The sequence below is a fragment of the Yoonia sp. 67-2 genome (genome assembly GCF_035117555.1).
Lineage (GTDB): Bacteria > Pseudomonadota > Alphaproteobacteria > Rhodobacterales > Rhodobacteraceae > Yoonia.
Genome location: NZ_JAYKPK010000007.1, coordinates 115,343 through 173,013, shown reverse-complemented (window position 1 = coordinate 173,013; position 57,671 = coordinate 115,343). Strand labels below are relative to the sequence as shown.

Here is a 57,671-nt window from a genome sequence, read left to right as displayed (position 1 = left end):
TATCCTGTCGCGCACCGAACAGGGCAGCCGATGGTAAAATCACCCGATATCCTGCCGCTGGATCTGCAAGAGGTTGCGGTGCGCCGCCGCGGCAAGCGGCTGCTTGGCCCGGTGACCTTGGCCTTGAAGGGCAGCGGTATCAGCGTGCTGATCGGCCCGAATGGCAGCGGCAAGACGACCTTGCTGCGGGTGATGCATGGGATCGAACGGGTCTCTGCCGGGCGCAAAGCCTGGGCGGTCAGTGATGCGGATGCCCATGCCGCGCAATCCTTCGTGTTTCAGACGCCGATCATGATGCGCCGCAATGTGCGTGACAATATCGCCTATCCGCTGGTTCTGCGGGGTATGCGCCGCGCCGAGGCCCGCGCTGCCGCCGACGGTTGGGCCGCGCGTGTGGGCTTGGGTGCGGCGCTGTTGCGCCCGGCGACGGTGCTGTCTGGCGGCGAAAAGCAGAAACTGGCGCTGGCGCGCGCCTTGGTGACGGCGCCGCAGGTGTTGTTTCTGGATGAACCCTGCGCCAATCTTGACGGCCACGCCACGCAAGAGATCGAGGCGATCCTGCTGGCGGCCCGCGATGCAGGCACAAGGATCGTGATGTCGACCCATGATCTGGGGCAGGCGCGGCGTCTGGCGGATGAGGTGTTGTTTTTGCATGATGGAAAACTGGTCGAAATGCTGCCTGCTGCGGCCTTCTTTGCCGGACCTGCGTCGGCGCAGGCGACGGCGTTTCTGAACGGAGATCTGGTATTTTGAAGCGGCTTATCTTGTCACTTTGGTTTTGCGGCCTGGCCTGTGCTGCGCAGGCCGATAGTTTGCGCATCGCCGTCACCACCTCGTTTGAAAATTCGGGGCTGGCGGATGTTCTGCTTCCCGCGTTGGCGCAGGACACCGGCATTACCGCAGAGCTTGTGGTCGTTGGAACCGGGCAGGCCCTGCGTCTGGGCGAAGCGGGCGATGTGGATGCGGTGCTTGCCCATGCCCGCGCAGGGGAAGAGGCGCTGATCGCGGCTGGCCATGCCACGCATCGGCGCGAGATCATGTATAATGATTTCGTCATTATCGGCCCCAGCGATGATCCGGCAGGCGTGGCGCAGGCCGTTGACGCTGCCTCGGCCTTCCGTGCTGTTGCGGAGGCACAGGCTGCTTTCGTCAGCCGCGGCGACGATAGCGGGACGCATGCGCGCGAATTGAGCTTGTGGGATCAGGCCGAGATTGTGCCTGATCAGACTTGGTATCGTTCAGTCGGGGCAGGCATGGGGGCGGCATTGAATACCGCCAGCGCGATGCCCGCCTATATCCTGAGCGACCGCGCGACTTGGGCCGCCTTTGGCAACAAGGGCGATCTGGCGCTTTTGTTTGAAGGGGATCCGGCGCTGTTCAACCAATATGCCTTTCTACCGATCAATGCAGAGCAACACCCGCATGTGCGCGCCGATTTATCCGCGCAGGTCGAGGATTGGCTGACCTCGCCCCGCGCGGCGGCTTTGATTGATGGGTTTCAGATCGACGGGATGCAGATGTTCATCTTCAACGCCACCCCGACCGATTAACCGCCGACCTTTTCATGCGGATCAAAGCCCGCGATCACCACCTCCCGCGTGCGGCAATCATCGCACATGGTCAGCAGGCGGCGGCGGTCAGCCCCGGCATTGCCTGCGAACATCCAATGGCCTTCCAGTTTCTGCATGACACGGTCGATGCTGGATTTGGTGCCGAAAGGTTTGGCGCAGGACGTGCAGGCAAAGGGGTCTTCCTGTTTCAGCACACGTCTTGGTGCCGCCCATGCGGCAAAATCGATCTGTGGCGTCAGGCTTAGCGCATCTTCGGGGCAGGTCGCGACGCAGATGGCGCATTGCACACAGGCGCTTTCGGTAAAGCGCAGCATCGGCATGTCGGCATTGTCGGACAAGGCCCCGGCAGGACAGGCCCCGACACAGGCAAGGCACAGCGTGCAGGCATCGTGATCCAGCGTGACGCTGCCGAAAGGCGCGCCGTGCTCCAGCGGGATAAAGTCCGTGGGCGTGGGTGCGGTGCGGTTCAACTCCTCCATCGCCAACAAAAGCAAACCGCGTTTGTCATCGGGGGGCAGAAAGCCGGACCGCTTTGCGCGGGCGGGTGTGGCTGGCTGCCACAATGCCGCATCCAGCGCATCGGGATCGTCGATTGACAGCAGCGCACAGGCGGCGGGATCATGGCCTGCTTCACCACAGATCACCGCCATCAGGTCCAATGTCTCTTGCAGCCCGTCCAGCGGATGCGCCGGGCGTTCTTTGGCCAGAACCCGCACGCCATTTGCGCCATAGGCCAGTGCTGCGGCCATGATTTCGGGCCCGATCTGGGTCGGTTCATTGATCTGCAGCGGGATCACATGCGCAGGCAGGCCGCGCCCGAACCGCGCGCTCGCGTCGATCAGGGCAGATCCATGGCCGGCATCGTGGAACAGCAGCACAGGGGCATCCTTGCCGCCAGCCGCGAAATAGGCGGCAAGTCCCACGCGCAACCGGGCGGCGATATTGTCGACCACCGGCAGCGCATAGGCGGCAGCGCCTGTCGGACAGGCCGCAGCGCATTGGCCGCAACCTGCGCAGATATTGGGATCAATCGCGACAGTGTCACCGAAAGACGTGATCGCCCCGGTTGGGCAGAGGTTCAGACAGCGGGCGCAGCCGGTCAGCGTATTGCGCGAATGGGCGCAAAGATCAGGGGTGAAGTTGATGTATTTTGGTTTATCAAAGGTGCCGACCATCTGGCTGGCTGCGGTCACCAGCTTGGCCAAAGCCACAGGGTCGCGCGGATCGTCGCTGAAATAGCCCGGACGGGTTTCATGGAACAATGGCTGCCCGCCGGTCAGGTCGATCACCAGATCGCAGGTCGAGATTGCGCCATTGCGCGCCGCGTCAAACACCAGCCTTGTGCGCGATGAGGGCAGCGGGGCCGCATAATCATCGACCGTCAGTTCAAAGGAACCCAGATGCCCCGATGCGCGCCGGATCCGCCCTTGCAGCACCGGCCAGGTCGTCTGCGCGCGGGGGGCGACATCCGCGCCGGGGGTGAGCAGAACGGTGATATCCAGCGTGTCGGACAGGTTTTGCGCCACATCCAGCGCCGCCTGATCGCGGCCAAGGATCAGGGCGATGCCGTTGCTTTCCAGACTGACGATATCAAACGAGGTGGCGGCCAGTTCCGCCATCGCGAGCAATGCGGCCATTTTGGGTGCGGCGGATTGCCCTTCTTCGGACCAGCCCGCCGTTTCGCGGATATTGGCGAAATGCAGCGTGCCTTGGTAATCCATATCCTCGGCCACTTCGGCGAAAAGCGGGGATTCCTGCGTGCAAGCCACGGTCACTTCTGCGAAATCACCCAGCGCCTTGCGGAAATGGTCAAGCTGGCTGCGACACAGATGATGCGCGCTGTTGCCCTGTCCGCCCAGTGTTTGCGCATCGATCGTCATGCTGCCTTCGCAGTTGCAGATCAGACGGGTTTTGGTTGGCTGGGGCATGATGCAGTCTCGCCTCTCGCTAGATATCGCTGGAACTTGACGTGTTTTGGCCGATATACGCTGCATTGTTCGCAAAGCCCAGTGACAGGCGCGCGATAATCAGGGGGTCACATGGACATCACATCACAGACACATGGGTTGGGCCGCGTCCTGCTGCCGCCGCCTTACACCCTGCATCTTGGCACCGGGCCGGATGTGCTGGAACAGGCGGTGGCCCTTGCGCCGACGCATGGCGCGGGCACTTTGGTCTGCCATGCTGCGTCAGGGTTGCTGACCTTCGCGGTGGTGCTGGAACCGGAGCAAAAGCTGGAAGAGGCGCAGATGGCCTTTCCCTTGGGCATGGTCGCTGTGGCGGATGCACTCGCCGCGCATTGCCCGCCCGAACGCGCGGTGCGGCTGAATTGGCCGGATGAAATCCGCTATGACAAGGCGCGCATCGGCGGCGGGCGCTTTGCTGTTGCCCCCGGCACCGGGCCGCAGGATGTGCCGGATTGGATGGTTTTTGCGGCGGAACTGATCGCCGACCGCGACCATTTGCCCGAACCGGGGCGGTTTCCTGACTCTACGTCACTGCAGGAAGAGGCCTTTGACCCGGCAGAGGATATCATCGCGACCTTCGCGAGCTACATGATGCTCTATTTCGACCGCTGGCAGCATGACGGGCTGGAGGCCGTGACCAACCGCTATCTGATGCGCATCGACCCGCCGCTGCTGCGCGGTGTGCGCCGGATCGAGGGGGACCGGTTGGTCGAGATCACGCCAGCGGGTGGTGGCAAAAGATCGGACCCATTGCTACAATCCTTGAACGCGACGGGTTGGCGCGATGCCAAGGGGCCGAAACTGTGATCCGCCTGCCGCGGACCATTCAGCTTGATGCATCCGATATGGTGGTGTTCAGCCTTGCGGCCAGCCCCGGGGAATGGGCCGTGCCGGGCACATTCCTGTTCTGGGGGCGCAGCCCGGATGATCTGACCCGCAAAGAGGCGATTGCCTTCCGCTCCGGCTTTCTTGGGGTGGACAGCTTCGGCCATTCGACGCTGGTGACGGTGCAAGAAGCGCGGCCCGAGGAACGCGAAGAGATGATCGCGATATTGGCGCAGCAATTGGTCACGCATCTGAGCGCGCCGTCGCTGGAGGCAGCACAGCCCGCCGCCGAAGAAGAGGTCGCCTTGGCCGAAAGCTTGTGCCGCGATCATCCGGTGAACACGTTGATTGCGCTGCACCGCAAACATGACGCGGGCGATATCCGTGAGCAGTTCCGCACGCTCAAACCACGTGATGAAACCGCCTTTTCCGGGTCGCATCTGCAAGGGCATGACCGTGCCTTTCAGTTTTTCGAGGAAGACGAAGATCACGTGGATATCTTTGATTTAAGAGGACAATCCTGATGCCTGAATTCTGGGTCGCCTCGGGCCATCATCTGACCCGTCTGGACAATGCAGGGCGCATGATCGTCACGGATGAACTGATCCTCGCTTGGCTCGCCCGGCCAGAGGTCTTGCCGCCGCCAGAGGCTTGCGCGGCTGAGCGTGCCCTGCATAAACGGTTGATGGATCATCCCCGCGCGAAAGTGTCCCAGATCGAACTGATCGCGCTGCAAGACGCGGATGCGCAGGAAAACTGGCGCTTTCTTCTGGCCCTGCGCGACCGGCTGATTGCTGCTGGCACGGTGGAGGAAGGCTATGCAAAGATCGTGCAGGACGGTGTGATCATCCCTGTCGTTTTCATGTCGCAGCTTGTGCAGTTGATCCTGCGCAATGCGCTGGATGGCTGCACCGATCCGCAAATCCTGCGCGCGGCGGAATGTTTCTTTCGCCCGCAGCGCAGCCATATTCAGGACGACAATCTGTTTCTGGCGGATGAGGAATTGGTGCAATTGCTGGAACAGGAAATGCACAGCTCACCTCTGACGGCGATGCTGTCGGGCGGGATCGACGGGCTGGATGTTTTAAGCGACAGCAATGACTGGACCTATTGGTCGCGGTCGGATGCGCATACGATGGTGCTGAACTTCGGCGGCGATGCATCGGCGCGGGCGGGCATGGCCGAGGCGATTGCCGCCTTTCTGCGGCATATGCTCGGGCTGGATTGCACGGTCACGGCGCAGACCAGCGCGGAGAATATCGATCTGCGGTGGTTCGTGGGGCTGGATCAGGCTGGTACCGCGATTGGCAACGCCTTGTGGAACAATCAGCCGATGCCTGCTACATTGGTCGGGCTGTTCCGGCTTGATATCGCGGATCAGGCCCGCGTGGCCCCTGATATGCGCGGCCAGCCGATTTGGTTGTTTCTGGGGCTGGGGGCCGATGGGGCAGTGCGGATCAAACCGCAGAACCTGCTGACAGGCCTGCCGCTTGCCGCGTTGAACTGAGGGAAGACAATGCCTGTAAAAACCCTGCGCATCTCTGTTCTGGCGATCCGGCGGCCTGCGGTCACCAAATGGGGCGCTGGTGAATTGCGGCCCTGTTCGGTGCTGCCGCAAGAGCCTGACGCGGCACCCAATACTTTGCTCTATGCCGAAAACGGGGTCGAGACGTGGTATCTGGGCGGGCGCGATCTGGTGCTTTATTCCGGTGATACGCTGCACCATCAGGATAATCTGGCTTCTGGGCGTCCGGCTCTTTGGGTCGCTTTGCGGGGCCAGAACCCCAAGACTGCCGAGATCGTGAATGTGACGGCGGACCCTTATGAGGGCGAAGGCTATGCCTCTGATCTGGATCTGTTCGTCGAGCCGGTGCCAATGCCTGCGGTGATCGAGACGCAGATTGCGGAATTCATTGCCAAATATCACGTCGATATTCCGTTCAAGAAACGCAAACGCCATGTGATCGACCCCAATGCCCCGCCGCCACGTGCCCCGCGTGTTCTGCAAGATGAAGACAAATGGGCGCATAACCCGCGCAAGAGGTGAGCCATGCCAAGACCGAGTGACGATGACACATCCTTTCTTGGCCGCTGGTCACGCAACAAGCGTGCGCAGCCGGTCACGGAGGAGCCTGTTGATGAAGTCGCAACTGCCCCCGAACCGGAGGTCGTGGAAGAATCACTTAGCGATGAAGATATCGCCGCACTCCCCGCGCTGGATGATCTGACGCCACAGACCGATATTCGCGTCTTTTTGCAAAAGGGCGTGCCGCAGGCGCTGCGCAATGCGGCCTTGCGCCGCAAATGGATGCTTGTGCCGGGGATCAGGGATCACAAGGACCCGGCCGTGGATTACGCCTGGGACTGGAACACGCCGGGCGGTGTGCCGGGCGATGGGGCGGCCCCATCACCCGAACGGGCGGCACAAATGCTGCGCGAACTTTTCGCGCCACGCCGCGATGCAGAAACTGCGCAGGCGCTTGAAACAGTGGCCGATGCGGGTGAAATCGCGCCGGAATCCGCCGCGGATGTTGCAGTGCAGCAGGCGGGTGCGGTGGAGGGTCAGCCCAAGGTCGCAGGTGATCACATCACCACGAAGGCTGACGCAGCGTCAGCGCAGGCGCCGGCGGAAGCATCTGATTCCGAAGCTGAATTGCCGCTTTTGCGCAGGCGGCATGGCGGGGCCTTGCCCAGCTAGTTTGATGCGACACTAGCCGCAGCAGGTGGTAAATCTTGATCGCAAATCTGCTGAACAATCTGGACAGTCACGTTCTGTCTGTTTAATACTCTGGCCAGTGGTAATATTTTCTTACCGCAAGGGAAGTGGAACTAAGCAACATGACGGATAGCCAGCCCATCACCGGGCGAGCCATTGATCCTCTCGAGGCCGCAAGGAGCGAACAATATCGCTTTTTGGCGCGCATGTTGTCGTCCAGTCCAGATCAGACATTGTTGGACAACATCGCGCTGTTGCAGGGCGATCAGACGCCTTTGGGTCAAGCCTTCACCGCGCTGGCCGAAGCTGCGAAAACCGCTGACCCGAAACTTGTCGAGCGCGAATTTTTTGAGCTGTTCATCGGTGTCGGGCGTGGCGAATTGCTGCCCTATGCCAGTTTTTACCTAACCGGGTTTCTGAATGAACGGCCATTGGCGGTGTTGCGTGATGATTTGTCGCGGCTGGGTGTCGCGCGCGCCAAAGGGCGGCATGAACCCGAAGATCACATCGCGCTTTTGCTGGATGTGATGGCCGATATGATCGCAGGCGAGATCGCGACAAGCCCTGACATGCAGGCGGCGTTTTTCAATCGCCACATCGCCCCTTGGGCCGCGCAATTTTTTGATGATCTTGCGATTGCGCCAAGTGCAAAGTTTTACCGACCGCTGGCCGAGATTGGCCGGTTACTGACAGATATCGAGGCCCGCGCGTTCGCGCTTGCTGCCTAGTAAGATTTTACGCCGTCAAGCCAGCCAGCTTGTCAGGTCCGCCACGAGGGAGAAGCAGATGACAAAAGACAAACACGATCCAATGAGCCGCCGGGCATTTTTCGGCGTTGCGGCGACGGGTGCTTCTGCCGCTGCCTTGACGGCAGGCGGGGCGCGCCCGGTCATGGCGCAGCAAACCGGGGATGAGCGCACAAAGGCGCGGTATCAGGAGACGGAGCATGTCGCGACCTATTACCGCACCAATCGTTACTATAACGGGGGAGACAACTGATGCTGGTCAAACGCAGAACACGTGAGGCGACATCGACCGGTCGTCTGTCGCAAATGGCCGCAGGGGTTGCTGCCAAACCACTGGATCGCCGCAGCTTTCTGCGCGCATCGGGGATGAGCATCGGTGGTCTGGCCGTAATCGCCACGGTCGGGTCCGGCCTGACGCAGCGGGTCGCTGCTGAAGGTTTCACCGACAACGCGCAACCGATCGAGATCAAGAAGAACATGTGCACCCATTGTTCTGTGGGCTGTTCGGTGATTGCCGAAGTGCAGAACGGCGTCTGGGTCGGGCAGGAGCCTGCCTATAACAGCCCGATCAACCGCGGCACGCATTGCGCCAAGGGTGCATCGGTGCGTGAGGTTGTGCATGGTGACCGTCGCCTGAAATATCCGATGAAAAAGGTCGGCGGCGAATGGCAGCGCATCAGCTGGGAGCAGGCGCTGGATGAAATCGCCGAAAAGATGGGCGAGATCCGTCAGACCTCTGGCGCGGATTCGGTCTATCTGCTCGGGTCGGCCAAGTTCAGCAATGAAGGGTCTTATCTGTTCCGCAAGCTCGCGGCCTTCTGGGGCACCAATAACGTCGACCATCAGGCACGGATTTGTCACTCGACCACAGTTGCAGGTGTTGCGAACACCTGGGGCTATGGCGCGATGACCAATAGCTATAACGACATCCGCAATTCGAAAACCGTGATCTTCATGGGGTCTAACGCGGCAGAGGCGCATCCGGTGTCGATGCAGCATATCCTGACCGGCAAGGAAACGCAGCGCGCGAATGTCATCGTGCTTGACCCGCGCTTTACCCGCACAGCGGCCCATGCGACGGAATATATCCGGTTCCGCCCCGGCACCGATATCGCCGTGATCAACGGGATGCTTTACCACATCTTTGAAAACGGCTGGGAAGATACTGAATATCTGTCACAGCGCGTTTACGGGATGGATCAGGTTCGCGAAGTCGTGCGCGCCTATACGCCCGAGGTTGTCGAAAAAATCTCTGGTATCGACGGCGCCACATTGCGACGTGCGGCCGAGACTTTTGCCAAGGAACGCCCTTCGACCTTTATCTGGTGCATGGGTGGCACGCAGCACACCGTCGGCACCGCAAACGTGCGGGCCTATAACATCCTGCTGCTGGCGACAGGCAATGTCGGGTCTGAGGGCAATGGGGCGAATATTTTCCGTGGCCATTGCAACGTGCAGGGTGCGACGGATTTCGGTCTCGATGTCGGTAACTTGCCTTGCTACTACGGCCTTGGTGCTGGCGCGTGGCAGCATTGGGCGCGCGTCTGGGACGTGCCTTACGAATATTTCATCACACGCTTTGATGACGTGCCGTCCAAAGGCGGGCGCGATGCGCGCACGGCCGAGGATAACATGACCATTCCGGGCATCACCTCGACCCGTTGGTTCGACGCGGTCACGATGGACAGCGAAGAAGTTGACCAGAAGGACAACATCAAGGCGATGATCGTCTTCGGTCACGGCGGCAATACCGTGCCCCGGATGCAGGATGCCCGTCGCGGCATGGATGCGCTGGATCTGCTGGTTGTGGCCGACCCGCATCCGACGACCTTTGCCGCACTGCATTCTCGCACCGACAACACCTATCTGCTGCCGATCTGCACGCAGTTTGAATGTTCCGGCTCGCGCACTGCATCCAACCGTTCGGTTCAGTGGGGCGAGAAGATCGTCGATCCGATTTTCGAATCCGACAATGATTATGCAGTGATGTATGCTCTGTCGCAGCGGCTCGGTTTTGCTGATGAGATGTGCAAGAATTTCGAGCTCGTCGAAGGCAAGTTCGGGATGGAACCGACACCGGAGTCGATCTTGCGCGAAATCAACCGTGGTGGCTGGTCTGTCGGTTACACCGGCCAAAGCCCGGAACGGCTCAAGGCGCATATGGCCAATCAGGAGTATTTCGATCTGGTCACTCTGAAAGCCAGACCGGATGCCCCTGCCGAGATCGCAGGCGATTTCTACGGCCTGCCTTGGCCTTGCTGGGGGACGCCGGAGTTCCGGCATCCTGGCAGCCACATCCTTTACAACACCAATATCCCGGTGATGGAGGGTGGCGGCGCGTTCCGTCCCCGTTTCGGGCTGGAACGTGATGGCGAGACTTTGTTGGCCGAAGGCAGCTGGAACCCCGGGTCTGAGATCGAGGATGGCTATCCCGAATTCACCATGGGCATGTTGCGCGAACTTGGTTGGGACAGCGACCTGACCGCACAGGAACTGGCCGTGATCGAAGAGATCGGTGGCGGCGATGAAGAGATGATCAATGGCGTGAGCTGGTCCATCGACCTGTCGGGCGGCATCCAGCGCGTCGCGATTGAACATGGCTGTGTGCCTTATGGCAACGGCAAGGCCCGTGCCATCGCATGGAACCTGCCGGACCCGATCCCGGTTCACCGCGAACCGATCTATTCGGGCCGTCCGGAACTGGTGGCGGAATATCCGACGAATGAAGACGGTCGTCAGCAGCGGATGCCCAATATCGGCAGATCCGTGCAGCAGAGTGCTGTGGATCGTAACCTCGCACAGGATTTCCCGATCATCCTGACCTCGGGTCGGTTGGTCGAATATGAAGGTGGCGGTGAAGAAACCCGGTCGAACCCATGGCTCGCTGAATTGCAGCAGGATATGTTCGTCGAGATCAACCCGGCCGACGCATCCGCACGCGGTATCGTCGATGGCGGTTGGGTCTGGGTCTATGGGCCTGAGAACGAGTCCAAAGCGCGGGTCAAGGCTTTGGTGACCGAACGGGTCAACTCTGGTCTGGCCTTCATGCCCTTCCACTTCGCAGGCTGGTTCCAGGGTGAAGATCAGCGCGGCAATTACCCTGCCGGGACTGACCCGATTGTTCTGGGCGAATCCGTCAATGTTATCACCAGCTACGGCTATGACCCGGTGACCGGCATGCATGAAGGCAAGGTTACGCTTTGCCAAATTGCTGCGGCATAAGGGAGGATTTATAAATGGCACGCATGAAATTCCTTTGTGACGCGGATCGCTGCATCGAATGCAACGCCTGCGTTACCGCCTGCAAAAACGAGCATGAAGTGCCGTGGGGCATCAACCGCCGCCGGGTTGTCACGCTCAATGACGGTCTGCCGGGTGAACGGTCGGTCTCGATGGCCTGTATGCATTGCACCGATGCGCCTTGCGCTGCGGTCTGTCCGGTGGATTGTTTCTACACCACTGACGATGCTGTTGTGCTGCATAACAAGGACACCTGCATCGGCTGTGGCTATTGTAGCTACGCTTGCCCTTTTGGTGCGCCGCAATATCCGCAAACTGCGAATTTCGGCACACGCGGCAAGATGGACAAATGCACCTATTGTTCGGGTGGTCCAGAGCCAGACATGTCGCAGGCCGAATATGTCAAATACGGTGCCAACCGTCTGGCCGAAGGCAAGCTGCCGCTTTGTGCGGAAATGTGTTCGACCAAGGCGCTGTTGGCCGGGGATGGTGACATCATCGCCGATATCTATCGCGAACGGGTTGTGACCCGTGGCTATGGATCGGGTGCCTGGGGCTGGCGCACGGCCTACGGCGAAACGGTTACGGTGTAAGGAGAACATGAAGATGCGATATCTCTCTCAATTCATGATCGCCATCGCGGTTCTGGTGTTTATGGGGCAGGCAGCACCTGTGGCCGTGGCGCAGGTCAATCCGACCGCAAATTCGGTGACCGAAGATTCCATGTTCGAGGCTTTGACCGGCGATGAAAACGCGGTGGCGGGCCGTGTGTCGATCCCTGATCGCAGTGCGGGCAATCTGATCAAGCCGGAAAACAAGTCCTGGGCGGCCTTCCAAGGCGGCACAGTGCAGACGCTGTCCATTATCGCGGTCGTCGGAATGGTGGTTCTGCTGGCCCTTTTCTACATGATCCGCGGACGGATTCGCGTCGAATCCGGCTTTTCAGGGCGAAAAATCCTGCGCTTTGGCGCGATTGACCGTTTCGCCCATTGGACGATGGCCGCAACTTTCATCATTCTGGCGCTGACCGGATTGAATTTGATCGTGGGCAGCACCGTGGTCTTGCCGATCATTGGCGAAGGCGCTTTTGGTACGCTGACGGCTTTTGGCAAGCTTGCGCATAATTATCTTGCCTGGCCGTTCATGGTTGCGCTGGTCTTGGTCTTCATCCTTTGGGTGATCGACAATATCCCGAACAAGCTTGATCTGGAATGGATCAAGCAAGGTGGTGGCTTGTTGAAAAAGGGCGTCCACCCGCCAGCGAAAAAGTTCAACGCTGGTCAGAAGGTGATCTTCTGGTCTGTTATCCTTGGTGGCGCGGGTCTGTCATTTACCGGCGTGATGATGTTGTTCCCCGGAATGACAGCAACACCCGCTGATTGGCAATTGTATCAGATGATCCACGCCTTGATCGCGGCTGGCCTGACGGCAATCATCGTGGCGCATATCTATATCGGCTCTGTCGGTATGGAAGGGGCTTTTGATGCGATGGGGACTGGTGAGGTCGATGAAAACTGGGCCAAGGAACACCACGGTCTTTGGGTCGATGAAGTGAAGGCGAAATCCGGCAAGACAAGCCCGATCTCTACCCCCGCCGAGTAGTCGGGCGCTTTGCCCTTGATGAGTGACCCAGCTTCATTCCCGAGGCTGGGTCGCTTGCCCTTAAATCCTTTGTGAGAAATATGTCCGCAGGCATCCGCAATCTCGATGATGATATATCCGGGGTTCTGGCGGGTGTGATGCTGCCCGATGGTCAGACCTTGGGTGCATCCGGGCGTATTGCGGGGTTGAGCCAGTCTGGCGGCAGGATCAGCCTGTCGATCCAGATCAGTCCCGATGAAGCCGATGCTTTCGCCCCGCTGCGCGATCAGGTCGAAACCGGATTGCGGGCGTTGGACGGCGTCACGTCTGCCTTCGTGGTTCTGACAGCGGAGCGCGGGGCACCACCCAATCTTGTCACCAAGAAACCTGCGAAAGCCGACCCGCTGGCCAGCGTCAGCCATGTGATCGCTGTCGCATCTGGCAAGGGCGGGGTCGGCAAATCCACCACGACAGTCAATCTGGCACTGGCGCTTGTCGCGCTTGGTTTGCGGGTTGGTGTTCTGGACGCTGATATCTATGGCCCTTCTTTGCCAACGCTGCTTGGGTTGCATGGCAAACCGGGGATGGGTGAGGGGCGCAAATTGCGCCCGATGCAGGCTTATGGGCTGAAGGCGATGTCGATGGGCCTTTTGGTGGACGCAGAGACAGCCATGGTCTGGCGCGGCCCGATGGTCATGTCGGCGATCACGCAGATGATGGCCGATGTGGAATGGGGCGCGCTGGATGTGTTGTTGGTCGATATGCCGCCCGGCACGGGTGATGCGCAATTAGCCTTGGCGCAAGGCACGCGGCTAGCGGGGGCAGTGATCGTCTCTACCCCGCAGGATCTGTCGCTGATCGATGTGCGGCGCGGCATTGCGATGTTCCGCAAGGTCGATGTGCCGATCCTTGGCGTGATTGAAAATATGTCGCAGTTCATCTGCCCCGATTGCGGCAATAGCCATGCGATCTTTGGCGAAGGCGGTGCCAAATCCGAAGCGGCGCGTCTTGGTGTGCCATTCCTTGGGGCCGTGCCACTGACCATGGCGCTGCGGGCTGCGTCTGACGCGGGACAACCGATTGTCGCGCGCGAACCAGACGGGACGTTAGGCCGCATCTATAAGGATATTGCCCAGACAATGTTGGATGGGCTGGACCTGCAAAAACCGGGATCAGTCCCGCGCAAGATATGATAGAATGAAAGTAACAGGAGAACCGATATGAAAGCCTTTCTTTTCGCTGTGGTCTTTGCCGTCATCGTCGCCGTTGGCGCCTCATTCGTGTTGCAGGGGACGTTCCAGCAACCGAGCTATGCAGCCTTTGCGACCGAAGGTGCGCGGGTCGGTGATCCGGGTCAGAACCTGATGGAATATTGAACCCGGCGCAGACCATGCGTCCGATGTTGCTGCAATTGGCTGTGATTGTCAGCCTTGCGGTGCCTGCGGGCGCGCAGGATCTGATCGGACATGGTGGCCCTGTCGGCGCACTTGATGCGGGTCAGGGATTGCTGATTTCCGGTGGCTTCGACACGCGTGCGATCCTGTGGGATCTTGACACGGCCACGGCAGGCAACGTGACCCGTTTTCACGCAGGAAATGTCACAGCGGTCCGGCTCTTGCCGACAGGTGGTTTTGTCACCGCCGGACAGGACGGGCGGCTGGCGATCTGGCAGGCGGATGGACGGACACCAGGTTTTGCGACACCGCCGACAGACTCTGCGGTGGCCTCGCTCGCTGTCAGTGATGACGGGGCGCAGGTGGCCGCCGGGTATTGGGACGGACGGGTCTTGCGCCTTGATCCGGGCACCCAAGAGGTTGCGGTTTTTCAGGCGCATAGCGACCGCGTCACGGGCCTGAGCTTCCTACCAGGTGGTGATCTGGTGACCGTTGGCGGTGACCTGTTTCTGGCGCGCTGGACACCGCAATCAGAGCTGCAATTCAGGCGCGGTCTGCCGGACCTGCCCAATGGTCTGGCGCGCGCAGACGTCAGCCTTGCCGTGATCTTTGCCGATGGCGCGCTGCGACGCTACGACGACCGGGGCAATGATCTGGATGAGCGGTTTTTGAGTGACCGTCCTTTGGTCGCGGTCGCGGCCGGGGGAAAGGATATTGCCGTTGCGGCGCTGGATGGCACAGTCTGGGTGTTGCAAAGCGACGATCTGGTTCCGCGCCCGTCCTTTATAGCAGCGGATGGCCCCGTTTGGGGTCTGACGATCACAGACGGGCAGGTTTTCACATCTGGCGCCGACGGCGTGATCCGGCGCTGGTCACGCGACGGCGATGCCTTGGGCGGCTTCGTGACCGAGGCTGAACCTGCCGCTGATGACGGCAGCCGCGGCGCGGAAATCTGGAAAAATTGCGCCGTTTGTCATTCACTGGAGCCTGATGATCACAGCATGGCAGGCCCGAGCCTTTATGGCATTTTTGGTCGGCGTGTCGCGTCGCAAGCGGGCTACGATTATTCTGATGCCTTGCGACATCTTGATATCATATGGACGCCCGAAACCTTGTCAGAATTATTTACCGACGGGCCTGAAGCCTATACCCCCGGCTCGCGGATGCCCGAGCAGCGGATTGCGGCACCTGAAGACCGGGACGCATTGGCGGACTACCTGCAACGCATAGTTGAAAACCACGAATAGGCAGTCTTTCCCCAGGAAGATGGGAACAAAGCCGTTTCGCTGCGCGTTATCAATCAGACAGATTAGGGCCGTTTTTCGTCTCAGATCGGTAATGATGCTCAGATGTGCCTAGGTGCATGTTAACAGGAGAAAACAATGCCTTTGAAAAATTTATACGCGACGGGTGCCATCGGGTTTTGTATGTCGGTCTTTCCGGCCGTGACCTATGCACAATCTGCTGAAGCCAGCCACGGTGACGGGTCGATGTTCGTGCCAATGGTGGATGAATGCGTCGAGATGCCGAATGCGGACACCTGCGGAAAAGTGCGTGCCGTCGTGACGGAATGCGCGGCAGAGCTTGAGCGCGCGTTATGCGATGTTCTTTTCGTCGAGGCAGACGCCGTGTTCGACACAGCGGAATTGACGGATCGTGCGCAGGTCCTGTTGACAGAAACAAGCGACGCCATCGCCGAGATGGAATTTGAAGACGTCAATGAGGACGAGATCGACGGCATCGTCGAAGAAAGCCGTGCGGATGCCGAGCGCACCATGCTGCGCGGCGATGAAAACCCGATGTCCCATTCCGGCCCGCCATCTGTGGAAGAAAACTAAGTCGCGGCTATCTCTGCCAATATCAAAGTCATCTTACCCGCTCGCGCTACACGGAGCATTTGAAGGGGAGATGACCTGCCGCCCTCCGGGCAAAGGGATCTGCCAACGATATTACAAATGGCAGCGCTTGCAAGAGCTGCTGAGCCGAGTATCGGTGAACGATTTCGATAGCGTGCCGTTCGATCCCTACGCGCCCGGCGCGCGTAGGTAGCACATGACCATCTGAACGATCTGCGCTTCGCGTTCCTGTACTGGTGATGTTGCACTCAGGTCGCGATCAAAGATCACTGACAGGGTCTTGATATTCGAGACGTAGAAATACCCCAGCCCGGCAATCGAGATGTAGAGCTGCACGGGGTCGATGCCGTCGCGGAATATGCCTTTTTCACGCCCGGTTTCGAGAATGCGCTTGATCTGGCCGACAAAGGGCGAATGCAGCGCCGGGATGTCCGGCAAGGTCTTGAGGACCGCTGCATTCTGCAGGTTTTCGGTCGCAAGCAGACTGATAAACCACGGGTTTGCAAGGAAGTGCCGGAAGGTGAAACGCACCAGCTTATCCATCGCTTCATCCGGGGACAGGGCGTCAAGATTCAGCTCACGCTCGCCCGCGCGGATTTCGGCATAGGCCTCCATCAGGACAGCGCGGTAGAGTTCTTCTTTATTGCCGAAATAATGATACAGCAGACGCTTGTTCGCTTTTGCCCGTTCGGCGATCGCATCGACACGTGCGCCCGCCAGACCAAGCTCGCAAAATTCTGCCCGCGCGGCCGCAAGGATCGTTTTCTTGGTTTTCTCCGAACTGCGGGCGCGACGGACAGGCTCAGTCTTTGCTGGCCGCTGCTCTGCCGGTTTTTGTGAAGAGGCTCGTGACACGTCGCTTGACCACCGGGATGCTGAACAAAATAGACAGGATAATCAGCGTGCAGATAGCGGCTGAGACCGGTCGGGTAAAGAACGGACTGATATCGCCATCGGACAAGGCGAGACCACGCCGCAGATTGACGTCCAGCAGCGTGCCCAGAATGATCCCCATCACGAGCGGCGCCATCGGATACCGCATCTCACGCAGGAAAAACCCGATCACCCCGAAGGCCACCATCACATAGACATCGAACAAGCGCTGCGTGATGGCAAACGATCCGATGACGCATAGCACATAGACCACCGGCATCAGCCGTTCACGCGGCACTGTCATCACCCGCAGCAATGGCCGCGTCAGCAACAGGCCAAAGATGGTGATCGCAATGGAGGCGAAAACCAGCATGGCGACCACCTGATAAAGAAATGGCGCATTTTCCACCATCAGCATCGGGCCGGGCCTGATGCCATGAATGAACATCGCTGCGATCAGCACAGCAGCGGCTGCAGATCCCGGCAGTGCCAGCGTCAGGGTCGGGATCATCGCGCCGGGAATGGCGGCGCTGTTGCCAGTCTCGGCAGCGATCAGCCCTTCGAGGCTGCCTTTGCCGAATTGTTCACGTTCGGGGCTGTTGCGGCGGGCGGCGGCATAGGCCCCCCAGGCACCGATATCTTCGCCCACGCCGGGGATGATCCCGACAATTGTGCCGATGATGCCAGAGCGCAGCGTTGTACGTCGATATTTCCAGAGTTCGCTGAATTTCGGCACCACCCGGTCGGATGCATCCACAATACGTGCCGCCACCCGCTTTTTCATGACGATCAGGATTTCGGCAAGGCCGAATGCGCCGACCATCGCGGGGATCAGATCAATCCCGCCGCCCAGTGCGGGCACGCCGAAGGTGAACCGGCGATAGGCATGTAACCCTTCCATCCCGATCATAGCAACCAGCAGGCCAAGAAGACCTGCAAGATAGCCTTTGATCGGATCGTCAAACGCAGTCATCCGCCCCGAAATCACGACCCCGAAAAGCGCCAGCCAGAAAAATTCATAGGACCCGAAATTGATCGCCGCTTCGGCCAGAAGCGGTGCCAGCAGCACAAGGCAAAAGATACCAACCATCGTGCCCAATGCTGACGAGGTTGTCGCAAGCCCCATCGCCAGACCACCCTTGCCAGCCAGCGCCAGCGGATACCCATCCAGCGTCGTTGCCGCACTTGCAGGTGTGCCGGGGATCGCGAGCAGGATCGCGGTGCGGCTGCCGCCATAGATCGCGCCCACATAGATGCACATCAGGCACAGGATCGCCTGATCAGGTTGCATGGGATAGGTCAGCGTCACCAGAAGCGCGACGCCCATGGTTGCTGTCAGTCCCGGCAACACACCGATGATGATGCCCACCAGCGTTGCCCAGGCCACGTTGAAAAGCGAGGTTGGCGTCAGGAAATGGGCCAGGCCCTCGCCCAGCAGTGTCAGGCCGTCAAACATGATAAGTCCCGATCAAAAAGAATATGCAGGTCAAAGTCATGGCAGGCGCACCAGAAAGCCGCGTTCAAAGACCAGTGTCACAACAATCGCCACGATGATCGCCTGTATCGCGGCGGTCAGCAGGCTGCGCCACATAGGGTGCGGTGAGACGACAAAGCCGCGTTCAAACATGACGATGAAGGCGAAAACGAATATCGCGGTGGCGGCCCAGAAAGGCAGCCAGCCCACCAGCACCAGCGCATAGATCAGCGCCAAGCCGAGGGTTGCAGCGACGCGCCCTGCCTCTGGTGTTGTGAACAACCGCATGAAGCCGATCCAGCCAGCACTATCACCGAACACCCGCACAGACCGCGTCATCAGGATGCCACCGCAGAATGTCAGCGCAATGCCCAGCAATCCCGGCACGAGGCCCGGTGCGGTGGCCGGGTGGATGCCGCGGGTCCCAAGCCGCGGCATGTTCCACGAAAGCCAGACGACCGCGATGCCAAGCACAAGAATGACGCCGCCTGTCAACAGATCGGCGCGGGTCATATGGTCTTTGGTTTGTTCATTGTCCTGCAAGGCGACATCTCCTGTCAGAAAGATAGCAAAGGACCGCGCCGGCAGGTCCGACGCGGTTCTGATGGTGCAGGCAGAGTTACTGCGGGGCCATCTCTGTGCGGGTTTCGCAATCGATTCCGATTTCACTGGCAGGGATCACCGCCTCGCCACGGGTCTCTGCGCCGCAGGCTTCTTCGATCACGACCGGCATGGCGCGGGCGCGGGCTTCTTCACCATAGGACGGGTCAAACACGGCGCCAAAGGTTTCGGCATAGGTGCGCAGCGACTCTGCATCCATCACTTGATCGCGCCAAATCGCATCGACAGTTTCAACCACTTCGTCCGGTACGCCGCGCGGGATGAAAACGCCGAAGTAATCGGGCGCAAGATCCATATCCAGCCATTCGGTGATGGACGGAATTTCTGGCACACCTTCCACAACCAGCGATGTCGGGCTCATCACGGCCAAGGCCCGCAGGCGGCCGCCGCGTACAAGCTCTGTCTGCTCTACGGCCAATTGCGTTGTGACCATGACTTCGCCCGCAGCGGCGGCGACAGCGGCGGGGCCGCCCCCATCATAGGTGATCATGCGGTAGTCAAAATCACCCTCATGGGCGAGCGTCGCAATTGCCATCCCGCCCGAGGATGTGATGCCCGCTGTGCCCACGGTGATTTCTGACCCACGGGTGCGCAAAGCTTCCAGCAATTGGCCGAAATCTTCGAACTCGCTGTCGGCGGGCACGCTGATCAGCGGCGCATTGGCGACGGACAGATAGATGTGCCAGTCGTCGATATCGGTATCTTCCAGCAGGCCGGTCACGGCGTAGGTGGCATTATTGGCGATGGCATTCGCAGTCCAGGTCAGCCCGTCGCGGGGTGCGTTCAACACCTCCTGGGTGCCGATGGACCCTGATGCGCCAGGCTGGTTGACGACAATCACATCGACGCCCAGTGCTTCTGCCAGGATCGGCGCAGTGACGCGCGCCACCTGATCGGTCGACCCGCCAGCCCCCCAAGGCACGATGATGTTGATCGGGCCGTCTGGCGTCCAGCTCTGCGCCATCGCCCCCGTCGAAAGTGCAATTGTCGTCAATGCGCCGGCGGCAAGTTTTGCAACGCTCCGGTGTTTCATGATCATTCTCCTCCCTATACGCAGCGCGATATGACGGCTGCATAGATCAGAGGCTGTCGCGACGAGGGGTCCTCTGTCAAGCTATAAGTAACTAAACGGTTCAATTTTGAATCCGGCGTCGTTAAGGAATTGTTCGTAACCCCTCTAATATACCACGCAAATGCCCGATTGATTGCGCCGCAGTTGTCGGCCCGTCGGGGGTATAGATGAACGGCTCGATTGCCAGCGGATGCGGCCATTGCGCTGTCACGAGGTGATTGAGCAGCGGGCCAAACGAATCCTTTCCCTGACCCGGGCCGCGCCGGTTGCTATCGTTAAATTGGACATGCGCGATCATTCCGGTGGGCAGCCAACGCGCGGCGAGATCGGCAAGTCCTTCCGCTTCGCCCCGCAGCGCGTGGCCGGTGTCGATCATCGTGCGCAAGCCGGGTTCGCCAGCTTCCTGAACGAGTTCGGCTGCCTCTGATACGAGATTGATAAAATTGGATTCGTCAGCTGAAAGCGGCTCGATACAATAGGTCAGTGCGGCCTGTCGTGCCCGCGCCCCTGCGGCCGCCAGATGCGCCAGCGCTGTTGCCCGGCCACGTGCAGGATCATCACCAAGGCGGCGCTGTTTCGGTGATCCGTGGACCAGAACGCGCCCACCAAGTTCGGCACAGAGATCCACCAATGCCGCAAGAGTATCGCCCGTGCGGCGGAACATATCCGGCGAGGGATCAGTGATCGAAAGCCCCTCTGGCGCGACCAGCAGCCAATGCAACCCGGTGACGCGCAGCCCGTGATCGGCGACGATGCGGCGGACCTCTGCGATGTGTTTTGCTGTCATCCGCGTCGGATCATCGGCCAGGGTGAAGGGCGCTATTTCCAGCCCTGCATAGCCCATCTCTGCTGCAAGGCGGCATTGCTCTGGCAAAGGCAATTCTTTCAGAACTTCGTTGCAAAGGGTAAATTCCATGTCAAACTCCGGAAAATATGCTGATTTTTGTTGGATCGTCGGGGCTTGCCGAACGTCTGTCAATGCAGGTGTCGCAGTAAGGAAAATGAATGGAGCCGCAAACGCTTGTCTTTCTGACGCTGGCACTGGCCGCCGGTGCGATCACCAAAGGCGCCACCGGGATGGGTTTGCCGCTGATTGCTCTGCCTTTGCTGACGGCTGCGGTTGGCTTACAACAAGCCATCGGGATCATGTTGATCCCGGTCCTTCTGACCAATGCCTATCAGGTGTGGTCCTATCGCGACGTAAGAACACGACCCGGCGTTGCGTTCCTGCCGGGCTTTCTGATCGGCGGCGCAATCGGGGTGACAATCGGAACATGGGCGCTTGATGCGCTGCCCGAAAGATCGCTTGAAATCGGGCTGGGCGTTTTGCTCTTGACCTATGTCGCCCTGCGATTGGCGCGTCCTGAGTTTACCTTTTCAGCAGCATTCGCGCGCCGCGCAGGCCCAGCGATCGGGCTGGCTGCAGGCACTTTGCAGGGTGCCACCGGCATCGCTGCGCCGATTGGCGTGACCTTCATTCATGCCCTCGGGCTAGAGCGCCGCGCCACGGTTTTTGCGGTCTCGGTGATGTTTCTGGGGTTCGCCATGGTGCAATATCCGGCGATCATTTTTGCGGGGATCTATCAGTTGGACTGGCTCTTGCTAGGGCTGTTTGCCTGCGTGCCGATTCTGATCTTCATGCCGCTGGGCGAATGGCTTGGCCGCCGTGCGAGCCCGCAGCTGTTTGCCCGTCTGATCTTGGTATTCCTGTGCATCGCCGGGTTGGGAATGGTTTTCAAATTCTGAAAATGACATTCGGACTTGACCAATCCGCACGAGTCTGGCGAAGTAACCATTAAGTTACTTATGTGGTGGCCCCATTCGGGCGGTCATCTGCGGGAGGATACGATGGGCGAACAACAGCTTGGAGCCATCCTGCACCGGATTGCCGGGCGCATGGGTGACAATCAGCATCTGGGGGCAGGCGCCGATCAGACAATTGCGCGTATGATCCGCAATCTGGTCATGCATCGCGTGACGGAATGACCAACGCCCCGCGTCTTCGTGTCATCGACTGGGCAGCATTCGAACGGCCTGTCACCTTTCGCTTTCCTTTCCGTTTTGGCGCGGCAGACGTCACGGCTGCTCCGCAAGCTTTCGTGCGGGTCACTGTAGAGGATCGCGAGGGCCGCCGCGCCGAAGGCTGGGCCGCCGAAATGATGATGCCGCGATGGTTCGACAAGTCACCCGAACTCAGCGTCGCACAGAATATCGACCAGTTGCGCCGGGCCCTGCGACTGGGCCTGAAGGCGCTGCGCGATGCAGGCACGGACACTGCCTTTGGCCTGCATGCGCGCGCGCAACCTGACCATTACACGGTTTGCACAGGGCAGGGGCTGAACAGGCTCATCGCTTCTTTCGGGCTGGCGCTGGCGGATCGCGCGGTATTGGACGCACTTTGCAAGCTGACTGGTCTGCCTGCCATTGCAGCACTGCGCGCGAATCTGCCGGGGATTGATGCTCGCACAACACCGGATCTGATAGGGTTTGATTTGGACAGGTTTCTGACAGAACGGCGTGCACCGGACGCAATCGCCGCGCGGCATACGGTTGGTCTGGGCGATATTCTTGGAGCTGCGGAAATTGAAAACCCAGTTGATGACGGCCTGCCACAGAGCCTTGATCAGGTGATCAGGACATATGGGCATCGTTATTTCAAGCTCAAACTCTGCGGCGACCCGCAAACTGACCTCGCGCGGCTCAGCCAGATTGTCAGCGTTCTTGATAAATATGCGCCGGGCTATCGCGCGACCCTGGATGGGAACGAGCAATATACAGGCGTGGCCCCTTTGGCAGAATTGCTTGACGGGATTGCAGCACAGCCCGGGCTGTTGTCCTTGAAAAAGGGCTTGTTGTTTGTCGAGCAACCTATCGCCCGTGCGCAGGCGATGGATTCCGATGTCTCGTCCCTTGCCGCACAAGTGGCGCTGGAGATTGACGAATCCGATGCTGATATTGACGCCTTCCCGCGATCACAGCTTCTGGGTTACACTGGCGTGTCGTCAAAATCCTGCAAAGGGTTTTATCGCGCACTTCTGAATGCCGCACGGGTGGCCCGGACCGAGGGGCTATTTATGTCCGCCGAGGATCTGACCGTTCAGCCCGGCCTTGCCTTGCAGCAAGATCTCATCCTCGCCGCCGTGACAGGCAATAGCCATGTCGAACGCAATGGCCATCATTTTGCCGGTGGCATGGGAATTGCGACGGATGCGGAGCAAATGCGCTATGCCACAACGCATCCGGACCTTTACCATCAGGAGCAAGGCCAGACCCGGTTGCGGATCAAGGACGGGCAGATCGCGCTGGGCAGCACCTTTGCTGCCATCGGGCTTGGCTGCGCGCTGACGCCGGATATCGACAGACTTCTGCCCTTGCAGGAAAGCACCATGGCGTGATGAACTCGCCGCCGATGACGACAGATTGCGGGCCAGTGACGAGGCGGCGGGCTGACTGACGTCATATCGCCGCGAGTCTAGTCAAGGCGATCCTTGAGCCAGGCAATCAGCGCTTCTTCTTCTGCGGGGTTCACAACCTGCGTGTTGAGCAATTCCATTGCCCTGATCCCCTGAATAGCCAGAAAAGCCAGCGTTGCCATTTGTGCATCATCAGCCGTGCTGCGGATCCGTTCGAGGAAATGGCGTTCGTGCTGGCGGAGCGGGGCCAGCAATTCCGGGTCTTTCGCGAGCGCCGCGAGCAATCCGGACGGTGGCTGTGCATGCCGGTGCCGTTCGGTCAGAAACTGCGCAATATAAGCGCGGATCGCCGCGTTGCGGCCACCTGCGCGTTCCTCCAGACTGATTGCGGCGTCAAAACGGTGCAGATAATCTGTCACCAAAGCCTCCATCAGCGCGGTCTTGGATGGAAAATGATAGAGCAGCCCCCCCTTTGAAACCCCGGCTTTCGCGGCCACAGCGTCCAGCGACAGGCTGCCTGCACCTGTGCAATGCGCAAGGTCCTGTGCGGCATCAAGGATCCGGCGGCGTGTTGCAGCCCGGCGGCTGGGGGTTTTTTCGGGGGTGTCGATAATATTCTCCGGTCGATTGCGGGGTCGTTGACTTTACCGACCAGACGGTATAGTGGCCCGACATCGAAATCAAGAGTTGCTTCTGGCACATCTTATAATACTTCACATGATATAGACGCCCGTGCTGCGGCATGGGCCACCCACCAAGCCCCCCAGCCGCCTTACGGCATGGGCATCAGATTCAGGACGATCACCATGGTCAAACGGTTCATTATTGCGATCATCCTTCTTGCGCTGATCGGAGGTGGCTTGATCGGGTTCAACCTGTTCCGCGACCGCATGATCACGCAGATTTTCGCTGATCTTCCGGTGCAGCCGCTGGCGGTTGAAACGGTCGAAGTCGCGCCATTGACCTGGCAGCCAGCGTTGAACGCCATCGGCACAGTCAATGCGATCCAGGGTGTCGATCTGACCGTGGAAGCAGCTGGTATCCTGCGCGAAGTGCTGTTTGAGCCGAACTCACAAGTCGAAGAAGGTCAATTGCTGGTCCGGCTTGACGATGTGGTGCAGCGCGCCGATCTGGAAGCTGCACGCACGCAGCTTGAACTGGAGCGTACCAATCTTGACCGTCAGCGAGAGCTGCAAAGCCGGGGCGTTGCCACCAGCGCCACGTTGGAAGCGACGCAAGCGGCGTTCCGCGCCGCCGAAGCGCAGGTCGCCCGCGCCGAGGCCGTGATCGAACAGCGTCAGGTCATTGCCCCTTTTGCCGGTACCATCGGCCTGCCACGCGGCGATCTGGGGCAATATGTGCAGCCCGGGACAATCATCACCACATTGCAGAATCTTGATACGATGCGCGTTGATTTCAGCCTGCCTGAACAGAACCTACCGGATATTTTCATTGGTCAGACGTTGCAGGTGACCGGCGACGACCCATCGCGGGTGTTCGAGGCCGAGATCACCGGGATCGACCCGCGCGTTGACCCTGCCAGCCGGTTGGTCGCGGTGCGTGGCACGGTCGAACAGGCCGATGCTGGGCTGACACCGGGGCAATTCGTCCGATTGCGGCTTGATCTGCCGCAGGAAGATGCCGTCATCGCTTTGTCGCAGACATCGGTGATCAGTAGCCTTTATGGTGATTTCGTCTATGTCGTGCATCCGCGTGAAGATGATGCAGACACATTGGAAGCGCGGCAGGTTTTCATCACGCCCGGACGTCGGTCGGAGGGGATGATCGAGGTCCGCGACGGTGTGGTCGCCGGTGATCTGGTTGTGACCACTGGCCAAAACCGGTTGTCGAACGGTGCGCCGGTCACGCTGGCTGAAACGGCATCTGCTGAGGTGGCGCAATGAGCCTGTCTGATACCTTTATCAAACGACCAGTCGCCTCGACCGTGCTGGGGTTGCTGATCGTTTTGCTGGGTTTGCAAGGGATGTTCGGGCTACAGACCCGCCAATACCCAGAGGTTGATGAGGTCGTGATCACCGTCACCACGGTTTACCCCGGGGCGTCGGCTGATCTGATTCAGGGCTTTGTCACCTCGCCGATCGCTGCGGCCGTCGCGACCGCCGAAGGTGTCGATTACGTCACCACGCAATCGCGCCCTTCTGCCTCTGTGGTGACGGTCCAGATGAATTTGGGGCAAAACCCGGATACCGCCTTGTCAGAGGTCATGTCGAAGGTTCAGCAGATCCGGTCGCAGCTGCCGCAGGACGCCGAAGACCCGAGCATCGTCAAGGGGACCGGGCAGACTTTTGCGACTATGTATCTTGCGGTGCAGAACCCGGCGATGACCGCCGAGCAGATCACGGAATATATCGACCGTGTGATCGTGCCGCGCATGTCCACCATTGATGGTGTCGCCGAATCCCAGATCCTTGGCGGGCAAAGCTATGCCATGCGGGTCTGGATTGATCCGGTGCGGCTGGCAGGGCAGGGGCTGACCGCCTCTGATGTCGCCACGGCGATCAATGGCGGGAACTTTCTTGCGGCCCCCGGCCGGACCACAAATGAACTGGTCAGCTACGCGATCACGATGGAATCGACCCTGCAAACACCCGAAGAATTCGGCATGCTGCCGATTTCCGGCGGCGGCGATGAGGTGGTCCGCCTGCGGGACGTGGCCGAGATCGTGCTGGCTGCCGAAAGCACCGATACAATCGTGAACTTCAACGGGCGTCCGGGAACCTTTATTGGGGTGTTCCCGGCACCTGCGGCCAACCCGCTTGATACCTCTGCCAATGTGCTTGCCGCACTTCCTGCGATCGAGGCGGGGTTGCCGGACGGTATGACACTGACGCTGATGTATGATGCGACCGAACAGATCGCCGCATCGATCAACGAGGTGCTGCGGACCATCATCGAAGCGACGCTCATCGTCGCTCTGATCATCCTTTTGTTCCTTGGATCGGTGCGGTCGGTGCTGATGCCATTGGTGGCGATCCCGCTGTCGCTGGTCGGCGTGATGTTTATTCTGTTTCTGATGGGCTATTCGATCAACCTTCTGACCTTGCTGGCGATGGTGCTTGCCATTGGTCTGGTGGTGGATGACGCGATCATCGTGGTCGAAAACGTTCAGCGCCACATCGACGAGGGCGAAAGCCCGATGCAGGCTGCCTTCAGTTCGATGAGAGAGCTGTCTACCGCGATCATCGCCATGATGCTGACGCTGATCGCGGTGTTCCTGCCGCTCCTGTTTACTGGCGGCCTGACTGGTGCGTTGTTCCGCGAGTTCGCGGTGACGCTGGCGGGGGCTGTGTTTATCTCGGGCGTCGTCGCATTGACGATTTCGCCGATGATGGCCGCGCGGCTGTTGAAAAAAGGTGGCGAAAACCGGTTTCAGAAACGCCTGAATGCGGGCTTTACCCGGTTCGAAGGTTGGTATGAACGACGTTTGTCATCATCGCTGAACTTCCTGCCGGTCACCGTGCTGATGGTGGTCGTGCTGACTGGCGTGACGGGCTATCTGTTCACCAAGACGACATCTGAACTGGCTCCGGAAGAGGATTCTGGCGCGCTGTTTTCTTTCATCAACGCACCAAGCTATGCGACCACCGCCTATACCCAGCGTTACGTCGATGAAATGGGGGCCTTGACCAACGACATACCAGAGGTTGCGGCCAATTTCTCGATCACGGGGTTCGGTGGGCAAACCAATTCCGCGATCATGCTGTGGGCGTTTGATGACTGGGCTGATCGTGATCGTTCCCAGGCTGAGATTCAGGCGGATCTGCAAGGGCGGCTCGCCCCTATCGCTGGGGTGCAGGCCTTCGTTTTCGCGCCGCCATCCCTGCCCGGTGCCGGTGGCGGTCTGCCGATTTCACTGGTGATCCAGTCAACCGGCGATCCGTCGCAAGTCTATGAGATTGCGGATCAGATCCGGCAGGAGGCACAGGCTTCTGGTCGTTTTATCGTGGTGCAGAATTCACTCAACTTCGACACGACGCAGTTGGTGATAGAGATCGACCGTGACCGTGCCGCGGCGCTGAATTTGTCACCCGCGCAGATTGGTCAGACGCTGAGTTTGCTGGTAGGGGCTGGGCCGATTTCGCAGTTCGACCGCGACAGCAACAGCTATGACGTGATCTTACAGGTGCCGCAGGAGTATCGCGATAACCCTGAACGGCTGGGTGAATTGTTTGTCCGCGCCACGACGGGCGATATGGTCCCGCTGTCTGCGGTGATCAACGTCGTGACCCGCGCCGCACCGGCAACGATTGAGCAATTCAATCAGCTTAACTCCGCGACGATCACAGCGTTGCCCATTCCCGGCGTATCAACAGGTGACGGCTTGGCCGTGATCGAAGATATCGCGCGCCCATTGCTGCCCGGTGGTTTCTTCATCGAATATGCTGGCCAGTCCCGGCTGGAAAAGACCGAAGGCAATACGATTGCTGTCGCTTTCGGGCTGGCCATCGTTGTCATCTATCTTGTGCTGGCGGCTCAGTTTGAAAGCTTCCGTGATCCGTTGATTATTCTGATGTCGGTGCCATTGGCGATTTTCGGGGTGATTGTGCCGCTCAACCTTGGGCTCGGGACTCTCAACATCTATACGCAGGTCGGGCTGATCACGCTGATCGGGTTGATCACGAAACACGGTATTCTGCTGGTGGAATTTGCCAATCAGTTACGCCACGATAAGGGGCTGACGCGCGAACAAGGGATTGTCGCCTCTGCCCGGCAACGTCTCCGGCCTATTCTGATGACAACCGCCGCGACAGCGCTTGGTGTGCTTCCGCTGATGACCGCAGATGGCGCAGGGGCTGCGGCGCGGTTTGCGATGGGGCTTGTGATCTTTGCCGGTATTACGGTAGGGACATTGTTCACGTTGTTTGTCGTGCCTGCGTTTTACGCGATGATTTCGCGGCGTGATATGGTGCCTGATGCAGAGGAACCTGACCTGATCGGCAAGCCTGGCTGATAGCTGACGAGGCGGCGGCAGGTCACTAGGCTGCATAAGCAACGCAACAGGAAATCGCCACTACCTGTGCAAAAGTATAGTAGCCATGCCATAAAATTGAAACCCATGTGCTGTGACGCACATGGGTTTTTGTTTTGGAAACTGTTACATGACATATCAACGAATTGTAATTTAATGAACTGAACGGATTTCCAATATGTCTTTTGCAAGTAAATCAAGTGTTTTGGTGCTCGGCGGTGACGGCTTCTGTGGTTGGCCGACCAGCCTTCACCTTTCTTCTCTCGGGTTTGAGGTAACGATCGTCGACAACCTGTCACGCCGTGCGATCGATCTCGAACTGGGCTCTGACAGCCTGACGCCCATTGCATCGATCGAAACCCGTCTGAAAGCCTGGACCGATGTGGGCGGCGCCCCGATTGAGTTTCGCAAGATCGACGTCGCACGCGACTATCAGTCCTTGGTCGCATTGATCGACGCGGTCAGGCCAAGTGCCATCGTCCATTTTGCCGAACAACGGGCAGCGCCCTATTCGATGAAGGACGCACAGCATAAGCGGTATACCGTTGATAACAATATCTCGGCGACACATAATTTGCTTGCCGCGGTATCGGAACTGGGTCTGGATACACATATCGTGCATCTCGGCACGATGGGCGTCTACGGCTACGATGGTGATGGCCTGACCATCCCGGAAGGTTATCTGGATGTAAAGCTGACCGGGGAAGATGGCACCGAGTTTGATCGCCAGATCCTTTATCCGACGAACCCCGGCAGTATCTACCATATGACCAAGTCGATGGATCAGTTGATGTTCCAGTTCTATGCCAAGAACGACAGCATGCGGATTACCGACCTGCATCAGGGCATCGTCTGGGGCACCCAGACCGAAGAAACACGCAAGCATCCAAAACTGATCAACCGGTTCGACTATGATGGTGATTATGGCACCGTACTGAACCGGTTTCTGATGCAGGCTGCGGTGAATTATCCATTGACCGTGCATGGTACAGGTGGTCAAACCCGCGCTTTCATCAATCTGGAAGACACTGTGAAATGTGTCGCCCTGGCGATTGCCAATCCGCCTGCGCGGGGGGACCGGGTGCGCATTCTGAACCAGATGACCGAAACCCACCGGGTTCGCGATCTGGCGAAGATTGTGGCGGATATCACCGGCGCTGACGTGGCGATGGTCGACAATCCCCGCAAAGAAGCCGCCGAAAACGATCTGCGTGTCGCGAACACGGGGCTGGTCGATCTTGGCCTTGATCCGATCACGCTGGCGGACGGGCTGCTGCAGGAAACGCTGGAAGTATCGACCCGCTATGCCAGCAGGGCGCGGCTTGACGTGATCCCAAGCCAGTCGCTTTGGACAAAAGATCAATTGCCGGGGGTTGTGCGCAAAAACCTGCCAGCCCTGCCTGACCGCGCGGCTTGAACAAACCTCATATTGTAAAGAATTATTATGAGGTTGGTTGGTTTAATTATTGCCGCGTTTGCAATTTCTGCGGCGCTCATCTGGGCGACGGAGAATGATCTGCGGGCGCGTGCCGTCGCCTATGCGGTTGATGGATTCTCGCGCGACATCAGTTTCCCGATACGGACATCGGGCGGCGAACAGATTGCGCCGCCGGTGCATGTCACACGCGCAGACAGTGCCAGCCCGGTGATTTTGTCGGGCTTTGATAGTTATCAGACGCTTATCTTCCCGCTGCCGCATGATGCGCGCATTCTGGGTGGTCAGATCAGTCTTGCGATCACTGCTCAGGTGGCAGAGGGCGCGCGCGGGACATTGCGGGCCAGCGTGGGTGGTTCGCGGCGCGCCGAACTGCTGCTCGTTCCCGGCCTGGTGGTGCAAAACGTCACCTTCGATCTGACGGCCGAGGATCTTGCGCGTGATCATATCGCTGTCTCGCTCAACCTTGCCGGTGAAGACCAGCAGGGGCAGTGCCGGTCAAGCGGTACTCTTGCCGCTGTCGTCAGCCTTGATAATGAGTCCTATCTTGCGCTTGATCTGGCGAGCCCTGCCGAAAGCCCGCGTGACCAGTTTGCCGTTTCTGGCAACGTGGCACGGGTCGCGTGGACCAAAGAGCTTTCCGCACAAGACCGTCGTGATGCAATTCTTGAAGCTGCGAATTTGCTGGCAAGCGGGGCTGACGTCATGTTCGCATCCGACGACAGCGTCGCGCCGTTTACGTCTTTGACTGCGGACGAGATGGCGATCCTGCGTACAGGGATGCCTGGGCAGGGGACCGTCACATTGCCTGCCGATATCACGGAAATAGCCGCGCTTGACGGTTTGCGTCGCTTTGACAACGCTGCGCAGTGGCGGCATCGCTATTCGCTTGGTCAGTTGAATGATGTCGCCTTGCCAGAGGAGCTGTCATTTTCCATGTTCCTTGGTCCATTGCCTGTGGGGGAGCATTGGATTGTTTCCACCACGCTCAACAGACAGCTGATCGACATTGTTGAGACCGAGGGTGGCACGGTAGAGCTTTCGCGCCGTGTCGAACTGCCACGCGACGCGCAAGGCCGCGACAATCTGATTGAAATTGATGCGCGGCGCAGTGCAGCTTCTGCAGTGGCTTGTCCTGATATGGGACGCTCTATGGCGGAACTGCGATCAGCCGTGCTGTCGTCATCCGATGACAGATCGGCGGATGTCGATTCCGGGCTGGCCATATTGCGTGCCGTGATTGCCGAAGCGGGGTTTGCCCTGGCGACCGATGGGTTGCCAGCGCTGAGCGCCGTCGAGGCGGAGCAGGTTTCGCATCTGATCGCGGAAACATTGCCGGCGAGCCATCCTGTACCGACCGACAGACCGCTGGAAATGCGGGTTGTGGCGGCTGGTGTGGATGTATCGGGACATTATGCTGAAATGGTCGTAGGCCGCGATGAGACCGGATATATCGTTGCCTTGCCAACGGGTGAGGGCATGATCCAACCGCAGGATGGTCTGCGATTGCGCATCTCTCCCGCCGATCCTGTGCGCGTCAACTAGGTCATGGTCGCATCATCGATCGCCGACCGGTCCGGCGTTGTTTTCACATCCATTGACAGCGCGCCACAAAGGTTCACCGGACCGGTGCCGTTGTACCGCGCCCCTGCGGTTCTGGCCTTGTTCGTGGTCGTTTCGATTGGTTTATTATGGTTGGTGAACCGCAGTCCGATTGCAATCTGGTTTCCCGCCCATGATCTGGTGTTTTCTGCCTATACCGGGTCGCATATCATCGCGATGCGATTGTTTTCGCTCGCGTTTTTCATTGCCTTTGCCGCCTTTGCCCAAGGCAACTGGGCTGCGCGAACCATGCTGGGCGTTGATATGATCGCGAGCTATATGTTGCTTTGCGGTGGTCTGGATCTGATTAACTTTGCCTCCACCAAGCTGCTGAACATCACGTTGACGCTGACATTTTGCGAAGTCGTCAGCGGATTGCTTGGCTTTGCCATATTCTCGATCCGGCTGGTCGAACGTGGCCGGATGCCGTCGCGGATCCGTCTGACGCATGTGACACATCGCAAAAAGCGGGCAAGGTTCAAACTTGGGCTGACGCTGGTTCTGGCCATTGTCTTTGCCCATCTGATCGATGCGCAGAATTTCGCCTTCATCCATCACCTGCGCGAGGTGGCCCTGCTCGGCGGTATTGGACCCGGCGTGTTTCTGGTGCTGCCGTTGTTTTTCATGCAATTATACGTGCTGTCCGTGACCGGGCGCTGGTTTCGGCCAACGTCGCAGGACAAACCACCAATCACGGTCATCGTGCCTGCCTATAACGAAGAATATATCATTGCCCGCACCATCGCGGCGATTGATCGCGCGGCGATCCATTATGGCGGTGAGGTGACAGTTCTCATCCTTGATAACAATTCGCATGACACAACGGCGCAGATCGCTGCCACAGCTCTTGGACATTGCGTTGCCGCGCGGGGGAAAGTCGTGTCGATCCCCCAACCGGGCAAGTCCCATGCGCTGAATGCAGGTCTGGACATGACGCAAACCGATATCCTGTTGCGGGTTGATGCGGATACTGAGATCGGCGAAGACAATCTGACTCTGGCCGTTCAGAATTTCGGCGATCCTGAAGTGGGTGTTGTGGGTGGGGTGCCGCTACCGCCCGGGGGTGGTTTGTTTGACCGGGCCCGTCTTGTTGAAGTTCTGGTCAAACATGGCTTTTATTCGGTCGCGCTGACGACGGTGAACGGTCTGGTCGGTGTGCCGGGTATGTTTGTCTTGTACCGCACACATCTTGTCCGGGAGCTTGGCGGCTTCGTCGAAGGGATGAACGGTGAAGATACCGATGTGTCCCTGAGGATCGGCGAACTTGGCTACAGGCTTTTGGTTGATCCAAAGATTCGCTTTATTTCCGAAGTCCCCGCAAGCTATATTCACATGCGTGAACAGCGGATGCGGTGGTTCCGGTCGGTTTATCATATCTCGTCCCGGTGTCGCGACCTGATCTATTCAGACTGGCCGACGCTGCGTGGCAAGGTTATCTTGCCCTATATGATGCTGAATTCCGGACGCCGTGCGATGCTGATCCCGTTGCTATTGTTCGGGCTGACCGAATATATCGCCGGTTTTAACGAGACCCGCGACCTGCCATGGCAATCGATTGCTGCGGTTGCGATCGGCGCCCCTGCGATTGTCGGTGTGGTTGCGTCGCTTCTCAACCGTATGCCGATTGGTGTACTTGCCGTGCCGGAATATCTGATCTTCCGACTATTGCGCGCCTATTTCACGCTTGAATCGATGCTGTCGATTACGATCTCTCCGCAATGGTTGGCCTTCGCCCGACCCACGCGCAGGGATATTGTCCCGGACAAAGCAGTCCGGGTTGCGTAACAGCAATATCGGCAATCATGTGACGTTGGGCATTCATCGCGCTCAGAAATGCAGATCGACGCGGATTGATCCGACGAACTGGCCTTCTTGCTGACCTTCAAACTCCTCGCCCAGATAGGTCACGCCGTAGAATATCGTGGCGGGATTTGTTTGCCATTGGATGCCGCCGCGATAGCGGTAGCGTGTATCACTTACCGCGACACCATAAGATGCGGGGAAGTATTCGCTTGATGCGACCGTGGCGATATCTGCGCCCAACAGGAACGCAAAGCCACGCTCGTTGGTCCTGATCGCGGTGTAGCGTTGACCGCTGACGGTATCGCGCACCCGCAAGCCGCCGTTTGCCAGATCGCCGATGGTCATATCCACACCAACGCGCGCCATCGTTTCCACGCCAGAGCGCAGCTCAACGAAAGGGCGCATTGTCACAACGTCCGACAGCGCGATATCGTGTGCTGCCTCGACCACCACATCAAGATAGAACGCATCATCGATTTGATTGGCGCGTATCCGTTTCGACGGTGCCCTTATCCCGATTGCATCATGAAAAGCCTTTTGGAGCCTGTCCAGCCGAGTCTGTGGCCCGATAGCGACAAGATCAGCGCCCATTGCGAAATCGGTGCCCCAGCGCATGAAATGCGTATGCAAACCCGCAGTGATGACCCCGGCGTAGGGTCTGTCTCCCGGTGCGCGTTTCACCAGGCTATCCGGTGCGATGATTTGCGCGCCCAGGCGAAGTTCCAGAATATCGCCGGGCTGCTGTGGCAATTCACCATCCCAGCCATAGCCCCAGATCCGGCTGGAGTTGAAAGAGCCGGTCCGCCACCGGTCGTCGTCAAGGGCAAGAAAGTCGTTGGTCAGCAGGCGACCGTAGCCGATGTATTCACGCGACTGCGCGCTGCTGTCTTGCGAGGCGAAAAGCAGCGCAAGGCAGGCTGCGATCAGATGGCGGATCATGGTGCGTCTTTCAGATGTCGTCAGGTTACAGCTTATTAGTCGCCTTCCGGTTGATAGCAAGATGCATTGTTCCGATCACCACAACAATTATGCTTTGATGCAGCCAGTGTTCGCTTTAATTACGTTTTTGACGGCGCTCAACGTCGTAATTTCACCATTTTTGACGAGGCGTATTTAACCAGTGGGAACAACTTTTGGTTGTTTTTAGGTGTGATTCCCGGCTTGTCTTGTCCGACACGTGACCGTCGGACCCGGTCACGTGATTGAAGACGAGCGGCTGAGCCGAACCTTTTTTTCTTTGATCGTCTCAGCCGCCAGGTCGCAGCACGACCTTGATGACACCATCCTCTTTGTCGCGAAACTTCTTGTACATTTCCGGCGCATCTTCCAGCGAAGTGGTATGCGTTACGACAAAGCCCGGATCGATTGCGCCGGCCTCGATCTTTTCAAGCAGCGGCTTGGTATAAGCCTGAACATGAGTCTGGCCCATTTTGAAGGTCAGGCCTTTGTTCATCGCTGCACCGATGGGAAGTTTGTCACCCATCCCGACATAGACGCCCGGAATCGACACGGTTCCACCTTTGCGGCAGCTGAAGATCGCCTCGCGCAGAACATGCACGCGGTCGGTGGTCAGCATTGCCGCCGCTTTCACCTTGTCCATGACCGCGTCAACGGCGCCGTGGGGTGCGGCCTCGCATCCGACAGCGTCGATGCAGGAATCGGGACCACGCCCCTTGGTGCGGACCATCAGTTCATCGTAGACATCGACATCTGAGAAATTGATCGTCTCGGCACCGCCGGCCTCGGCCATGGCCAGACGCTCGGCCACCTCATCAATCGCGATGACACGACCTGCGCCCATCATCAGCGCAGACCGGATGGCAAATTGTCCAACTGGGCCGCAGCCCCAGACGGCGACAGTGTCGCCATCTTTGATATTGGCATTCTGTGCCGCCATATACCCGGTTGGAAAAATATCAGACAGAAACAATGCCTGTTCATCCGTAACATTATCGGGGATCTTGATTGGCCCGAAGTCGGCCATCGGCACGCGCAGATATTCGGCCTGCCCACCGCTGTAGCCGCCTAACATATGGCTGAACCCAAACAGACCGGCGGGCGAATGGCCCATGGCTTTGATGGCCATTTCAGCATTGGGATTGGTCCGGTCGCAAAGCGAAAACAGATCATGCTTGCAGAACCAGCAATCGCCGCAGCTGATCGTAAAGGGCACCACGACGCGGTCACCGATCTGCAAGTTCGTGACCTCTGATCCAAGGGCGACAACCTCACCCATATTCTCATGCCCGAGGATGTCGCCGCATTCCATCGTTGGCTGATAGCCGTCGTAAAGATGCAGATCAGACCCACAAATGGCACAGGCGGTGATCTTGATCACAGCATCGCGGGGATGTTCGATCGTCGGGTCGGGGACATTATCGACGCGCACGTCGCTTTTGCCATGCCAGCACAGGGCGCGCATCTATCGGGGCCTGCTGAAAATAGGCGGTAGGGTATGTATGAAATGAAGCATAGGGTCTTCTCCTTGGGAGTGGGGATTGCCAGCGGACGGGGACACAGCGTGAGCCCGCAGCCGCATGGGAGGGGTCTTGGTCAGATATTCGAAGGCCGGTGAGGATGGTTGTCGGCGCGTGGCGCAGGATTGGCGGGCGGTGCTTGGTCCGCAGCTTTCATCTCAATGTAGCGGCGGGTGATCTGATCAAGGTTCTGGTCAAACCATGCCGCCATCGCCAATTCCTCTTGCAAGGATTCTTCTAACTGCGCGCAAAGCTCGGGCCTGCCTGCCAGCCGGGCCAGCAGGATCAGGCTGCGGTAGGTCGCGATTTCCAGATGTTCGGTCATCGTATCGGCAGCAATTGCCTTGAGCACGGCATCGTCGCTCAGGCCCTGCATCGACGACTGGCTTATTCCCATGACACTCAGTAACGTGTCTTTGAACAGCGACGGTGCCTCGCCGCAGGCCTCCAGCGTGGCTTGCAGGCGATCCACCTGATGGTGGGTTTCGGCAAGGTGCTGGGTCAACCGCAGATGTAAATCGGGATAGGCCGTGACTTGCTTTAACTGCGCTTCGAGAACGGCAATCACCTGCTTTTCCAACGCATGTGCGTTGCGCAGATTCACGACGAAAGTATCGTAGCCAGCGTTTTCGACAGGTGTTCGCGTGGGACGGTGATCATGGGGCATCGGCAGGGTTCCTTTGGCTCCTGTCGTTGGAACCCCGCCCGTCGTCCTTTCGTTCCGAAATGCCTGCGCCGTCGATCTATGGCTTGGCTTTATCGCCTTTGCGCGCAATTGCTGCGGTAAATTCGGCTTCCTGATCGGCCATCCAGGCGGATACCGAAAACCGTTTGACCATCTGCCGCAAAGCCCGCATCCGGTTGCGCCGCTCATCAGGTTCCATTTCGAGCGCTTGCAGGATAGCGCGGTCCATCGATCGGCTGGAGAACGGGTTCGTGATGACGGCTGCGCCAAGCTCGACCGCGGCACCGGCAAATTCAGACAGTACCAGCACGCCATCTTCGTCGGTGCGGGCGGCGACATATTCCTTGCAAACAAGGTTCATGCCATCCGCCAGCGGCGTGATCCAGGCGACATCGGCGGCCAGATAATACTGGATCAGATCATCAAACGGGATCGCGCGGGAAATCAAGGTGATCGGTTGCCAGTCCAATGTGCCAAAGCGGCCATTGATACGGCCTGCGGTTTCTTCGATCCCGGATTGGATATCTTCATAAGCGGTCATATTGCGGTTGGCGCTGACAGAGACATGCATCAGCCGCACCTTGCCCCGCAGGTCGGGATGCGCGTCAAGCACACGTTCAAAGCTTTGCAGCTGCTGGATGCCGCCTTTGGTGTAATCTGTGCGCCCGACAGAAATGACAAGCTTCACGCCGTCCATGCTTTGCTTAATTTCGCGTGCTTTGGCCTGCACTTGCGGATCATTCGCCCGTTCTTCGATGAAATCGACCGCGACGCCGACAGCGGAGGAACTGATCGAAATCTCACGCCCGTCATAGGCGACCAAGGTCGGGGCGCGCCGTTCGCTGAGCGCCGTGCCCTCGAAAATCAGATCAGGATCGACGGGCCGGCGTTCGCTGGCGGTCACGTCGAACATACTGCTCGCCACCGATAGAAAATTCGCGGAATAGCGCGGGATGTGGAAACCCACAACATCACAGGCGAGCAGGCTTTCCACGATTTCCTTGCGCCAGGGCAGGACGTTGAACATATCCGCTGCAGGGAACGGCGTGTGATGGAAGAAAGATATCACCACATCAGGGCGCAATTGCCGCAGATAGCCGGGGACCAGCCATAGATTGTAGTCATGGACCCAGACCCGTGCGCCTTTGCTGGCCTCGTTCGCTGCGGCCTCTGCGAACGCCCAGTTCACTTCGCGGAAGGTCGGCCAGTCGACGGGGTCGTAATTATACTTTTCCTTGAAGGAATGCAGGATCGGCCAGAACGCCTCTTTCGACGAAATGTGGTAGAAACTGCTGACCTGTTCGGCGGTCAGCGGCAGGCGGGACACGGTGTATTTGCCATGGGCATCGTCGATCTCGATCACCCGCTCAAAGGTCGGGTTGGCCGGGTCCTCTGCCAGTTTCCACGCGACCCATGCACCATGCTCGGCCTTGCCGAAAAAGCTTTTCAGCGTGGGCACAATGCCGTTGGGGCTGGAATTTTCGCGCAGTTCGGTTTTGCCGTTGACCTCAACCTCTTCGTAAGGTTGGCGGTGATAGACGATAACGAAATCTGATGACATAATTATACCTTTTTCGGGGTCGGGTGCAGATCAAACGCGCTGATTGCTTCGAGAATGCCGGCGGCTCCGATCGCCTTGGCGCGGTGAATCCTGTCTGACGGGGGCAGGGCGCGCAGCAGGTCAGCCTCGGAACCGCCCACGGCAACAGCGGGTGTGCCCGCGATCAGCATCGACAGATCGTTCAACGTATCGCCTGCAGCCAGCACACGCGATGCATCGACACCGAGGTGGTCGATCAGCCGCAGCAGTGACGGGCCTTTGCTGATGCCGCGCGGCAGGACATCGAAATACAGATTGTCGGATATCAGCACATCGGCACCGAGGCTTTCCACAATCTGCACAGCTGAATCGTCAAATTCATCCGGCTGCATGTAATAGCTGACACGGTAACGGAATTCCGTTGGCTGCAGCCGCAGACCAGCGTGTCCGTCCAGTTTGGCGCGGACTTTCGGTCCAAGATCGTTCCAGGCGGCAGTGATATCCGCCTCCAACGATGCAATGGGCGTCAGGCCAGTGGACGGGTCGACATGTGCGATTGTCGTGCCGACATCGCCGACAACGTAATCAGGCCAAGGGATACGACCGGCCCCGCAAAGGTCCTGGATAAATTTCGGGTCGCGCCCTGTGACAAAGATCAGTCCGATGGTGCGGCGGTTCTGTTCGACCCATTCATAAAGGTGATCGCGGTCGGCATCGCTGCCGCCCAGAAACGTGCCGTCTAGATCGGTGGCAAGCACCATCCGGCGGTCTGCCAGTTGTGTCATGTTGTCAGTCATATCAGAGCTTTTGGATACCTTGTGTTGCGGCGATGTGAACCGGGTTTGCAAGCAGGATTTCCAGCCCTTTTGGCTCGCCTTCGATTGGGCGGGTCCACAATGCGTGAAATCCGGTTTTGAGGTTCATGTTACCATTCAGGATGGCGTTGACGGTTTCGCAGATCGGCATCGACACGCCGACCCGGCGGGCGAGATCGGTGACGGAAACAGCGTTCACCTCGCCCTCGACAACAACGGGACGTCCATCAAAACAATCACCGCGTGGGATTCCTTGGCCCAGTTGCAGGCCCAGCGACATATTGCGAGAGGTCGCACTAGAGCAGGTCAGCGTCAGATCGCCTGCGCCTGACAGGCCGGTCACTGTTTCGCGTCTGCCGCCCAATGCCTCTGCCAGTGCTTTCATCTCGGCCATGCCGCGGGTGATCAGCACGGCGCGGGTGTTTTCGGCAAAACCGGCGCCTGTCATCATCCCGCAGGCGATGGCGATCACGTTTTTTACCGCGCCGCCAATTTCCACACCAACAAGATCGTCGGATATATAGGTCTGAAAAGAGGCGGAACTGAGCGAGATCGCAAATCGCGCAGCCGCGCTTTCGTGCGGGTTCAGGCGATCTGCATAGGTAAAGGGAAAGGCAACCGTTGCCGCTGTCGGATGGCCGAGTGCGGTTTCACGCGCGAATGTCGGGCCGGAGATTGCACCAAGGCGGGCATCGCCGATCTCTTCCTCGACCACTTGGGTCATCAGCAACCCCGATGCGGGTTCGATGCCTTTCGTGCAGATCGCGACGGGTAATCCGGGTCCGATGCATTTTGCGACCTCCGATGCCACGCTGCGGATCACGCGGGACGGCACCGCCAACATGACGGCATCAGCCCCTTCCAGCGCCGTTGCCAGATCAGCCGTTGCGCGCAGATGCGGCGGCAGCGCGACATCAGGCAGATAGGTGGGATTCATGTGGGTGGCGTTGATCGCATCGGCAATTTCATCCCGCCGACAGTAGAGCATCACCTCTCGTCCGGCTGTCGCCGCCACGGTCGCGAGCGCTGTGCCCCAAGCCCCGCCGCCAATCACCGCGATGCGGTCATAGGGGCGGCTATGCAGGCTGGGCGTAGGGGGGAGTGTTGATGCATTCATCGTCTATTGATCTGCTTTCTTTTATGCTGCCCCGATTTGAGCAGCTGACACAGGATCGTGTTTGTGTCCCACATCGTCGTTACTCTGGCAGGGTGGAAGGAATGTAACCCAGCTTCAAGCGGACTTGTATAAAAACGACATTTTGCAGGTTTCCAGTTCGGCAATCAGCATAAAAATCGTGCAAGTCGGTCAAGTTTTGTGCCTTTGCGATTGGAGGGGAATCTATCTTACTTGCGAAATTATTGCGACTGCTCAGTTGGCGCTCTGGATGATTATTTTCATAAGTATTTAAAATAATTAATAAATACATTAAGCCTCATAGCGATGTTTGAATGTTGCTGTAACAAGAACTGTCGATGGTGTCTGTCGTTCCCAAAATAATACAGCCTGCGCATCAAGATGTCGTTTTTTGACATTTTAACCCCGACACGTCCTATTGGATTTACGCTGCATCGCGGCATAAATGCATCAAAGGAGTAGAGAATATGTCTAACGGAACCGTGCGAACTGCGATTTTTCCTGTAGCCGGTCTGGGGACGCGTTTTCTGCCCGCAACGAAAGCAACCCCGAAAGAACTGCTGCCCGTTATTGATACCCCGCTGATCCAGTTCGCGATCAATGAGGCGCGCGACGCCGGGGTCGAGCGGATGATCTTTGTCAGCCACCCCTCTAAATCTGCGATTGAACGCTATGTCATGGACGATGCCGCCTTGCGTGAAACATTGCGAGAGCGCGGCAAAGCCCGTCTGGCGCGCGACCTGAAAGAAGCAGCCATTGATGAAGCTGACTTTGACGTCCGCTTTGTGATGCAAGATGAACCGCTTGGGCTGGGGCATGCCGTCTTATGTGCAAAGGACCATGTGCTGCCGGGACCCGTTGCTGTTGTGCTGCCTGATGATCTTATCGTTGGGCCGAAAGGCTGTCTGAGCGAGATGATCGACGCCTATGCTGCCTGTGGGTCTGGCCATCTTGTTGCGACGATGAACGTCGCTTGGGGGGATGTCTCAAGTTATGGTGTGTTGTCGGTGCTGGAACAGAATGGTCCCTTCATCAAGGCAAACGGTATGGTCGAAAAACCTGCGCCGGACGATGCACCATCGCAGGCTGCTGTTGTCGGGCGCTATGTGCTGGATCAGCGGATTTTCGATGCCTTGGCGCAACAGGCCCCCGGCGCTGGCGGCGAAATTCAATTGACCGATGCTATCGCAGTGGGACTGCATGATATTGGTCTGTCAGGGTTCCAGTTTTCGGGGCAGCGTTTTGATTGTGGCTCCAAACAGGGGATGTTGGCCGCAGTTCTGCATCTTGCGCAAGGTGACCCTGCGTTTGAAGATGTTCTTGGCGCTTTCTTTACCAAGGTCGGCGCGCCGAACGCCGCCTAGCGGATCCGCAAGCCGTCTCTATCGAAAATGCGCATTTGACTCGGATCGACGCTGATCTGTGTTCGGTCACTAGCGCGCAGCTTGCGGTTTCTGGGCAGCTCCAATGTACAAGGCAGCCCATCACCGAGTGTGCCGTAACAATATGAGCTGCCACCTAGATATTCGGTGAATTCCGCGTGGAATGTCAGAGCTTGCGGATTGGTCGTTTCAGTAACGATTTCCAGATGTTCCGGGCGCAGGCCGAGCGTGACCTTGGACCCAGCAGCGGGCGGTTGCGTCAGGGCGGGGCCGGGAATGCTGTTGCCTGCGACGGTGATCTGGCCGTTTTCGCCCATAACGGCGGGAAAGAAATTCATCGCCGGAGATCCGATAAACCCGGCCACAAAGATATTGTCAGGGTCTTCGTAAAGGTCGGCGGGCGCACCGACCTGTTCCACGCGGCCTGCACGCAAGACAACGATCTTGTCAGCGAGCGTCATCGCCTCGGTCTGGTCATGGGTCACGTAGATCATGGTGATCCCGAGTTCGCGGTGCAACCGCGCGATTTCCAGCCGCATGCCGACCCGCAGTTCAGCGTCAAGATTTGACAAAGGTTCGTCGAAGAGAAACACATCAGGATTGCGCACGATGGCACGCCCAATAGCCACGCGCTGGCGTTGACCGCCCGACAGCTGGCCTGGCTTGCGGTCCAGATAATCGGTCAGTTTCAGCACAGCAGCGGCTTCGCTGACCTTTTGCGCGATTTCGGCCTTTGGACGACCTGCCGCTTTCAGCCCGAAACCCATATTCTGTCCGACGCTCATATGCGGGTAAAGCGCATAGGTCTGGAACACCATCGCAATGCCCCGGTCAGAAGGGTCCTTTTCCGTCACATCGGTATCACCGATGAACACATCGCCTGCGGTCACATGCTCCAACCCGGCGATCAGGCGGAGCAGGGTCGATTTTCCGCAGCCGGACGGGCCGACGAAAACCACGAACTCCCCCGGCGCAATCTGAAGGCTGATGTCGTGCAGCACATCGACCGCGCCAAAGGATTTGTGCAGCCGCCGCAGCGTGACCCCAGCGGCATGCCTGTTGGTGATCTTTTGCGTTGTCATGGCGTTCATCCTTCTCTCCTCACCCAGGTCAGCATCGCACCCGGCGCGCGATTGTCCCAGACATGATAGGGCACGGCGGTCAGCGTCACGCTTTCCCGCTGTGGTCTTTCAGTGTGATAGAGCGCGTCACTGCCCGCGCTTTCACGCTGGGCTGATGCGAACAGGCGGATGATACCACCAAGATCAGACGAGTCTGTGGTCGTCAGCGGCGCATCATCGGGTAGGACCAGCGAGTTGAGATCGGGTCCATTGTCTATCTCTTCCAGGCAATAGGCAAAGGGTCCATGCATCAGCGCCACGCGCCCTTGATCCATGGTGACGGACGGGTTGGCAAAGACACGGCGTGGTGACAGATCCAGCACAAGCACAACTTTGTCACCCGATTGCCAGCGTCGCTGGAGACGGATGTAGCCAGCCTGCGGCTCCTGGCTGACCGTTTCATCGTTGAGCGTGACGTTGGCGGTTTTGGCCCAGCCGGGGATGCGTAGCGAGAGAGTGAAGTCCTGCGGTTGCTCTGGCTCGACCGTGATCGCGATGGTCCCGTTATTGGGATAATCTGTCACCTGTTCCAGCGTCACGCTGCCACCTGCCAGGGCAACCTCGGCTCGGCTGGCGTTGTACAGATGGACTGCGATCTCGTTCTCGGCCACGCCATAGAAATAAGATCCGATAGAGGCGACCAGCCGCGCAATATTGGGTGGGCAGCAGGGGCAGCGATGCCAGGTCCAGCGATGATGATCGCCAAGGCTTTCCAGTGGGTTGTCGTAGAAAAACTTGGTCCCGTCCAGCGACAGCCCGGCCAGCGCGTTGTTATACAGCGCCTGTTCCATAATATCGGCAAACCGCCGGTCCGGGCCGCGCCCCAGCATGCGGCTCGCCCAGAAAACCAGCGCCACAGCGGCGCAGGTTTCAGCATAGGCCGTGGCATTGGGCAGGTCGTAATCGGATGTCAGTCCTTCATTTTGTGCTGAAGGACCAAAGCCGCCATGAATATACAGGTTACGGTCGACCAGATGCGACCAGAGCGTTTCCAAAGGCGCGGTCAGCGTATCATCGCCGAATTCCGTCGCGACATCGGCCATACCGGCGTAAAGATAGGCGGCGCGGACGGCGTGGCCGACGACCTTGTCCTGTTCGCGGACGGGCTTGTGCGCCTGACAATATTCGAGAGTACCGAAGTGGAAACCGCCTTCCTTCTCATTGCGGCGCTTGGCCTCTTCTTCAAAATAGTTTGGCTGCTGGCCGCGCTGATCGACGAAATATTTTGCAAGATCCAGATAGCGCTGTTCACCCGTGACACGCCCCAGTTTGACCAAGGCCAGTTCCATTTCCGGATGGCCCGGATATCCTTTCAACTGGTCATCACCCGGACCAAAAACCTGCCCGATATGATCAGCATAGCGGCACATGATATCGAGAAATTTGCGCTTTCCGGTGGCGTGGAAATAGGCCACTGCGCCTTCGATCAGATGGCCAGCGTTGTAAAGCTCGTGCCGGTCGCGCAGGTTGGTCCAGCGTTGGCCGGGCTCGATGCGGATATACCATGAATTGAGATAGCCGTCCTCTTGCTGCAATCTGCCATAGGCGTCGATCACATCATCAACCAGCGCCTCCAGATCGGCATCGGGTTTGTGGTTCAGGGCATAGGCAGCGGTCTCGATGGATTTGCCGAAATCGCTGTCCCAGAACATCTGGGTCGTGACGGTGTTGCTGTGCTGGAAAGGGATGACCAGTCCGGGGTTCGGGAGTTCAGGATCGACCTGATCCAGCATCCAGGCCTCAATGCAGCGTTCGAACAGGGTGCGGGCCGTTACAGTGCTGATCGTGTCAATGCGCGGGCCGAAAAAGCCCCCGACCTTGATTTTATCAACGGAAAGCGGGCGGAATTTTGCGCCGGTGGGGTTTTGCTTTGGGGATGTCATGTCAGTCTTTCGGTTTGGTTACTTCACCGCGCCAGCCGTCAGGCCGCGGATGTAAGAGCGTTGCAGGATAAGAAACAGCACAAGGCAGGGGATCATCATGACGGTCACGCCCGCCTGCACGGCGCCCCAGTCCACCGCGCCATAGCGGCCCGAGCGCACGGCGGTCATCAGCACCGGCAGGGTGAATTTGTCCTGATCTGACAACAGCACGAGTGCGGCCAGAAATTCGTTCCAGGCGTTGAGAAAGGCAAAGAGCCCGGATGTCACCATGCCCGGCATGACCAACGGCACCATGACTTGCCAGAGCATGCGCAGGCCTTTGATGCCGTCGATGCGTGCAGCTTCTTCAATCTCGGGCGGGACGGAATCAAAGGCGTTCTTCATCATGAAGACCGAGAACGGCAGTTGCAGTGTTGTATAGACAAGGATCAGCCCGAACAGCGAATTCTGAAGCCCCATCTTTGCCAACAAAAGAAACAGTGGCGTCAGGATTGATTGGAATGGGATCATGATCGTTGACAGGATCAGCACAAAGGCGAGCGGCTTGAACGGGAAACGATAGCGCGAGAACCCGTAGCCCGCGAGCAATGCCACGACGACGGTCAGCGCCGCAGTGCCGATGGCGACAATGGCTGAATTTCCGGCGTAATGCAGGATCGACTGCCCGAAATTTTCCAGCCTGATGTAATTGTCCAGCGTGGCGGCATCGCCGGGCCAAGGCGGGATCGGCGGTTGCATGGATACCGCGGTGGGCCGGAAGCTGGCCAGCGCGACCCAGACCAATGGCACCAGAAAGATCGCGGCGACGATCACAGCCGTCACGTGGAACAGGATGCGATGCGCGCTGATGCGCCCGCCGCGCGCCGTGGGGGCATTGGTCTGGATATCGATAGCGGTCATTTCGCTTCTCCCTTGTCGCGCAACAGTCGCAATTGGATTGCCGACAGGATCATCAGGATGATCAGCAGCACGACAGAGAGCGCCGAGCCATAGCCCAGCCGGAACGACACAAAGCTTTCGTTGAAGATCTTGTAGACAGCCGTCACCGTCTGATTGCGCGGTCCGCCATTGAGGATGATATAGAACTGATCAAAGGCCAGCATCGACCCCGAGACACAGAGGATAAGCGCCAGCGCAAAAGGCTGTCGGATCAGCGGCATGGTGATCCAGCGAAAGCGCTGAAACCAGCTTGCACCGTCAATGCGCGCAGCTTCTTCGTAATCGGTGGGTATGGATTGCAGCCCGCTCATCAGAATGACCATGTAGAACCCGGCCATTTTCCAAACGACCATGATGGTCACTGTCCAGAAGGCAGTATCGAAATTGGCCAGAAGATTGATCCGGTTCTCGGTCACCCCCAGTAGCTGGGCCGCCGGCGAAAACAGCCCCGCATCCACATTCGACAGCCACGCCCAGAGTAACGAGGCAGAAGCAAAGCCGGTCACAACCGGCAGAAAATAGATCGTCCGGTAGATTGAGCTTGCCCGGCCCTGCGATTGCACCATCAGCGCAAGGCCCATCGCCACGCCCAGCAGCCCGATTGTTGCCACGACAGTATATTGTGCGGTGAACCGCATTGCGTTCCAAAACCCGGTATCGCTGAACAAACGTTCGTAATTTGCTGTACCGATCCAGCGCGGATTTCCCAAAAGTGGCCAGTCGTGCAAAGACATCCAGACCGTCATGCCCAATGGCACCAGAAAGAACACCGCGACCAGTACCAGCGCGGGAAGCACATAGAACAGCCCATGCCAGCCCGCCTGCCGTGGTTTGCGGGGCGTGGGCGGCGCGTTGTCTCTTGTCGGGTCAGTGGGTGTCATCGCGGATCATCCCTTGAAAAAGGGGGCGGGCCGCATCCGGGCCCGCCCGCATTGGTCAATTGGCAGCGTCGATGATCGACTGCATTTCTGCCTGACCATCTTCGATTGCCTTGAGCATTTCGTCTTCGCTGGTGGCAAAGAAGGCGCGGTTCAGCATCGTGATCCAAGGCCCGTTGCGCGAATTGATGATGTCGTTGAAGACGGTGGTATAGGGTGTGCGCCCATTTGCCATCGCCTCAGCCGAAACCAGATAGCGCGCGTCGAGACCTTCAAACACTTCTGCAGCAAGGTCGCCCCGCACCGGCACCGCACCATTGGCCACAAGGATCTTTTGGCCTTCCAGCGAATAGGCGAATTCGATGAATGCTTCGATGGCTGGTATCTTGCTGTCATCGGTACCAGCCGAAATGACAAAGTTGTCGCCGCCAGCAAAGCTGGAAAACTGACCTGTTTCCTGACCCGGAAGGAAGGTCACGCCATAGTTCAGATCAGGATAATTATTGTTCAGCGCACCGATAGCAAAAGACCCGGATGGAGAAATTCCGATATTGCCGTTTGCGAAAGCGGCAAAGAAATTCGCGCCACTGTCGGTCTGTGAACCGGCAGGCACCAGCCCATCGGTGGCCATGCCGCGATAAAAGTCGATTGCCGCGATGACTTCATCAGAGTTGAGCATCGCAGTGCGCCCATCAGCTGACAAAAGATCCCCTCCGGTTGCCCAGATCAGCGGTGCGAAGGTAAAGATATTGCAGCCGCCGCAATTGCCGGAGAAGTAGAAACCATAGGTCTCGTCACCCAATTCTGAGATTGCGCGGGCTTGATCCTCGATTTCGGCCCAGGTGGTGGGCCCTGCTTCGGGGTCAAGCCCCGCCTGTTCGTAAAGATCCTTGTTCCACAACAAGAAACTTGCATCGCCCGAAAACGGGATGCCGAAGATCCGATCATTCACGGTGCCAACTGACAAATGCGCAGGGGACAGGTCGCCAAAATACGGCAGCGCCTGCGTAAATTCTGTCATATCGCGCAGTTGCCCGGCCTCTGCAAAGGCAGGGGTGAAAATTAGGTCGAGCGATAGCGCGTCAGGGGCTGATCCGCCTGCGCTGGCGATGGCGTAGCGCTGCACAAGTTCATCCACCGGAACGATCTGCAGGTTTGCTTCATGCTCGCCCATGGCATTGAATGCCTCGACAAGTGGCGGCATGAATTCCGATCCGTCAGAGCGGACCCAGAGAGAAAAGGTCTCTGCCACGGCGATCCCCGGCACGAAACCCATACCAAGCGTTGCAAGCGCGAGCCCGCTGGTCACTGTCCGAAAGTTCATCTGTCTTCTCCTCCTTGGTGCGTCTCTCGTCATTGAGAGAACGTTTGCGCAAAACGACAAAAAGCTCCTCCACTTTCGGTCGTCGTGATCATGCAGCGATGTCGGTGCGATCTGCCCCGCATGACTGCCGGATAACAAGTTGGCTCGGCGTGCGGGTCAGCCCGCTCGCACAGGTTTGCCCGTCGATCAGGTCCAGCAGGCATAGGCCTGCCTGACGGCCCAATTCGACCAGCCCCATATCGATGGTTGTCAACGGCGGACGGGTGGCCGCTGCGAAAATCTCCCAATTGTCAAAACCGACGATGGCGACATCATCCGGGACTGACACGCCAAGTTGGGTCAGCCCGTCAATCATGCCGCGCGCGATCTGGTCGTTGCCGCAAAAGATCGCGTCAGGGGCATCTGCCCGGCGTTTGCGGTCATAAAGGTGCAGGGCAAGGTCAAAGCCATGCTGTTCCGACCAGGCACCATAGATCGCATCACCCCATGGCTTTGCGCCATTGTCGGCCAGCGTCCGGATGTAACTTTCGGCGCGGATACGGGCCGCAGTAAAGCTGGTTGGGCCGGTGATATGGGCGATCTTGCGTCGTCCCAGATCAAGCAGATGCTGCGTCGCGATCCGCGCACCGCCTGCATCGTCCGGGACAAAGGCGATCCCGTCATTGTCGCAGGCCGACATGACATGAACCGTCGGAATCCCGGATCGCAGCAGGCTGGCATGGGGCGCGCGGTCAATCCGCTTTCCGGCGAGGATCAGCCCATCGACCTGCCTGTCCTGCAATGCTTGCAGGTTGATCCGCGCAAGGTCGGGATCATCCTGATAGGACGCCAGAAGTACTGATACGCCACGATCAACCACCGCATTTGACACGCCCGCAGCGACGGGCAGGGTGAACCGTCCGTAAGTGTCGTTGGTCAAAAGGCCCAGCGTAAAGGATCGTTTGCGTACCAGCCCCTGTGCGATCGGGTTCGGGCGATATTCCAGCGCCTTGGCCGCTTCTTGAACGCGGTTGCGTGTTGCGGGTGCCATCCGGCCCTCGCCGTTCAGCGCGCGTGATGCCGTGGTCACACTGACCCCAGCACGTGATGCGACATCGCGAATAGTCACCCGCAAAATACAATCCTCCCTGCGTTATCTGATGACACAAGCATATTGCGCCAAATTTGAGATAACGTTTGCGCATTGTAAGCAGATGTCAAATAACCTGTCAACGGGGTCAATTGTGCGTGCTTCCTGCAACCATTCCGGCGCCATCGTTCAATCAAGTCTGGCGATGGTTAATCGCTTATCTGCCGAGCACGGCTATAAAGGTTGCGCGCGGTCCGTATCGATTAATTGGTCGAAGCCTTCGAAAACATTAGCTTTTCGCGATCTGAACTAAAAACAGGCAGATTGGGCCGGAATCACGCGATGAACTGGCGGAACCGCGCTTACCCTTCGCGCGTTATCTCACGAGATCTTGCGCTTCGCTGCACTGCCGCAATATGTGCTAATGTGATGGGCTATCTGGTAGAATCGCTGCGATTTGCGGCGCAAGCCGTTGGAATAAGCCGCTTTAAGGACCGACATGAACTATTCGACACTGATGAGCCGGCGTAATCTGTTGCAAGTTAGCGCCGCATCCGCCGCGATGATGCTGGCCAGCCGTGGTGGCGCGCAGGAGGTTGCAGCTGAAGATTCTGCTTCTGCTGCACTGACATCCGAGCCTTTTTCTTTTGAAACCTTGACTGAACTGGCGCAGGCCCATGCCGCAGACGCTTATGTCGAACCCACGCCGCCCGAGGGTTTTCTGGGCGCGCTGGACTATGACGATTACCGGCTGATCAGGTTCAATGCGGATCGCGCTCGTTGGGCTGAGAGTGATGCGCCGTTCCAGGTTCATGCTTTCCACACCGGCTGGCTGTTTGGCGAGCCTGTGAAGTTGTTCGAAGTCACGCGCGACGGTGACAGCGCAGCGGCGACGCCGATGATCTTTTCGACCGATGATTTCGAATATCTCAACGAACTGGCTGATCGTGTGCCTGCACATGCGGAACTTCCCGGTGTCGCTGGTTTCCGGCTGAATGCGCCGCTCAATCATCCTGACCGTTTCGATGAATTGGTGTCCTTTCTTGGCGCGAGCTACTTCCGCGCGCTGGGCCGCGACAGCCGTTACGGGCTGAGCGCGCGTGGCCTGGCTTTGAATACTGCCGGCCCTGTGCCGGAGGAGTTTCCGCGGTTTACCCGCTTCTATCTCGAACGCGATCCGCAGGGCGCTGCACAGACAGTCGTTTATGCATTGCTGGACAGTCCGAGCGTGTCTGGCGCTTACCGCTTTGTCATTCGCCCCGGCGATACGACCGAGATGGACGTCACTGCCCGGCTGTTTTTCCGCGCCGATGTGGGCGAAATGGGCATTGCGCCGATGACCTCGATGTTTCTCTATAATGGCATCAACCGCACCGGGTTTGATGATTACCGGCCGCGCGTCCATGACAGCGACGGGCTGCGGATCGTGCAGCGCGGCGGCGACGTGATCTGGCGTCCGCTGAACAACCCGGTCAGGCTGGCGGGGTCCTATTTCGCAGAAGACGGACCGGTCAGCTTTGGCCTGCATCAGCGCGAACGCGATTTCGCCAAGTATCAGGATGCGGAAGCACATTACGAAATGCGACCCTCGCTGGAGGTTGTTCCGACCAGCGACTGGGGACCCGGCCACATCCGCCTTGTCGAGATCCCGACGGATCTTGAGGTCAATGATAATATTGTTGCCTATTTTATCCCCGAGGGTGACGTGAAAGCAGGCGATGCGCGGGAATTCTCCTACCGTTTGCGCTGGGGCGATTTGCCGGAAAGCGACACCGCTGAACTTGCCCATGTGGTTGAAACACGGGCCGGGGCAGGGGGCGTGTCCGGCGTGGTCAACGCCGCGAATAAGCGCAAATTTGTCATTGATTTCAAGGGCGGTTTTCTTTCCCGCCTGTCGGCAGACGATGATGTGGCCCCGATCGTCAGCGTGACGGGAGGCGAGTTGGTCAATGTCACTCTTGGCACAGTTGAAGGCCATGATATCTGGCGCATGGTGCTTGATGTCATCGCGGGCGAGGGCGGCGTGGTGGAACTTTCCGCGCATGTCGCGGGTTATGATCGCAAGCTTACAGAAACCTGGCTCTATCAATGGATCAGAAATGATGCGTGACTTTATGTCCGAAGATGATGTCGATATTGAACGTCTGATCGCGATGATCGGGGAACCGCCTGCGGCACCGATGAAGGTCGTGCGTCAACAGCTCGAGCGTGAAAACAGCACGGAACACCCCGGTCTTCTGCTACGTCTATTCGGGGTATTTTCACCCAAAACGGGTCAGTAAACGATGTCAGCCGCGCTACCGGTCAGCCGGGGCGTCACTTCAGCCCGCACCGTAGCCTTGATCGCCAGCTTGGTTGCGGCTTTTGCCGCATGCGCTTTCTTTCTGAAATACGGTGCGGCGAACGGGCTGAACAAGGTCGATGTTCTGCGCAGTGTCTTCATGCTGGTTTCGACCTTCTGGCTGTCATGGGGCGCGATGCAGGCGTTTTTAGGTCTCACCTCGCGCAGCCGCGCGCCGATGATCGACCGCACAAAGCCTCTGGATTGCCGGGTCGTCGTGCTTGTCCCGGTTTATGAAGAAGACCCGATCGCGACATTTTCGCGTATCGCGGCGATGGACATATCGCTGGCTGCAACCGGCCAGGGCGACCGATTTGATTTTGCCATCTTGTCGGACACGCGGGACGAGATCGTCGCCGCCCGCGAGCGGATATGGTATCTGCGCTTGTTGAGCGACCGGAACGGGCAGGGCCGGATCTTCTACCGGCGACGTGCAGATAACAAAGGCAAAAAAGCGGGCAACGTCGAGGATTTTATTCAATCCTCTGGTGCAGCCTATGATCTTGCGATCATCCTTGACGCTGACAGTCTGGTGGAAGGCGAAACGATGGTCGAAATGGCCCGCCGCATGCAGGCCGATCCCAAGCTGGGTTTACTGCAAACCTTACCGCGCGTGATTCAGGCGCGGTCACGTTTCGGACGCGCCATGCAGTTTTCGGCGGCTTTCAATTCACCTATCTTTGCACGCGGTCTGGCGATGATGCAGGGACATACCGGCCCGTTCTGGGGACATAACGCGATCATCCGTGTGCGCGCCTTTGCGCAGAGCTGTGGTCTGCCCGAACTGGCAGGCAAGCCACCTTTCGGTGGTCACATTTTGAGCCATGATTATGTCGAAGCGGCACTTCTTGCGCGGGCAGGCTGGACTGTCCGGCTTGACGATGACCTCGACGGCAGTTTCGAGGAAGGGCCGGAGAATATCATTGACCACGCCAAACGCGACAGGCGCTGGTGTCAGGGCAATCTGCAACATATGCGCCTTGTTTTCGCCCCCGGTCTGCGGGGCTGGAGTCGTTTTGTGTTCGTGCAAGGGATCTTTGCCTATCTGGTCTCCATCGTCTGGCTTGGCTTTCTGATCGCGAGCATTGTTGCCCCGGTCTTTGGTCCGCCCGTTGTTTATTTTCCGACGCAATACTGGCCAATGCCGGTAATGCCGCCCGAGGAAACCGCCCTTGCCATCGGGTTGGTCATCGGGATTTTCGGTCTGTTGATCTTGCCCAAATTGTTGATCGGCGCGGATGCGGTCCTGCGGGGCCGCGCGCGGCTTTTTGGCGGATGGTGGCCAGCGACGGCTTCAACAATGACAGAGCTTTTGCTGTCGTCGATCAACGCACCGATTTTTCTGATGTATCAGACCCGGTCGGTGTTCCAGGTTCTGCTGGGGCGCGATGGCGGCTGGCCCGCGCATGATCGCGGCGATGGCCGGTTGCGCCTGTCAGATGCATTTGCCGCCAGCTACTGGATTGTGATCAGTGGTTTTGTTGGACTCGCACTTGCTGCGGTGCTGTCACCCGCGCTGATCCCGTGGTTTTTGCCGGTGACGCTTCCGATGGTGCTATCGCCGTTTATTATCGCATGGACGTCACAGCCGGGCGATCCGTCGCTTTTCATCACCCCGGAAGAACTGTCGCCCGCGCCTGTGATCCTGCTCCGGGCCGAGGTTCTGGATCGATGGCACGCAGGCACGGCCGATGAACAACCAGAGCTCTTGACGGGTCGATTGCAGCATGTCTGACATTGTGGGGTCGAAGGACCCTAGGTTGGCCGAGTCCCGCAGTGGCCGCGATCCGCGGCTTGACGTGTTTCGGGGGCTGGCACTGGTGATGATCTTCATCAACCACGCACCGCGCAATTATTTGGAGAGTTTCACCAACCGCAACTTCGGATTTTCCGACGCGGCGGAGGCTTTTGTTTTCATGTCTGGGATCGCGGCAGGGATCGCTTATTCAGGGTCGTTCCGGCGGGGGGATCCGTTTGATGGCGTGACCAGAGTGCTGCGCCGGGTCTGGACGCTGTATCAGGTGCATATTCTGATCACAGTCGTCGCCATCGCGATTGCCGCAGCCGCTGCGCATTGGTTCGCGGCACCTGATATGATGCGCAAACACGGGATCTGGACGCTGGTCACCGATCCGCTTGGGTTTTTAATCGGTGTACCGCTATTGGGCCAGCAGATTGGCTACGTGAACATATTGCCGCTCTACCTTGTGCTTTTGCTGCTGGTGCCTCCGGTCATCTGGGCGGCGATGCGCTGGCCCTTGGTCGTGCTGTCGGTATCGGTTACGATCTGGCTGACTGCCGGTGTCCTGCGGATCAATTTTCCGAACTACCCACAGGACGGCGGTTGGTTTTTGAACCCCTTTTCGTGGCAGTTGCTGTTCGTTGTTGGTGTGCTGACCGGCGTTGCGCATAAAGCAGGACGGCGCTTCGTGCCTGTTCTGCCGTGGTTGCAATGGCTGACGGGTGGGTTTCTGCTGCTGTCACTTGTCTGGATGCAATGGCCGGATTTCGCCGCGGTCATGCGCGGTGGCTTAAAGTTGGCACAGGATGCGGGCGTGCCCTGGGTCATTACCGGGTTCAATAAAACCTATCTGGCCGCGCCGCGTCTTTTGCATATCCTTGCGCTGGCTTATTTTCTGTCCAGCTTCGTCACGGTACGCCGGATCTGTTTTTCAGCTTTCGCGGCGCCGTTTGCCCTCTTGGGGCAGCAGGCCTTGCCGGTCTTCGCACTGGGCACGGTGCTGGCTTTCGCGATCCAGTCGGCAAAGACAGTGACAGGACAGGATTTCGTTCTGGACACATTGATGATTGGCGGCGGGCTGTTGGCACAGCTGGGGCTCGCTGCGGCCAAGCAATATTGGCCGAAGCCGCGTCAGGCGAACGGCCGCATCTGAGTTATCCTCAAGCCGGTTTACGTCTTGTAAAGACCTGACTGCTAAGGTTGCCGGGCCGCTTTCGCGGCAGAACTGGCAGCGAAGAAAGCGCAGGATGACAGGCCTCCCAACAATCCAAGGGCAAGCTGAATTGCGCGCGGCGTGGCGTGAAAGCGGGGCGCTCTATTGGCTGGTCGGGGTCTTCAGCTTCTTCGTCAATCTGCTGATGTTGACCGGGCCGCTTTATATGTTGAACATTTATGACCGGGTGCTGAATTCACGCTCGGTCGAAACGCTGATCGCGCTGACGGTACTGGTCGCTTTCCTGTACGCTATGATGGGCACTCTGGATTATGTGCGGGGCAGGGTGATGGCCCGCGTGGGCGCACGGTTTCAGGCGCGGTTGGACCGCCGGGTGTTTGGCGCAGTCCTGCGCGCGCCCGGTAAATCATCGACCGGCCTGCGTGATCTGGAGGCGGTGCAACGGCTGATCACGTCGCCCGCCTTGATGACAATGTTCGATCTGCCATGGTCACCGTTATTTTTCCTGTGCATTTTCATGTTTCACCCGCTGATGGGATTGCTGGCGCTTTGCGGGGCTTTGGTGTTGCTGATCCTCGCATTGCTGAACCAGTTCAGCAGCCGCGCGCCGCTCGCGCTGGCCAGCGTGGCCAGCTTTGCTGCGGACCAATTGGGTAGCCAGATCTGGCAGGAAAGTGAAGTCGTTCAGTCCTTGGGGATGCGCGATGCCGCTTTTTCCCGCTGGCAGAGCGCGCGGGGGGCATCGCTCAATGCCAATATTTGCGCGGCGGATGCGGGGGGTATTTATGCCGCATTGATCAAGTCGTTCCGGCTGTTTTTGCAATCCGCGATGCTGGGGCTGGGGGCTTATCTGGTGTTGCAGGCGGAATTGTCACTAGGCGCGATGATCGCAGGGTCAATCCTGCTGGGCCGCGCTCTTTCCCCGATTGAGCAGATTGTGGGACAATGGGCCATTTTTCAGCGCGGGCGTGAAGGTTGGCGGAACTTGGCCAGCTTGCTGACGCAGATCGCGCCTGAAGTTAAGCGGACACCTCTGCCAAGGCCAAAGGCACGGCTAAGCGCTGACCGGGTCACCATCGTGCCCCCCGGCGAAAGCCATGCGGCGCTGCGGATGATCAGTTTTGATGTGTCGGCGGGACAGGCGGTGGGCGTGATCGGCACCTCGGGCGCGGGGAAATCGACGCTTGCGCGGGCGCTGACGGGGATGTGGCAGCCGGTCAGCGGCAAGATCAAGCTCGATGGTGCGCCGCTGGATCAATATGACCCGGATTTATTGGGTCAGCAGATCGGTTATCTGCCGCAGCGGGTGCAGTTGTTTGACGGCACGATCAAAGACAACATCGCCCGCATGGCGATGGTGCCGGATGATGCGCTCGTCGTGGCTGCTGCGCAAAAGGCCGGGGCGCATGAGATGATCCTGCAATTGCCCGGTGGCTACGACACAAGCGTTACACCGACCACGGGCCGTCTGTCCGGCGGGCAGATCCAGCGGATCGGGCTCGCGCGTGCGCTTTATGGTGACCCTGTGATGCTGGTTCTGGATGAGCCGAATTCCAACCTCGACAATGACGGGTCACTGGCACTGAATGCCGCGATCCGTGCCTTTAAGGCGGGCGGCGGGATTGTGTTCGTGATTGCGCATCGGCCTGCCGCGATTGCGGAATGTGACCTGCTGTTAGTGCTTGAAAACGGTTTATCCCGAGCTTTTGGGCCGAAACACAAGGTGCTCGCCGAAGTCGTGAATAACCACCAGCAAATCACATGCAGCGCGCCGCAGGTGGTGGGCATGTCATGACTGCGCCCAGTCATTGGCCGGTGCGGCACTACCTGATGACCGGCGGTCTTGCGCTTGGCGTGCTTTTGGGTGGCTTTGGCGCCTGGGCTATGCTGGCACAGATTTCCGGCGCGGTGATCGTCAGTGGCCAGATCGAGGTGGACCGCAACCGCCAGGTCGTACAGCACCCGTTTGGCGGTGTGGTGCAGGATATCCTTGTGGGTGAGGGCGATCATGTCGCCGCAGACGACCTGCTGATCCGATTGGATGCAAGTGATCTGCAGTCCGATCTGTTCATTGTTGAAGGGCAATTGTTCGAGATAATGGCCGACCGCGCCCGGCTGGAGGCAGAGCGTGACGATACCACCGATCTGGTGTTTGACCCGCTCTTGTTGCAAACGGGCCGGCCAGACGTGGACGCGCTGATCGATACCCAGCTGCGGCTATTCGCGGCGAGGCTGGAAACCAATACGCAATCGGTCGAACAGTTGCATCGGCAGCGCGCCCGGATCGCCGACCAGATCACCGGGATCAGCAAACAACAGGCTGCCGTAACAATCCAACGGGGGCTGATCGCCCGAGAATTGGCTGATCAGCAAAACCTGCTGGATCGCGGTCTGGCCCAAGCCAGCCGGGTGCTGACCTTGCAGCGTGAAGATGCGGCGCTTCTTGGGCGGTTCGCTGAATTGACAGCGCAAGCTGCGCAGGCCGGTGAAAGGATGACCGAGATTGACATCCAGATTCTTGGGCTCGGATCTTCCCGCAGGGAAGAGGCGATCACCCGACTGCGCGATCTGCAATCGCGACAGCTGGAACTGACGGAACGCCGCCAGGTTTTGCTGCGCCAGCTGAAAGGGCTGGATATCCGTGCGCCGGTGTCCGGGGTCATCTACGGGATGCAGGTCTTTGCACCACGTGCCGTCATTTTGCCCGCCGATCCGTTTCTATATATCGTCCCGCAAGACCGGCCTTTGGTTTTCGTCGCGCAGGTGCCGACCGTGGCTATCGATCAGGTCTTTCTCGGGCAGGCTGTGACCTTGCGGTTTCCCACCTTTGACCAGCGGCGCACGCCGGAACTGACGGGCCATATTACGCTCGTCTCGGCAGATGCGTTTCGGGATGACGCGACCAGCTTGTCCTACTACCGCGTCGAGGTGGAGTTGAACGACGGCGAAATGCAGCGACTGCCGGCAAATACCAAGCTGCTGCCGGGCATGCCGGTTGATGCTTTCATGCGCACCGACGCGCGCAGTCTGTTGGATTATCTCACCAAGCCGCTGACCGACTATGTTGCCAAGGCCTTTCGAGAAAGGTGAAGGACGGATTGCTGCGGGCGAAAACAGGCCATGGATCAAAAGTTATCCTTCATTCTGATAAATGTAATATTTCTGACATATAATGTAATTATCGCGACACTTGGACGTGGATGACTCCATATTTTAACCCAAGGATTTGATCGCATGACTCGACCAGACAGCCCGTATTCTAACCTGCGCAAAGGCGGCTATGCCCTGCTTTTAAGCACAACTATTGCAATTCCGTTGCTGCAGGCCGCACCGGTGCAGGCGCAGGATTCGTCTGATACGCTGCGCCTGCTGACCTATAACATCTGGAATCGCTACAAACAGTCACCGCAATATGCCGCTGACGCGATCGCCGCTGGCAATTATGACGTGGTGATGTTTCAGGAAGAAAACGGATCGCGCTATGTGGCCGATATTCCCGCCATGCTCGCAGATCGTGGCCTCGGAACCTATCAAGGGGCACGCAACGGCAGTTCCGGCACGATCTCGCGGCTGCCGGGCACAATGGGAACTCATACATTGCCCGCGCCCGGTGCGCAGGGCCGCTCGATCAGCTATGTGCGCGCCGATGCGGCGGATGGTCGGCCGGAAACTGTGATCGGGTCGGTACACTTCAACTATTTTGACGAGCCGGATACACGGATCAACGAAGCGAAAGGCCTGAGCGCCTGGGCGCGCTCGATCAATGGCCCGCTGATTATGGGTGGCGATTTCAACGCGGGTGATGTGTCTGAACGCGGGCTGCATTCTGTCAGCCAGCAAGAACTGCTGCTCCGCATACATACCAAGAGCAGCAACAGCTTTTACTACGATTTGCTGTCGCAATATGCGACCGACAAGGCGGCGTTGGATCAGTTCATTGCCGACTGGCGCGGCAGTGGCAATACAGCGATAGATAATGCGCCGATCC

General features: G+C 58.6%; 52 protein-coding genes and 1 pseudogene (2 of these 53 running past the window's edge). 33 read left to right on the top strand and 20 right to left on the bottom strand.

Annotated features, from left to right (window positions below):
- The 3 genes in view from VOY09_RS12865 to VOY09_RS12855 are tightly spaced (at most 11 nt apart) and all read left to right on the top strand, a layout consistent with a single transcriptional unit that may run on beyond the window.
- Nucleotides 1–37, top strand: partial view of an ABC transporter permease gene (locus VOY09_RS12865; RefSeq protein ID WP_322894199.1) — the 3' portion only. It extends 668 nt beyond the left edge of the window; the window shows 37 of its 705 coding nt (coding positions 669–705); its start codon lies beyond the left edge, outside the window; it ends in the stop codon at nucleotides 35–37.
- Entirely contained in the window at nucleotides 31–753 is a 723-nt protein-coding gene (locus VOY09_RS12860) for an ATP-binding cassette domain-containing protein (protein WP_322894200.1), read from the top strand. The genes VOY09_RS12865 and VOY09_RS12860 overlap by 7 nt, the downstream gene beginning before the upstream one ends.
- 11 nt (nucleotides 754–764) lie before the next feature.
- Nucleotides 765–1,550, top strand: a complete 786-nt coding sequence (locus tag VOY09_RS12855; RefSeq protein ID WP_322894201.1) for a substrate-binding domain-containing protein — start codon at nucleotides 765–767, stop codon at nucleotides 1,548–1,550.
- Here the strand turns inward: VOY09_RS12855 and VOY09_RS12850 are convergent.
- A complete protein-coding gene (locus VOY09_RS12850; RefSeq protein WP_322894202.1) occupies nucleotides 1,547–3,499 on the bottom strand; it encodes a 4Fe-4S dicluster domain-containing protein in 1,953 nt (650 codons plus the stop codon). The genes VOY09_RS12855 and VOY09_RS12850 overlap by 4 nt on opposite strands.
- A 111-nt stretch (nucleotides 3,500–3,610) precedes the next feature.
- On the opposite strand from VOY09_RS12850, the gene VOY09_RS12845 reads away from it, so the two are divergent.
- From VOY09_RS12845 to VOY09_RS12780, 14 genes are all read left to right on the top strand, one after another.
- A complete protein-coding gene (locus VOY09_RS12845) occupies nucleotides 3,611–4,345 on the top strand; it encodes a biotin/lipoate--protein ligase family protein (RefSeq protein ID WP_322894203.1) in 735 nt (244 codons plus the stop codon).
- Complete coding sequence (locus tag VOY09_RS12840) at nucleotides 4,342–4,887, top strand: DUF6505 family protein (RefSeq protein WP_322894204.1); 546 nt, start codon at nucleotides 4,342–4,344, stop codon at nucleotides 4,885–4,887. The genes VOY09_RS12845 and VOY09_RS12840 overlap by 4 nt, the downstream gene beginning before the upstream one ends.
- A complete protein-coding gene (locus tag VOY09_RS12835; protein ID WP_322894205.1) occupies nucleotides 4,887–5,870 on the top strand; it encodes a DUF6352 family protein in 984 nt (327 codons plus the stop codon). Before VOY09_RS12840 ends, VOY09_RS12835 begins: the two co-directional genes overlap by 1 nt.
- Before the next feature lie 9 nt (nucleotides 5,871–5,879).
- On the top strand, nucleotides 5,880–6,410 hold the full coding sequence (locus tag VOY09_RS12830; RefSeq protein ID WP_322894206.1) for a DUF3305 domain-containing protein: 531 nt from the start codon (nucleotides 5,880–5,882) through the stop codon (nucleotides 6,408–6,410).
- A 3-nt stretch (nucleotides 6,411–6,413) separates the two neighbouring features.
- Entirely contained in the window at nucleotides 6,414–7,061 is a 648-nt protein-coding gene (locus tag VOY09_RS12825; protein WP_322894207.1) for a DUF3306 domain-containing protein, read from the top strand.
- A gap of 140 nt (nucleotides 7,062–7,201) precedes the next feature.
- The gene (locus VOY09_RS12820) at nucleotides 7,202–7,807 is read left to right on the top strand and encodes a molecular chaperone TorD family protein (RefSeq protein WP_322894208.1); all 606 of its coding nucleotides are present in this window, start codon (nucleotides 7,202–7,204) and stop codon (nucleotides 7,805–7,807) included.
- 58 nt (nucleotides 7,808–7,865) lie between these two features.
- A complete protein-coding gene (locus tag VOY09_RS12815; RefSeq protein WP_322894209.1) occupies nucleotides 7,866–8,078 on the top strand; it encodes a hypothetical protein in 213 nt (70 codons plus the stop codon).
- A complete protein-coding gene (locus VOY09_RS12810; protein ID WP_322894210.1) occupies nucleotides 8,078–11,047 on the top strand; it encodes a formate dehydrogenase subunit alpha in 2,970 nt (989 codons plus the stop codon). Before VOY09_RS12815 ends, VOY09_RS12810 begins: the two co-directional genes overlap by 1 nt.
- A gap of 14 nt (nucleotides 11,048–11,061) precedes the next feature.
- Complete coding sequence (fdh3B, locus tag VOY09_RS12805; RefSeq protein WP_322894211.1) at nucleotides 11,062–11,658, top strand: formate dehydrogenase FDH3 subunit beta; 597 nt, start codon at nucleotides 11,062–11,064, stop codon at nucleotides 11,656–11,658.
- A 13-nt stretch (nucleotides 11,659–11,671) separates the two neighbouring features.
- Nucleotides 11,672–12,667 carry a formate dehydrogenase subunit gamma gene (locus VOY09_RS12800; RefSeq protein WP_322894212.1) on the top strand — a complete coding sequence of 332 codons (996 nt, stop codon included), beginning with the start codon at nucleotides 11,672–11,674 and terminating at the stop codon, nucleotides 12,665–12,667.
- An 80-nt stretch (nucleotides 12,668–12,747) separates the two neighbouring features.
- Complete coding sequence (locus VOY09_RS12795; RefSeq protein WP_322894213.1) at nucleotides 12,748–13,839, top strand: Mrp/NBP35 family ATP-binding protein; 1,092 nt, start codon at nucleotides 12,748–12,750, stop codon at nucleotides 13,837–13,839.
- A 27-nt stretch (nucleotides 13,840–13,866) separates the two neighbouring features.
- Nucleotides 13,867–14,022 carry a hypothetical protein gene (locus VOY09_RS12790; RefSeq protein WP_322894214.1) on the top strand — a complete coding sequence of 52 codons (156 nt, stop codon included), beginning with the start codon at nucleotides 13,867–13,869 and terminating at the stop codon, nucleotides 14,020–14,022.
- A 14-nt stretch (nucleotides 14,023–14,036) separates the two neighbouring features.
- Nucleotides 14,037–15,287, top strand: coding sequence for a c-type cytochrome (locus VOY09_RS12785; protein ID WP_322894215.1), 1,251 nt, complete (start codon nucleotides 14,037–14,039; stop codon nucleotides 15,285–15,287).
- 135 nt (nucleotides 15,288–15,422) lie between these two features.
- Entirely contained in the window at nucleotides 15,423–15,878 is a 456-nt protein-coding gene (locus VOY09_RS12780) for a hypothetical protein (RefSeq protein WP_322894216.1), read from the top strand.
- Between the two features lie 186 nt (nucleotides 15,879–16,064).
- Here VOY09_RS12780 and VOY09_RS12775 read toward each other — a convergent pair whose 3' ends face one another.
- The 5 genes from VOY09_RS12775 to VOY09_RS12755 form a co-directional block, all read right to left on the bottom strand.
- A complete protein-coding gene (locus tag VOY09_RS12775; RefSeq protein WP_322894217.1) occupies nucleotides 16,065–16,751 on the bottom strand; it encodes a TetR/AcrR family transcriptional regulator in 687 nt (228 codons plus the stop codon).
- On the bottom strand, nucleotides 16,699–18,225 hold the full coding sequence (locus tag VOY09_RS12770; RefSeq protein ID WP_322894218.1) for a tripartite tricarboxylate transporter permease: 1,527 nt from the start codon (nucleotides 18,223–18,225) through the stop codon (nucleotides 16,699–16,701). Before VOY09_RS12770 ends, VOY09_RS12775 begins: the two co-directional genes overlap by 53 nt.
- A gap of 36 nt (nucleotides 18,226–18,261) precedes the next feature.
- Nucleotides 18,262–18,786, bottom strand: coding sequence for a tripartite tricarboxylate transporter TctB family protein (locus VOY09_RS12765; RefSeq protein ID WP_322894219.1), 525 nt, complete (start codon nucleotides 18,784–18,786; stop codon nucleotides 18,262–18,264).
- Nucleotides 18,787–18,862: 76 nt separating this feature from the next.
- Nucleotides 18,863–19,897: a tripartite tricarboxylate transporter substrate binding protein gene (locus VOY09_RS12760; protein WP_322894220.1), complete on the bottom strand. Its 1,035-nt coding sequence runs from the start codon at nucleotides 19,895–19,897 to the stop codon at nucleotides 18,863–18,865.
- A gap of 121 nt (nucleotides 19,898–20,018) precedes the next feature.
- Nucleotides 20,019–20,852: a sugar phosphate isomerase/epimerase family protein gene (locus VOY09_RS12755; protein WP_322894221.1), complete on the bottom strand. Its 834-nt coding sequence runs from the start codon at nucleotides 20,850–20,852 to the stop codon at nucleotides 20,019–20,021.
- An 89-nt stretch (nucleotides 20,853–20,941) separates the two neighbouring features.
- Between VOY09_RS12755 and VOY09_RS12750 the strand changes: the two genes are divergently transcribed.
- From VOY09_RS12750 to VOY09_RS12740, 3 genes are all read left to right on the top strand, one after another.
- Nucleotides 20,942–21,682 (top strand): sulfite exporter TauE/SafE family protein, encoded by a 741-nt coding sequence (locus VOY09_RS12750; RefSeq protein ID WP_322894222.1) that lies wholly within the window; start codon nucleotides 20,942–20,944, stop codon nucleotides 21,680–21,682.
- Between the two features lie 102 nt (nucleotides 21,683–21,784).
- A complete protein-coding gene (locus tag VOY09_RS12745; protein WP_322894223.1) occupies nucleotides 21,785–21,922 on the top strand; it encodes a hypothetical protein in 138 nt (45 codons plus the stop codon).
- Entirely contained in the window at nucleotides 21,919–23,331 is a 1,413-nt protein-coding gene (locus VOY09_RS12740; protein ID WP_322894224.1) for a mandelate racemase, read from the top strand. Before VOY09_RS12745 ends, VOY09_RS12740 begins: the two co-directional genes overlap by 4 nt.
- Nucleotides 23,332–23,408: 77 nt before the next feature.
- Here the strand turns inward: VOY09_RS12740 and VOY09_RS12735 are convergent, their stop codons facing one another.
- Complete coding sequence (locus tag VOY09_RS12735; protein ID WP_323811283.1) at nucleotides 23,409–23,768, bottom strand: hypothetical protein; 360 nt, start codon at nucleotides 23,766–23,768, stop codon at nucleotides 23,409–23,411.
- Between the two features lie 12 nt (nucleotides 23,769–23,780).
- Nucleotides 23,781–23,909 (bottom strand): annotated as a pseudogene (locus VOY09_RS18285) (TetR/AcrR family transcriptional regulator); the annotation flags it as partial.
- Nucleotides 23,910–24,155: 246 nt separating this feature from the next.
- On the opposite strand from VOY09_RS18285, the gene VOY09_RS12730 reads away from it, so the two are divergent.
- The 5 genes from VOY09_RS12730 (at nucleotide 24,156) to VOY09_RS12710 (ending at nucleotide 33,161) form a co-directional block, all read left to right on the top strand.
- On the top strand, nucleotides 24,156–25,253 hold the full coding sequence (locus VOY09_RS12730) for an efflux RND transporter periplasmic adaptor subunit (protein ID WP_322894225.1): 1,098 nt from the start codon (nucleotides 24,156–24,158) through the stop codon (nucleotides 25,251–25,253).
- Nucleotides 25,250–28,321: an efflux RND transporter permease subunit gene (locus VOY09_RS12725; RefSeq protein WP_322894226.1), complete on the top strand. Its 3,072-nt coding sequence runs from the start codon at nucleotides 25,250–25,252 to the stop codon at nucleotides 28,319–28,321. Before VOY09_RS12730 ends, VOY09_RS12725 begins: the two co-directional genes overlap by 4 nt.
- Nucleotides 28,322–28,517: 196 nt before the next feature.
- The gene (locus tag VOY09_RS12720; protein WP_322894227.1) at nucleotides 28,518–29,756 is read left to right on the top strand and encodes an NAD-dependent epimerase/dehydratase family protein; all 1,239 of its coding nucleotides are present in this window, start codon (nucleotides 28,518–28,520) and stop codon (nucleotides 29,754–29,756) included.
- A 27-nt stretch (nucleotides 29,757–29,783) separates the two neighbouring features.
- Entirely contained in the window at nucleotides 29,784–31,319 is a 1,536-nt protein-coding gene (locus VOY09_RS12715) for a hypothetical protein (RefSeq protein WP_322894228.1), read from the top strand.
- A gap of 3 nt (nucleotides 31,320–31,322) precedes the next feature.
- On the top strand, nucleotides 31,323–33,161 hold the full coding sequence (locus VOY09_RS12710) for a glycosyltransferase (RefSeq protein WP_322894229.1): 1,839 nt from the start codon (nucleotides 31,323–31,325) through the stop codon (nucleotides 33,159–33,161).
- Between the two features lie 42 nt (nucleotides 33,162–33,203).
- Here the strand turns inward: VOY09_RS12710 and VOY09_RS12705 are convergent, their stop codons facing one another.
- The 6 genes from VOY09_RS12705 to VOY09_RS12680 form a co-directional block, all read right to left on the bottom strand.
- Entirely contained in the window at nucleotides 33,204–34,118 is a 915-nt protein-coding gene (locus tag VOY09_RS12705) for a lipid A-modifier LpxR family protein (protein ID WP_322894230.1), read from the bottom strand.
- A 307-nt stretch (nucleotides 34,119–34,425) separates the two neighbouring features.
- A complete protein-coding gene (locus tag VOY09_RS12700; protein WP_322894231.1) occupies nucleotides 34,426–35,601 on the bottom strand; it encodes a zinc-dependent alcohol dehydrogenase in 1,176 nt (391 codons plus the stop codon).
- Nucleotides 35,602–35,732: 131 nt separating this feature from the next.
- On the bottom strand, nucleotides 35,733–36,323 hold the full coding sequence (locus VOY09_RS12695; protein ID WP_322894232.1) for a ferritin-like domain-containing protein: 591 nt from the start codon (nucleotides 36,321–36,323) through the stop codon (nucleotides 35,733–35,735).
- Nucleotides 36,324–36,399: 76 nt separating this feature from the next.
- On the bottom strand, nucleotides 36,400–37,902 hold the full coding sequence (gene ggpS / locus VOY09_RS12690) for a glucosylglycerol-phosphate synthase (protein WP_322894233.1): 1,503 nt from the start codon (nucleotides 37,900–37,902) through the stop codon (nucleotides 36,400–36,402).
- 2 nt (nucleotides 37,903–37,904) lie between these two features.
- Nucleotides 37,905–38,666 carry an HAD family hydrolase gene (locus tag VOY09_RS12685; protein WP_322894234.1) on the bottom strand — a complete coding sequence of 254 codons (762 nt, stop codon included), beginning with the start codon at nucleotides 38,664–38,666 and terminating at the stop codon, nucleotides 37,905–37,907.
- 13 nt (nucleotides 38,667–38,679) lie between these two features.
- Nucleotides 38,680–39,813: an NAD(P)H-dependent glycerol-3-phosphate dehydrogenase gene (locus VOY09_RS12680; protein WP_322894235.1), complete on the bottom strand. Its 1,134-nt coding sequence runs from the start codon at nucleotides 39,811–39,813 to the stop codon at nucleotides 38,680–38,682.
- Nucleotides 39,814–40,298: 485 nt separating this feature from the next.
- Between VOY09_RS12680 and VOY09_RS12675 the strand changes: the two genes are divergently transcribed.
- Complete coding sequence (locus VOY09_RS12675; RefSeq protein ID WP_322894236.1) at nucleotides 40,299–41,195, top strand: UTP--glucose-1-phosphate uridylyltransferase; 897 nt, start codon at nucleotides 40,299–40,301, stop codon at nucleotides 41,193–41,195.
- Here the strand turns inward: VOY09_RS12675 and VOY09_RS12670 are convergent.
- The 6 genes from VOY09_RS12670 to VOY09_RS12645 form a co-directional block, all read right to left on the bottom strand.
- The gene (locus tag VOY09_RS12670) at nucleotides 41,192–42,295 is read right to left on the bottom strand and encodes a sn-glycerol-3-phosphate ABC transporter ATP-binding protein UgpC (RefSeq protein ID WP_322894237.1); all 1,104 of its coding nucleotides are present in this window, start codon (nucleotides 42,293–42,295) and stop codon (nucleotides 41,192–41,194) included. The genes VOY09_RS12675 and VOY09_RS12670 overlap by 4 nt on opposite strands.
- Before the next feature lie 5 nt (nucleotides 42,296–42,300).
- On the bottom strand, nucleotides 42,301–44,217 hold the full coding sequence (locus VOY09_RS12665) for a glycoside hydrolase family 127 protein (protein WP_322894238.1): 1,917 nt from the start codon (nucleotides 44,215–44,217) through the stop codon (nucleotides 42,301–42,303).
- 18 nt (nucleotides 44,218–44,235) lie between these two features.
- Nucleotides 44,236–45,117 carry a carbohydrate ABC transporter permease gene (locus VOY09_RS12660; protein WP_322894239.1) on the bottom strand — a complete coding sequence of 294 codons (882 nt, stop codon included), beginning with the start codon at nucleotides 45,115–45,117 and terminating at the stop codon, nucleotides 44,236–44,238.
- Nucleotides 45,114–46,037 (bottom strand): sugar ABC transporter permease, encoded by a 924-nt coding sequence (locus VOY09_RS12655; RefSeq protein ID WP_322894240.1) that lies wholly within the window; start codon nucleotides 46,035–46,037, stop codon nucleotides 45,114–45,116. The genes VOY09_RS12660 and VOY09_RS12655 overlap by 4 nt, the downstream gene beginning before the upstream one ends.
- 55 nt (nucleotides 46,038–46,092) lie before the next feature.
- On the bottom strand, nucleotides 46,093–47,358 hold the full coding sequence (locus VOY09_RS12650) for a sugar ABC transporter substrate-binding protein (RefSeq protein WP_322894241.1): 1,266 nt from the start codon (nucleotides 47,356–47,358) through the stop codon (nucleotides 46,093–46,095).
- 88 nt (nucleotides 47,359–47,446) lie between these two features.
- Nucleotides 47,447–48,466 (bottom strand): LacI family DNA-binding transcriptional regulator, encoded by a 1,020-nt coding sequence (locus tag VOY09_RS12645; RefSeq protein ID WP_322894349.1) that lies wholly within the window; start codon nucleotides 48,464–48,466, stop codon nucleotides 47,447–47,449.
- Between the two features lie 460 nt (nucleotides 48,467–48,926).
- On the opposite strand from VOY09_RS12645, the gene VOY09_RS12640 reads away from it, so the two are divergent.
- From VOY09_RS12640 to VOY09_RS12610, 7 genes are all read left to right on the top strand, one after another.
- Nucleotides 48,927–50,537: a glucan biosynthesis protein G gene (locus VOY09_RS12640; protein WP_322894242.1), complete on the top strand. Its 1,611-nt coding sequence runs from the start codon at nucleotides 48,927–48,929 to the stop codon at nucleotides 50,535–50,537.
- Entirely contained in the window at nucleotides 50,527–50,709 is a 183-nt protein-coding gene (locus tag VOY09_RS12635; protein WP_322894243.1) for a hypothetical protein, read from the top strand. The genes VOY09_RS12640 and VOY09_RS12635 overlap by 11 nt, the downstream gene beginning before the upstream one ends.
- A 3-nt stretch (nucleotides 50,710–50,712) precedes the next feature.
- Complete coding sequence (gene mdoH / locus VOY09_RS12630; protein ID WP_322894244.1) at nucleotides 50,713–52,503, top strand: glucans biosynthesis glucosyltransferase MdoH; 1,791 nt, start codon at nucleotides 50,713–50,715, stop codon at nucleotides 52,501–52,503.
- 25 nt (nucleotides 52,504–52,528) lie between these two features.
- Entirely contained in the window at nucleotides 52,529–53,662 is a 1,134-nt protein-coding gene (locus VOY09_RS12625; RefSeq protein WP_322894245.1) for an OpgC domain-containing protein, read from the top strand.
- 94 nt (nucleotides 53,663–53,756) lie between these two features.
- On the top strand, nucleotides 53,757–55,478 hold the full coding sequence (locus VOY09_RS12620; protein ID WP_322894246.1) for a type I secretion system permease/ATPase: 1,722 nt from the start codon (nucleotides 53,757–53,759) through the stop codon (nucleotides 55,476–55,478).
- Entirely contained in the window at nucleotides 55,475–56,773 is a 1,299-nt protein-coding gene (locus VOY09_RS12615; RefSeq protein WP_322894247.1) for an HlyD family type I secretion periplasmic adaptor subunit, read from the top strand. The genes VOY09_RS12620 and VOY09_RS12615 overlap by 4 nt, the downstream gene beginning before the upstream one ends.
- 144 nt (nucleotides 56,774–56,917) lie before the next feature.
- Nucleotides 56,918–57,671 carry the 5' end (the start) of an autotransporter domain-containing protein gene (locus VOY09_RS12610; RefSeq protein WP_322894248.1) on the top strand. It continues 2,483 nt past the right edge of the window, so only the first 754 of its 3,237 coding nucleotides appear in the window; it begins with the start codon at nucleotides 56,918–56,920; its stop codon lies off the right edge, out of view.

What these genes read in the sequence shown, in the direction of transcription:
- VOY09_RS12845 (WP_322894203.1), top strand. Translation starts at nt 3,611, where the DNA reads ATGGACATCACATCACAGACACATGGGTTGGGCCGCGTCCTGCTGCCG.
- VOY09_RS12750 (WP_322894222.1), top strand. Translation starts at nt 20,942, where the DNA reads ATGGAGCCGCAAACGCTTGTCTTTCTGACGCTGGCACTGGCCGCCGGT.
- VOY09_RS12830 (WP_322894206.1), top strand. Translation starts at nt 5,880, where the DNA reads ATGCCTGTAAAAACCCTGCGCATCTCTGTTCTGGCGATCCGGCGGCCT.
- VOY09_RS12850 (WP_322894202.1), bottom strand. Translation starts at nt 3,499, where the DNA reads ATGCCCCAGCCAACCAAAACCCGTCTGATCTGCAACTGCGAAGGCAGC.
- VOY09_RS12665 (WP_322894238.1), bottom strand. Translation starts at nt 44,217, where the DNA reads ATGACATCCCCAAAGCAAAACCCCACCGGCGCAAAATTCCGCCCGCTT.
- mdoH (WP_322894244.1), top strand. Translation starts at nt 50,713, where the DNA reads ATGTCAGCCGCGCTACCGGTCAGCCGGGGCGTCACTTCAGCCCGCACC.
- VOY09_RS12835 (WP_322894205.1), top strand. Translation starts at nt 4,887, where the DNA reads ATGCCTGAATTCTGGGTCGCCTCGGGCCATCATCTGACCCGTCTGGAC.
- VOY09_RS12795 (WP_322894213.1), top strand. Translation starts at nt 12,748, where the DNA reads ATGTCCGCAGGCATCCGCAATCTCGATGATGATATATCCGGGGTTCTG.
- VOY09_RS12720 (WP_322894227.1), top strand. Translation starts at nt 28,518, where the DNA reads ATGTCTTTTGCAAGTAAATCAAGTGTTTTGGTGCTCGGCGGTGACGGC.
- ggpS (WP_322894233.1), bottom strand. Translation starts at nt 37,902, where the DNA reads ATGTCATCAGATTTCGTTATCGTCTATCACCGCCAACCTTACGAAGAG.
- VOY09_RS12780 (WP_322894216.1), top strand. Translation starts at nt 15,423, where the DNA reads ATGCCTTTGAAAAATTTATACGCGACGGGTGCCATCGGGTTTTGTATG.
- VOY09_RS12680 (WP_322894235.1), bottom strand. Translation starts at nt 39,813, where the DNA reads ATGAATGCATCAACACTCCCCCCTACGCCCAGCCTGCATAGCCGCCCC.
- VOY09_RS12810 (WP_322894210.1), top strand. Translation starts at nt 8,078, where the DNA reads ATGCTGGTCAAACGCAGAACACGTGAGGCGACATCGACCGGTCGTCTG.
- VOY09_RS12790 (WP_322894214.1), top strand. Translation starts at nt 13,867, where the DNA reads ATGAAAGCCTTTCTTTTCGCTGTGGTCTTTGCCGTCATCGTCGCCGTT.
- VOY09_RS12820 (WP_322894208.1), top strand. Translation starts at nt 7,202, where the DNA reads ATGACGGATAGCCAGCCCATCACCGGGCGAGCCATTGATCCTCTCGAG.
- VOY09_RS12620 (WP_322894246.1), top strand. Translation starts at nt 53,757, where the DNA reads ATGACAGGCCTCCCAACAATCCAAGGGCAAGCTGAATTGCGCGCGGCG.
- VOY09_RS12660 (WP_322894239.1), bottom strand. Translation starts at nt 45,117, where the DNA reads ATGACCGCTATCGATATCCAGACCAATGCCCCCACGGCGCGCGGCGGG.
- VOY09_RS12685 (WP_322894234.1), bottom strand. Translation starts at nt 38,666, where the DNA reads ATGACACAACTGGCAGACCGCCGGATGGTGCTTGCCACCGATCTAGAC.
- VOY09_RS12700 (WP_322894231.1), bottom strand. Translation starts at nt 35,601, where the DNA reads ATGCGCGCCCTGTGCTGGCATGGCAAAAGCGACGTGCGCGTCGATAAT.
- VOY09_RS12755 (WP_322894221.1), bottom strand. Translation starts at nt 20,852, where the DNA reads ATGGAATTTACCCTTTGCAACGAAGTTCTGAAAGAATTGCCTTTGCCA.
- VOY09_RS12730 (WP_322894225.1), top strand. Translation starts at nt 24,156, where the DNA reads ATGGTCAAACGGTTCATTATTGCGATCATCCTTCTTGCGCTGATCGGA.
- VOY09_RS12815 (WP_322894209.1), top strand. Translation starts at nt 7,866, where the DNA reads ATGACAAAAGACAAACACGATCCAATGAGCCGCCGGGCATTTTTCGGC.
- VOY09_RS12800 (WP_322894212.1), top strand. Translation starts at nt 11,672, where the DNA reads ATGCGATATCTCTCTCAATTCATGATCGCCATCGCGGTTCTGGTGTTT.
- VOY09_RS12670 (WP_322894237.1), bottom strand. Translation starts at nt 42,295, where the DNA reads ATGACAACGCAAAAGATCACCAACAGGCATGCCGCTGGGGTCACGCTG.
- VOY09_RS12745 (WP_322894223.1), top strand. Translation starts at nt 21,785, where the DNA reads ATGGGCGAACAACAGCTTGGAGCCATCCTGCACCGGATTGCCGGGCGC.
- VOY09_RS12740 (WP_322894224.1), top strand. Translation starts at nt 21,919, where the DNA reads ATGACCAACGCCCCGCGTCTTCGTGTCATCGACTGGGCAGCATTCGAA.
- fdh3B (WP_322894211.1), top strand. Translation starts at nt 11,062, where the DNA reads ATGGCACGCATGAAATTCCTTTGTGACGCGGATCGCTGCATCGAATGC.
- VOY09_RS12695 (WP_322894232.1), bottom strand. Translation starts at nt 36,323, where the DNA reads ATGCCCCATGATCACCGTCCCACGCGAACACCTGTCGAAAACGCTGGC.
- VOY09_RS12715 (WP_322894228.1), top strand. Translation starts at nt 29,784, where the DNA reads ATGAGGTTGGTTGGTTTAATTATTGCCGCGTTTGCAATTTCTGCGGCG.
- VOY09_RS12675 (WP_322894236.1), top strand. Translation starts at nt 40,299, where the DNA reads ATGTCTAACGGAACCGTGCGAACTGCGATTTTTCCTGTAGCCGGTCTG.
- VOY09_RS12710 (WP_322894229.1), top strand. Translation starts at nt 31,323, where the DNA reads ATGGTCGCATCATCGATCGCCGACCGGTCCGGCGTTGTTTTCACATCC.
- VOY09_RS12825 (WP_322894207.1), top strand. Translation starts at nt 6,414, where the DNA reads ATGCCAAGACCGAGTGACGATGACACATCCTTTCTTGGCCGCTGGTCA.
- VOY09_RS12770 (WP_322894218.1), bottom strand. Translation starts at nt 18,225, where the DNA reads ATGTTTGACGGCCTGACACTGCTGGGCGAGGGCCTGGCCCATTTCCTG.
- VOY09_RS12640 (WP_322894242.1), top strand. Translation starts at nt 48,927, where the DNA reads ATGAACTATTCGACACTGATGAGCCGGCGTAATCTGTTGCAAGTTAGC.
- VOY09_RS12655 (WP_322894240.1), bottom strand. Translation starts at nt 46,037, where the DNA reads ATGACACCCACTGACCCGACAAGAGACAACGCGCCGCCCACGCCCCGC.
- VOY09_RS12615 (WP_322894247.1), top strand. Translation starts at nt 55,475, where the DNA reads ATGACTGCGCCCAGTCATTGGCCGGTGCGGCACTACCTGATGACCGGC.
- VOY09_RS12650 (WP_322894241.1), bottom strand. Translation starts at nt 47,358, where the DNA reads ATGAACTTTCGGACAGTGACCAGCGGGCTCGCGCTTGCAACGCTTGGT.
- VOY09_RS12635 (WP_322894243.1), top strand. Translation starts at nt 50,527, where the DNA reads ATGATGCGTGACTTTATGTCCGAAGATGATGTCGATATTGAACGTCTG.
- VOY09_RS12725 (WP_322894226.1), top strand. Translation starts at nt 25,250, where the DNA reads ATGAGCCTGTCTGATACCTTTATCAAACGACCAGTCGCCTCGACCGTG.
- VOY09_RS12705 (WP_322894230.1), bottom strand. Translation starts at nt 34,118, where the DNA reads ATGATCCGCCATCTGATCGCAGCCTGCCTTGCGCTGCTTTTCGCCTCG.
- VOY09_RS12760 (WP_322894220.1), bottom strand. Translation starts at nt 19,897, where the DNA reads ATGAAACACCGGAGCGTTGCAAAACTTGCCGCCGGCGCATTGACGACA.
- VOY09_RS12785 (WP_322894215.1), top strand. Translation starts at nt 14,037, where the DNA reads ATGCGTCCGATGTTGCTGCAATTGGCTGTGATTGTCAGCCTTGCGGTG.
- VOY09_RS12860 (WP_322894200.1), top strand. Translation starts at nt 31, where the DNA reads ATGGTAAAATCACCCGATATCCTGCCGCTGGATCTGCAAGAGGTTGCG.